General features: G+C 70.6%; 53 protein-coding genes (2 of these 53 running past the window's edge). 28 read left to right on the forward strand and 25 right to left on the reverse strand.

Going from position 1 to position 56,883, the window contains the following annotated elements:
- The 10 genes from H149_RS0104375 to H149_RS0104420 all read left to right on the forward strand — a co-directional run.
- Positions 1-1,099, forward strand: the 3' portion of a protein-coding gene (locus H149_RS0104375) for a dihydroorotase (RefSeq protein WP_020648521.1). Its footprint begins 224 nt before the window's first position; 1,099 of the gene's 1,323 nt are visible here — the last part of the coding sequence; the start codon falls outside the window, past its left edge; it ends in the stop codon at positions 1,097-1,099.
- A 290-nt stretch (positions 1,100-1,389) separates the two neighbouring features.
- Positions 1,390-1,953 carry a DNA-3-methyladenine glycosylase I gene (locus H149_RS0104380; protein WP_020648522.1) on the forward strand — a complete coding sequence of 188 codons (564 nt, stop codon included), beginning with the start codon at positions 1,390-1,392 and terminating at the stop codon, positions 1,951-1,953.
- A 65-nt stretch (positions 1,954-2,018) separates the two neighbouring features.
- On the forward strand, positions 2,019-2,465 hold the full coding sequence (locus tag H149_RS0104385; protein ID WP_020648523.1) for a hypothetical protein: 447 nt from the start codon (positions 2,019-2,021) through the stop codon (positions 2,463-2,465).
- A gap of 158 nt (positions 2,466-2,623) precedes the next feature.
- Positions 2,624-4,318 carry a TolC family protein gene (locus H149_RS0104390; protein WP_020648524.1) on the forward strand — a complete coding sequence of 565 codons (1,695 nt, stop codon included), beginning with the start codon at positions 2,624-2,626 and terminating at the stop codon, positions 4,316-4,318.
- A gap of 7 nt (positions 4,319-4,325) precedes the next feature.
- Positions 4,326-5,702 (forward strand): multicopper oxidase family protein, encoded by a 1,377-nt coding sequence (locus tag H149_RS19670; protein WP_436278840.1) that lies wholly within the window; start codon positions 4,326-4,328, stop codon positions 5,700-5,702.
- A 77-nt stretch (positions 5,703-5,779) separates the two neighbouring features.
- A complete protein-coding gene (locus H149_RS0104400; protein WP_020648526.1) occupies positions 5,780-6,163 on the forward strand; it encodes a hypothetical protein in 384 nt (127 codons plus the stop codon).
- 93 nt (positions 6,164-6,256) lie between these two features.
- A complete protein-coding gene (locus tag H149_RS0104405; RefSeq protein ID WP_020648527.1) occupies positions 6,257-6,691 on the forward strand; it encodes a MerR family transcriptional regulator in 435 nt (144 codons plus the stop codon).
- Positions 6,688-9,408: a heavy metal translocating P-type ATPase gene (locus tag H149_RS0104410; protein WP_020648528.1), complete on the forward strand. Its 2,721-nt coding sequence runs from the start codon at positions 6,688-6,690 to the stop codon at positions 9,406-9,408. The genes H149_RS0104405 and H149_RS0104410 overlap by 4 nt, the downstream gene beginning before the upstream one ends.
- Before the next feature lie 124 nt (positions 9,409-9,532).
- On the forward strand, positions 9,533-10,396 hold the full coding sequence (locus H149_RS0104415) for a metal-dependent hydrolase (protein ID WP_020648529.1): 864 nt from the start codon (positions 9,533-9,535) through the stop codon (positions 10,394-10,396).
- A gap of 69 nt (positions 10,397-10,465) precedes the next feature.
- A complete protein-coding gene (locus H149_RS0104420; RefSeq protein WP_154654628.1) occupies positions 10,466-11,299 on the forward strand; it encodes a MerR family transcriptional regulator in 834 nt (277 codons plus the stop codon).
- Between the two features lie 10 nt (positions 11,300-11,309).
- Here the strand turns inward: H149_RS0104420 and H149_RS21955 are convergent, their stop codons facing one another.
- The 4 genes from H149_RS21955 to H149_RS0104440 form a co-directional block, all read right to left on the reverse strand.
- A complete protein-coding gene (locus H149_RS21955) occupies positions 11,310-11,870 on the reverse strand; it encodes a hypothetical protein (RefSeq protein WP_020648531.1) in 561 nt (186 codons plus the stop codon).
- A gap of 34 nt (positions 11,871-11,904) precedes the next feature.
- Positions 11,905-13,281 (reverse strand): cysteine--tRNA ligase, encoded by a 1,377-nt coding sequence (gene cysS / locus H149_RS0104430; RefSeq protein ID WP_020648532.1) that lies wholly within the window; start codon positions 13,279-13,281, stop codon positions 11,905-11,907.
- 63 nt (positions 13,282-13,344) lie between these two features.
- On the reverse strand, positions 13,345-13,470 hold the full coding sequence (locus H149_RS24175) for a hypothetical protein (RefSeq protein ID WP_020648533.1): 126 nt from the start codon (positions 13,468-13,470) through the stop codon (positions 13,345-13,347).
- Positions 13,471-13,599: 129 nt separating this feature from the next.
- A complete protein-coding gene (locus H149_RS0104440; RefSeq protein WP_020648534.1) occupies positions 13,600-14,697 on the reverse strand; it encodes an aminopeptidase in 1,098 nt (365 codons plus the stop codon).
- Positions 14,698-14,772: 75 nt separating this feature from the next.
- Between H149_RS0104440 and H149_RS0104445 the strand changes: the two genes are divergently transcribed.
- Together H149_RS0104445 and H149_RS0104450 are read left to right on the forward strand one after the other, a co-directional pair.
- On the forward strand, positions 14,773-16,611 hold the full coding sequence (locus H149_RS0104445; protein ID WP_020648535.1) for a CocE/NonD family hydrolase: 1,839 nt from the start codon (positions 14,773-14,775) through the stop codon (positions 16,609-16,611).
- A gap of 79 nt (positions 16,612-16,690) precedes the next feature.
- On the forward strand, positions 16,691-17,710 hold the full coding sequence (locus tag H149_RS0104450; RefSeq protein ID WP_020648536.1) for an AI-2E family transporter: 1,020 nt from the start codon (positions 16,691-16,693) through the stop codon (positions 17,708-17,710).
- A 4-nt stretch (positions 17,711-17,714) separates the two neighbouring features.
- Here H149_RS0104450 and H149_RS0104455 read toward each other — a convergent pair whose 3' ends face one another.
- From H149_RS0104455 to H149_RS0104485, 7 genes are read right to left on the reverse strand one after another with little or no spacing between them, the layout of a single operon-like run.
- Positions 17,715-18,686 carry an MBL fold metallo-hydrolase gene (locus H149_RS0104455; protein ID WP_020648537.1) on the reverse strand — a complete coding sequence of 324 codons (972 nt, stop codon included), beginning with the start codon at positions 18,684-18,686 and terminating at the stop codon, positions 17,715-17,717.
- Positions 18,687-18,718: 32 nt separating this feature from the next.
- Positions 18,719-19,630: a helix-turn-helix transcriptional regulator gene (locus tag H149_RS21960; RefSeq protein ID WP_020648538.1), complete on the reverse strand. Its 912-nt coding sequence runs from the start codon at positions 19,628-19,630 to the stop codon at positions 18,719-18,721.
- Positions 19,631-19,683: 53 nt separating this feature from the next.
- Complete coding sequence (locus H149_RS0104465) at positions 19,684-20,607, reverse strand: cation diffusion facilitator family transporter (protein ID WP_020648539.1); 924 nt, start codon at positions 20,605-20,607, stop codon at positions 19,684-19,686.
- Positions 20,607-21,101: a chemotaxis protein CheW gene (locus tag H149_RS21965; RefSeq protein WP_020648540.1), complete on the reverse strand. Its 495-nt coding sequence runs from the start codon at positions 21,099-21,101 to the stop codon at positions 20,607-20,609. The genes H149_RS0104465 and H149_RS21965 overlap by 1 nt, the downstream gene beginning before the upstream one ends.
- A complete protein-coding gene (locus H149_RS21970) occupies positions 21,098-27,253 on the reverse strand; it encodes a hybrid sensor histidine kinase/response regulator (RefSeq protein WP_020648541.1) in 6,156 nt (2,051 codons plus the stop codon). Before H149_RS21970 ends, H149_RS21965 begins: the two co-directional genes overlap by 4 nt.
- A complete protein-coding gene (locus H149_RS0104480; RefSeq protein ID WP_020648542.1) occupies positions 27,250-27,798 on the reverse strand; it encodes a chemotaxis protein CheW in 549 nt (182 codons plus the stop codon). Before H149_RS0104480 ends, H149_RS21970 begins: the two co-directional genes overlap by 4 nt.
- A 17-nt stretch (positions 27,799-27,815) precedes the next feature.
- Complete coding sequence (locus H149_RS0104485; protein ID WP_020648543.1) at positions 27,816-28,169, reverse strand: response regulator; 354 nt, start codon at positions 28,167-28,169, stop codon at positions 27,816-27,818.
- Between the two features lie 164 nt (positions 28,170-28,333).
- Between H149_RS0104485 and gshA the strand changes: the two genes are divergently transcribed.
- The 10 genes from gshA (at position 28,334) to H149_RS0104535 (ending at position 39,513) form a co-directional block, all read left to right on the forward strand.
- A complete protein-coding gene (gshA, locus tag H149_RS0104490) occupies positions 28,334-29,668 on the forward strand; it encodes a glutamate--cysteine ligase (RefSeq protein WP_020648544.1) in 1,335 nt (444 codons plus the stop codon).
- 79 nt (positions 29,669-29,747) lie between these two features.
- A complete protein-coding gene (locus H149_RS0104495) occupies positions 29,748-30,515 on the forward strand; it encodes a hypothetical protein (RefSeq protein ID WP_026352852.1) in 768 nt (255 codons plus the stop codon).
- Positions 30,516-30,570: 55 nt separating this feature from the next.
- Positions 30,571-31,530 carry a glutathione synthase gene (gene gshB, locus H149_RS0104500; RefSeq protein ID WP_039747892.1) on the forward strand — a complete coding sequence of 320 codons (960 nt, stop codon included), beginning with the start codon at positions 30,571-30,573 and terminating at the stop codon, positions 31,528-31,530.
- Between the two features lie 123 nt (positions 31,531-31,653).
- On the forward strand, positions 31,654-32,214 hold the full coding sequence (locus H149_RS0104505; protein ID WP_020648547.1) for a YqgE/AlgH family protein: 561 nt from the start codon (positions 31,654-31,656) through the stop codon (positions 32,212-32,214).
- Between the two features lie 94 nt (positions 32,215-32,308).
- Positions 32,309-32,722 (forward strand): Holliday junction resolvase RuvX, encoded by a 414-nt coding sequence (gene ruvX, locus H149_RS0104510; RefSeq protein WP_020648548.1) that lies wholly within the window; start codon positions 32,309-32,311, stop codon positions 32,720-32,722.
- 67 nt (positions 32,723-32,789) lie between these two features.
- Positions 32,790-33,821, forward strand: coding sequence for an aspartate carbamoyltransferase catalytic subunit (locus H149_RS0104515; RefSeq protein WP_020648549.1), 1,032 nt, complete (start codon positions 32,790-32,792; stop codon positions 33,819-33,821).
- Complete coding sequence (locus H149_RS0104520; protein ID WP_020648550.1) at positions 33,818-35,155, forward strand: dihydroorotase; 1,338 nt, start codon at positions 33,818-33,820, stop codon at positions 35,153-35,155. Before H149_RS0104515 ends, H149_RS0104520 begins: the two co-directional genes overlap by 4 nt.
- Positions 35,156-35,227: 72 nt before the next feature.
- Positions 35,228-35,593, forward strand: a complete 366-nt coding sequence (locus H149_RS0104525; RefSeq protein WP_026352854.1) for a response regulator — start codon at positions 35,228-35,230, stop codon at positions 35,591-35,593.
- 29 nt (positions 35,594-35,622) lie between these two features.
- The gene (locus H149_RS0104530; RefSeq protein ID WP_026352855.1) at positions 35,623-37,629 is read left to right on the forward strand and encodes a methyl-accepting chemotaxis protein; all 2,007 of its coding nucleotides are present in this window, start codon (positions 35,623-35,625) and stop codon (positions 37,627-37,629) included.
- Positions 37,630-37,860: 231 nt separating this feature from the next.
- Positions 37,861-39,513 (forward strand): phosphoenolpyruvate carboxykinase (ATP), encoded by a 1,653-nt coding sequence (locus tag H149_RS0104535; protein WP_020648553.1) that lies wholly within the window; start codon positions 37,861-37,863, stop codon positions 39,511-39,513.
- Between the two features lie 49 nt (positions 39,514-39,562).
- On the opposite strand, the gene H149_RS0104540 is transcribed toward H149_RS0104535, so the two are convergent.
- Both H149_RS0104540 and H149_RS0104545 read right to left on the reverse strand, forming a co-directional pair.
- Entirely contained in the window at positions 39,563-40,939 is a 1,377-nt protein-coding gene (locus tag H149_RS0104540; protein ID WP_020648554.1) for a sensor histidine kinase, read from the reverse strand.
- A complete protein-coding gene (locus tag H149_RS0104545) occupies positions 40,932-41,594 on the reverse strand; it encodes a response regulator (RefSeq protein WP_026352856.1) in 663 nt (220 codons plus the stop codon). Before H149_RS0104545 ends, H149_RS0104540 begins: the two co-directional genes overlap by 8 nt.
- 86 nt (positions 41,595-41,680) lie before the next feature.
- Between H149_RS0104545 and H149_RS0104550 the strand changes: the two genes are divergently transcribed.
- The 6 genes from H149_RS0104550 to H149_RS0104575 all read left to right on the forward strand — a co-directional run bounded on the left by H149_RS0104550 (position 41,681) and on the right by H149_RS0104575 (position 46,594).
- Complete coding sequence (locus H149_RS0104550; RefSeq protein ID WP_169518307.1) at positions 41,681-42,214, forward strand: cytochrome b; 534 nt, start codon at positions 41,681-41,683, stop codon at positions 42,212-42,214.
- A gap of 22 nt (positions 42,215-42,236) precedes the next feature.
- Complete coding sequence (locus tag H149_RS0104555) at positions 42,237-43,571, forward strand: hypothetical protein (RefSeq protein WP_020648557.1); 1,335 nt, start codon at positions 42,237-42,239, stop codon at positions 43,569-43,571.
- Entirely contained in the window at positions 43,571-43,945 is a 375-nt protein-coding gene (locus H149_RS0104560; protein WP_020648558.1) for a c-type cytochrome, read from the forward strand. The genes H149_RS0104555 and H149_RS0104560 overlap by 1 nt, the downstream gene beginning before the upstream one ends.
- Positions 43,946-44,011: 66 nt before the next feature.
- Entirely contained in the window at positions 44,012-44,641 is a 630-nt protein-coding gene (locus H149_RS0104565; RefSeq protein WP_020648559.1) for a fumarylacetoacetate hydrolase family protein, read from the forward strand.
- Positions 44,641-45,309: a DUF502 domain-containing protein gene (locus H149_RS19700; protein WP_020648560.1), complete on the forward strand. Its 669-nt coding sequence runs from the start codon at positions 44,641-44,643 to the stop codon at positions 45,307-45,309. The genes H149_RS0104565 and H149_RS19700 overlap by 1 nt, the downstream gene beginning before the upstream one ends.
- 22 nt (positions 45,310-45,331) lie before the next feature.
- A complete protein-coding gene (locus tag H149_RS0104575; RefSeq protein ID WP_020648561.1) occupies positions 45,332-46,594 on the forward strand; it encodes an MFS transporter in 1,263 nt (420 codons plus the stop codon).
- A gap of 34 nt (positions 46,595-46,628) precedes the next feature.
- Here H149_RS0104575 and der read toward each other — a convergent pair whose 3' ends face one another.
- The 12 genes from der to H149_RS0104640 form a co-directional block, all read right to left on the reverse strand.
- Positions 46,629-48,029, reverse strand: a complete 1,401-nt coding sequence (gene der, locus H149_RS0104580) for a ribosome biogenesis GTPase Der (protein ID WP_020648562.1) — start codon at positions 48,027-48,029, stop codon at positions 46,629-46,631.
- A gap of 85 nt (positions 48,030-48,114) precedes the next feature.
- Positions 48,115-49,272, reverse strand: coding sequence for an outer membrane protein assembly factor BamB (bamB, locus tag H149_RS0104585; protein ID WP_020648563.1), 1,158 nt, complete (start codon positions 49,270-49,272; stop codon positions 48,115-48,117).
- Positions 49,269-49,907 carry a YfgM family protein gene (locus tag H149_RS0104590; protein ID WP_020648564.1) on the reverse strand — a complete coding sequence of 213 codons (639 nt, stop codon included), beginning with the start codon at positions 49,905-49,907 and terminating at the stop codon, positions 49,269-49,271. Before H149_RS0104590 ends, bamB begins: the two co-directional genes overlap by 4 nt.
- Before the next feature lie 6 nt (positions 49,908-49,913).
- Positions 49,914-51,209 (reverse strand): histidine--tRNA ligase, encoded by a 1,296-nt coding sequence (hisS, locus tag H149_RS0104595; protein ID WP_020648565.1) that lies wholly within the window; start codon positions 51,207-51,209, stop codon positions 49,914-49,916.
- A 4-nt stretch (positions 51,210-51,213) separates the two neighbouring features.
- The gene (ispG, locus tag H149_RS0104600; protein WP_020648566.1) at positions 51,214-52,350 is read right to left on the reverse strand and encodes a flavodoxin-dependent (E)-4-hydroxy-3-methylbut-2-enyl-diphosphate synthase; all 1,137 of its coding nucleotides are present in this window, start codon (positions 52,348-52,350) and stop codon (positions 51,214-51,216) included.
- A gap of 26 nt (positions 52,351-52,376) precedes the next feature.
- Positions 52,377-53,357: a RodZ domain-containing protein gene (locus H149_RS21975; RefSeq protein WP_083930806.1), complete on the reverse strand. Its 981-nt coding sequence runs from the start codon at positions 53,355-53,357 to the stop codon at positions 52,377-52,379.
- Positions 53,354-54,094: a type IV pilus biogenesis/stability protein PilW gene (pilW, locus tag H149_RS0104610; RefSeq protein ID WP_020648568.1), complete on the reverse strand. Its 741-nt coding sequence runs from the start codon at positions 54,092-54,094 to the stop codon at positions 53,354-53,356. Before pilW ends, H149_RS21975 begins: the two co-directional genes overlap by 4 nt.
- A gap of 189 nt (positions 54,095-54,283) precedes the next feature.
- Complete coding sequence (gene rlmN / locus H149_RS0104620; RefSeq protein WP_020648569.1) at positions 54,284-55,405, reverse strand: dual-specificity RNA methyltransferase RlmN; 1,122 nt, start codon at positions 55,403-55,405, stop codon at positions 54,284-54,286.
- A 14-nt stretch (positions 55,406-55,419) separates the two neighbouring features.
- Entirely contained in the window at positions 55,420-55,851 is a 432-nt protein-coding gene (gene ndk, locus H149_RS0104625; protein WP_020648570.1) for a nucleoside-diphosphate kinase, read from the reverse strand.
- 139 nt (positions 55,852-55,990) lie between these two features.
- A complete protein-coding gene (locus tag H149_RS0104630) occupies positions 55,991-56,314 on the reverse strand; it encodes a HesB/IscA family protein (RefSeq protein ID WP_020648571.1) in 324 nt (107 codons plus the stop codon).
- On the reverse strand, positions 56,311-56,703 hold the full coding sequence (locus tag H149_RS0104635) for an iron-sulfur cluster assembly scaffold protein (RefSeq protein ID WP_020648572.1): 393 nt from the start codon (positions 56,701-56,703) through the stop codon (positions 56,311-56,313). Before H149_RS0104635 ends, H149_RS0104630 begins: the two co-directional genes overlap by 4 nt.
- Positions 56,700-56,883, reverse strand: partial view of an aminotransferase class V-fold PLP-dependent enzyme gene (locus H149_RS0104640; RefSeq protein WP_020648573.1) — the 3' portion only. It continues 983 nt past the right edge of the window; only the last 184 of its 1,167 coding nucleotides appear in the window; the start codon falls outside the window, past its right edge — the gene reads right to left on this strand; its stop codon occupies positions 56,700-56,702. Before H149_RS0104640 ends, H149_RS0104635 begins: the two co-directional genes overlap by 4 nt.

Consider the following 56,883-nt stretch of genomic DNA (forward strand, 5'->3'; position numbering starts at 1 on the left):
GCGCGCCGCGGTCGCCGGCGGCACGACCAGCTACTTCGACATGCCGAACAACAAGCCGGCGATCACCACGCGCAAGCTGCTCGCCGAGAAATACGCGATGGCGGCCGGGCGCTCGTTCGCCAACTACGCGTTCTACTTCGGCGGCGCCAACGACAACCTCGACGAAATCGCCGCGCTGAAGAAGAACGAGGCCTGCGCGCTGAAGGTGTTCATGGGCGCCTCGACCGGCAACATGCTGGTCGACGATCCGAAGACGCTCGAAGGCATCTTCCAGCGCTCGCCGCTGATGGTCGTCACCCACTGCGAGGACACGCCGATGATCCTCGCCAACGAAGCCAAGGCGCGCGAGCGCTACGGCGAGGACGTGCCGCCGCGCGAGCACCCGCACATCCGCTCGGCCGAGGCCTGCTACCAGTCGACCGCGCTGGCGACGAGCCTGGCCAAGAAGTACAACGCCGACCTGCACGTGCTGCACCTGACGACGGCGCGCGAGCTGGCCTTCTTCACGCCGGGCCCGCTGGCCGGCAAGAAGATCACCGTCGAAGCCTGCGTCCATCATCTGTACTTCGACGAGCGCGACTACGCGACGCTCGGCAACCTCATCAAGTGCAATCCGGCGATCAAGACCGCCGAGGACCGCAAGGCGCTGCTGCATGCGGTGATGGAAGACCGCATCGACGTGATCGCCACCGATCACGCGCCGCACACCGCCGAGGAAAAGGCGCAGCCCTACTTCAAGGCGCCGTCCGGCCTGCCGCTGGTGCAGCACTCGCTGCTGATGCTGATCGAGCTGGTCAAGCGCGGCGACCTCAACCTGCGCACCGTGGTGCGCAAGACCAGCCACGCCGTCGCCGACCGCTTCGGCATCGTCGACCGCGGCTACGTCCGCGAGGGCTACTGGGCCGATCTCGTGCTCGTCGACCCGCACGGCACCACGACCGTGCGCAAGTCCGACGTGCTCTACAAGTGCGGCTGGTCGCCGGTCGAGGGGCGCAGCTTCCCGGCGAAGATCCGCGCCACCTGGGTCAACGGCGAACTCGCGTACCAGGACGGCGTCGTGCTGCCGCAGACGCGCGGCGCACGCATCGAGTTCCGCTAAGAAAGCTCTGCTAAGGAAGCTCTGAATCAATCCGTCGTCGCGAGGCCGCGCGGCGGCCGCGGCGATCCGGATACGTCGCTTGCGCAGGGCGCTCCCGGATGGCTTCGTCGCCTGCGGCGGCTCGCCATGACGGAACAGGGACGGATTCAGACCTTCCCTGACGGCGGCCGGCGCGCGCGCACCGCACGCCGGTGCCGGTCCGGAATCTGTCAGTAGACCCGGGCGCCGCACTGGCATCGCCGCGCCGCCCGGGCGACGATGGGCGCCCCTTGCCCCGATGCCCTGCTGCCATGCCCGATTCCGGTCGCTGTCCCTGGTCGCTGTCGACGCCCGAATACATCCGTTACCACGACGAGGAATGGGGCCGGCCGCAGCACGACGACCGCGTGCTGTTCGAGTTCCTGATCCTCGAAGGCGCGCAGGCTGGCCTGTCGTGGCGGACGATCCTCGAGAAGCGCGACGGCTACCGCAAGGCTTTCGCCGACTTCGACCCGGTCAAGGTCGCGCGCTTTTCCGACGACAAGCTGGAAAAGCTGATGCAGGAGCCGGGCATCGTCCGCAATCGCCTGAAGATCTGGTCGGCGCGCACCAATGCGCGCGCCTTTCTCGACGTGCAGCGCGAGTTCGGCAGCTTCGACGCCTATCTCTGGGGCTTCGTCGCCGGCGCGCCGCTCGTCAACACCGTGCACCGTCACGGCGACGTGCCGGCCAGGACCGAGCTGTCCGACCGCATCAGCAAGGACCTGCTCAAACGCGGCTTCAAGTTCGTCGGCAGCACGATCGTCTATGCCTACCTGCAGGCGATCGGCGTCGTCAACGACCACCTGCTCGGCTGCCCGCAGCGCGGCGTGTGAGGCGCGGCCAAGCCTGGACCCTGCTCCAGCTTGTCGCGGCCCGTGGCGACGCTGATACTGGGCGCATGCCTGCGCTGCGCCTCGCCCTGTTCGCCCTGCTGTCGCTGCTGCTGACGTTCAGCGGCGTGGCGGGCGCGAGCGCGGCCACCTGCCCGGCGCATCGCGCGACCGCCGCCGCGCCGGCAGCGGCGTCGGCGCATGCCCATCACGACCATGCCCATCACGACATGGCGGCGATGGCGATGCCGGCCTCCGTCGCGGCGCACGCCGGACACGAACACCACGTGGCATCCCGCGCCGACGGCGCGCAAAGCCCGGCCGCACACGCACACGCTTGCGCCAAGACCTGCGTCTGCGCCCAGGCCTGTGCCGGCGGCACCGCCACCGTCGCCTCGGCCGGCTTCGCCGGCAGCCTCCTGCCCGGCCACGCCGAGCGTCCGCGCGCGCATCTCGCGCCGGCGCCGCGCAGCGCGCAGCCGTTCGCCCCGCTGCGTCCCCCACGCGCCGCCTGAGCGGCGCAGCCCCGCCCGCGGCAGGTCGCGGCACGCGACTTTTCGCTGTCCACGGCTGACTCCCGGCCGCCGCCCGCGCGGCGGCGCGGCACGCGCCGCTCCTTATCGTTCGCCCGCACGCGGCTCGTCCGCATCCGCACGTCCTGCCGGAGCTTTTCGTGTTCGCCATCCGTTTCTTCCCGCCGCTGGCGCTGGCCGCCAGCCTGGCGCTCGCCGCCTGCAGCAGCCTGCCGGCCGACCGCGGCCGCGGCGAGGTCGACGCCGCGCTCGCCGCGCGCGGCCTCGCCACACCCGCCGCCGCACCCGAGCCGCTGCAGGCCTGGCTCGCCGAGCCGCTGACACCCGACCGCGCGATCCAGATCGCGCTGCTGCACAACCCCGAGCTGCGCGCCGAAACCGCAAGGCTCGGCCTCGCCGCCGCCGACGTCTACGAAGCCGGCCGGCTCGCCAATCCGGTGCTGTCGGCGACCTGGCTGTCGCCCGGCGACGAGCCGCAGGCGCAGCTCACCCTGGGTCTCGCGCTGAACTTCACCGACCTGCTGCTGATGCGCTCGCGCAGCCGCATCGCCGCGGCGCAGTTCGACAGCGTCAAGCTCGCCGTCGGCAGCGCGACGCTCGATCTGGCGGCGCGCGTCGAAGCGGCGTACCGGCGCGTCGCCGCCGCCGAGCAGCTCGCGCAGCTCAAGGCGACGCTGCAGCACGCCGCGCAAAGCTCGGCCGAGCTGGCGCGCCGCTATCGCGCCGCCGGCAATCTCAGCCTGCGCGATTTGGCGCTGGAGGAAGCGGCGGCGACGCAGGCCGCGCTCGACGCCGACGCCGCCGCGCTCGACCTGACGCTGGCGCGCAGCGAGCTGAACCGCCTGCTCGGCCTGCCGGCCGGTGACGGGCGCTGGACACTCGCCGAAACACTGGCGCTGCCGCCGGCGCAGGAACCGGCACTCGATACGCTGCTGCAGCTGGCGCAGGACTCGCGGCTCGATCTGGCCGCCGCGCGCCGCCATGCCGACGCCGTGGCCGCGCGCTACGGCCTGACGCGGCACGCGCGCGCGCTCGGCGCGATCGAGCTCGGCGCCAAACGCGAGCGCGAGTACGACGGCAGCGTGCACGGCGGCCCGACGCTGTCGCTCGCGCTGCCGCTGTTCGACTGGGGCCGCGGCCGGGTCGCGCGCGGCGAGGCCGAGCTGCAGATCGCCGAAGCCGGGCTCGCCGCCCGCGAACTCGACGCCAGCAACGAGGTGAACGCCGCCTACGCGCGCGTCGCCGGCGCCCGGCAGCGCGCCGAGCGTTACCGCCGCGAGCTGATTCCGGCGCGCGAAGCGGTGGTCGTGCAAATGCAGCGCGAGTTCAACTACATGCTGGTCGGCGTGTTCGAGCTGCTCGCCGCGCGCCAGCAGGGCTACGACGCCTACGCCGGCTATCTCGATGCGCTGCGCGACTACTGGGTCGCACGCGCCGAGCTGGCGCGCGCCGTCGGCCGCCGCCTGCCCGGTGAGGCCGCACCGGCCGCCGCATTGCGGTTCGACGCGCTGCGGCCGCGCCTCGGCGACAGCGCCGACGGTCCCGCCGCACCCGCCGCACCCGCCGCACCCGCCGCACCCGCCGCACCCGCCGCACCCGCCAACGTACCGCGCGCGACGCCGCACGGTGGCGACGCCCATGCCGCGCCGGCGGACGCGACGGCGCACGCCGGCCACGCCGCCGCCGCGGCGGACAGCGCGGCGGATGGCACGCCGGCCGGCGGCTGCGACATGCAAGCCATGCACCCGCCGGCGCCCGGCGCCGCCCCCCACGACACGATGATGGCCGACTGCGCGAAAGCGGCGGCCGACGAACACGGAGCCCACCATGACTGACCACGGCATCAGCCGCCGCCGCCTGCTCGGCGCGCTCGGCGCCGCCGGCCTCGGCGCCGGCTTCACGCGCGGCGCCGCCGCGCAGCACGAAGGCCACGACGCGCACGCGATGCCGCCGGCCGGCGGCACCGTGCCCGGCACCACACCGCCAGCGCCGCCCGCCGCGGACGCGGCGGGCCCCGCGCGATCCGCCGGCGCCTACACGCCGGTGCGCACCCCGAACGGCTGGACGCTGCCGCACCGCGTCCGCGACGGCGCCAAGGAATTCCATCTCGTCGCCGAGGAAGTCGAGCACGAATTTGCGCCGGGCAGCCGCGCCAGGTGCTGGGGCTACAACGGCGGCACGCCGGGCCCGACGATCGAGGCGGTCGAGGGCGACCGCGTGCGCATCTACGTCACCAACCGCCTGCCGGAAGCGACCTCGGTGCACTGGCACGGCATCCTGCTGCCGAGCGGCATGGACGGCGTCAGCGGCCTCAACCAGGCAGCGATCGCCCCGGGCGAGACCTACGTCTACGAGTTCACGCTGCGCCAGCACGGCACGCACCTGTATCACCCGCACGCCGACGAAATGACGCAGATGGCGCTCGGCCTGATGGGCTTCTTCATCATCCATCCGCGCGGCGGCGAACCCGAGCCGATCGATCGCGACTACGCGATCCTGCTGCACAACTGGGCGCTGCACCCCGGCACCTGGCGGCCGGACCCGTCGGTGATGACCGAGTTCGATCTGTGGAGCTTCAACAGCAAGGTGTTTCCGGCGACCGAGCCGCTGGTCGCCGCCAGCGGCGAACGTGTGCGCCTGCGCTTCGGCAACCTGTCGATGTGGAACCACCCGATCCACCTGCACGGCCACCAGTACCTCGTCACCGGTTCCGACGGCGGCCGCTGGCCGCGCGCGCTGTGGCGGCCGGAGGTGACCGAGATCGTCGGCGTCGGCCAGACGCGCGACATCGAGTTCGTCGCCGCGCCCGGCGACTGGGCGCTGCATTGCCACATGTCGCACCACACGATGAACGCGATGGGCCACGGCGTGCCGAACCCGCTCGGCGTCGACCAGCGCGGCGTCGCCGCCGAGGTGCGCAAGCTGCTGCCCGGCTTCATGCCAATGGGCGGCAACGGCATGTCCGAGCACGGCCGCCACGTGGCGATGGGCATGATGCCCGGCCCCGAGAACACGCTGCCGATGATGAGCGGCAGCGGTCCGTACGGTCCGGTCGAGATGGGCGGCATGTTCACGGTGCTGAAAGTCCGCGACGGCCTGGCGCGCGGCGACTTCCGCGACCCCGGCTGGTACGCCGCGCGCCGCGAGCAGACGGCACGGCGCGTGTCGGACGATCCGGATTTCGGCGCGCCGGTGCGGCGCCCGGCCGGCCCGGCTTGATGCGGGTCAAGGCAGCGCTCGCACCGTGGCGCGACGCTGCCCGCTCGATGCGCCGTCCGGCGCAAGGAGGAGATACCATGAATCGCTTACACCCGATCGCCGCGCTGCTCGCCGGCATCAGCCTCGGCGCCGCCGCATCCGTCGCCCAGGCGCAGATGCCCGGCGGCGGAGGCGGCATGATGTCCGGCAACGCGCCGCACATGATGATGCGCAACTGCCGGCAGGACGACGCAGCCTGCCTGGCGCGCATGAAGGCCCACCGCGAACGCATGGAGCAGATGCATGCGATCGTCGGCGAGCTGAAGGCCGCCAAGTCCGACAAGGAACGCGTCAGGCTGCTGCAGAGCTATGTCGAGCTGATGGACGCGCAGATGAGCCAGATGATGGACATGATGGACCAGCGCATGCAGATGATGGAGCAGCGCATGGGCACGCCGCCGGCTCCCGATCCGCGCCCCTGAGCCGGAGACCGGCGGCAGGCGGGCCACCGGACTCTTGACTCTGGACCAGACACTAGGGTTTACGATGGCGGCAGTTCATCAAGGAACACCGCCATGCAGCATCCGCAAACCGCTTCGAGCCCGGCACTGACCATCGGCCGGCTCGCCGAACAGGCCGGCGTCGGCATCGACACGGTCCGCTACTACGAGCGCGCCGGCCTGCTGCCGGTGCCGCCGCGGCGCGCGTCCGGCTATCGCGCCTATCCGGCCGACAGCGTCGCGCGCCTGCGTTTCATCCGTCGCGCCAAGGAGCTCGGCTTCACGCTGACCGAGATCGGCGAGCTGCTGGAATTGAGCGGCCGCGGCGACGTGCCCGAGATCCGCGAGGCGGCTCGGCACAAGCTCGATCTGGTCGAGCACAAGCTCGCCGAGCTGCAACGGGTGCGCGACGGCCTGCAGCAGCTGATCGCCGCCTGCCCCGGCCACGGTCCGGCCGAGCACTGCCCGATCCTGCGCGCGCTGTCCGACGAATCGGAGGCGCGCGCATGAACCACTGCTGCCAGAACACTGCGCCGGCGACCGCGCAGACCACGACCGACCCGGTCTGCGGCATGACGGTCGATCCCGCGCGCACGCCGCATCATCACCAACACGCCGGCCAGACCTACCACTTCTGCAGCGCCGGCTGCCGCGACCGCTTCGCCGCCGATCCGGCGCGCTATCTGCCGGCCGCGCCGGCGGCGGGAAGCTGCTGCGGCGGCGCCGCGACGCCGGACGCGGCGTCCATGGCGCTCGTCGCCGCGCCTGCGCCTGCGCACGGCGGCGACCATGGCGCCGCCGAGGCGCACGAGCACGCGCATGAGCACGGGCATGAGCACGCGCACGGCCACGGGCAGGCGCCGGCCGCGAGCGCCGCCGCGCCGGATGCGGTTCGCGATCCGGTCTGCGGCATGACCGTCGATCCGGCACGCACCGCGCATCGCCACACCCACGACGGCCACGCCTACTTCTTCTGCTCGGCGCGCTGTCGCGAGAAATTCATCGCCGATCCGGCGCGCTATCTGGCGTCCGCCGAAGCGCCCGCCGCCGGCAGCTGCTGCCACGGCCACGCGGCAAAGGCGGCGCCGGCGCCGGCATCGGTCGCAGCGGGCACGATCTGGACCTGCCCGATGCATCCGGAAGTGCGCCAGGATCATCCGGGCTCGTGCCCGAAATGCGGCATGGCGCTGGAACCGGAGACGCCGAGCCTCGAAGCCGAGGACGACAGCGAGCTGCGCGACATGCGCCGGCGCCTCGTCGTCGGCGCCGCACTGAGCGTGCCGCTGCTGTGGCTGACGATGGGCGAACTCTTGCCCGGCGCGCTCGCGCCGCAGCACTGGCTGGCGCCGGCGCCGAGCGGCTGGCTGCAGGCGCTGCTGGCGACGCCGGTCGTGCTGTGGGCGGCGGCGCCGTTCTGGCAGCGCGGCTGGGCCTCGATCGTGCATCGCAGTCTCAACATGTTCACGCTGATCGCGCTCGGCGTCGCCGCCGCGTATGCGTTCAGCCTCGTCTCGCTGCTGTTCCCGCACTGGCTGCCGCCGAGCGCGCAGCAGCACGGCATGCCGCCGCTGTACTTCGAAGCCTCGGCGGTCATCGTCACGCTGGTGCTGGTCGGCCAGGTGCTGGAGCTGCGCGCGCGGTCGGCGACGTCCGGCGCGATTCGCGCGCTGCTGGCGCTGACGCCGCCGACCGCGCACCAGCTCGACGCCGACGGCCACGAGCACGACGTGCCGCTCGAAGCGGTGACGGCCGGCGCGCGCCTGCGCGTGCGGCCCGGCGAGAAGATCCCGGTCGATGCGCAGGTCGTCGAGGGCAGCAGCCATGTCGACGAATCGATGCTGACCGGCGAGCCGTTGCCGGTGCGCAAGCAGGCAGGCGACAGCGTCGCCGGCGGCACGCTCAACGGCGGCGGCAGCCTGCTGCTCGAAGCGCGCCGCGTCGGCCGCGACACCCTGCTCGCGCAGATCGTGCAGCAGGTCGCCCAGGCGCAGCGCTCGCGCGCGCCGGTGCAGCGGCTCGCCGACCGGGTCTCGGCCTGGTTCGTGCCGACGGTGGTCGCCATCGCCGTCGTCGCCGCCGCGTTCTGGCTGCTGTTCGGGCCGCCGCCGGCCCTCGCGCATGCGCTGGTCGCCGCCGTCTCGGTGCTGATCATCGCCTGCCCCTGCGCGCTCGGTCTGGCGACGCCGATGTCGATCATGGTCGGCGTCGGCCGCGGCGCGCAGCAGGGCATCCTGATCCGCGACGCGGCGTCGCTCGAAGCGCTGCAGAAGATCGACACCGTGGTCGTCGACAAGACCGGCACGCTGACCGAAGGCCGGCCGAGCCTGCGCGAGCTGCAGCCGCTCGCCGGCTTCGACAGCGACACGCTTCTGCGGCTCGCCGCCGCCGCCGAGGCGCCGAGCGAGCACCCGCTGGCGCGCGCCGTGGTCGAGGCGGCGAAGGCGCGCGGCATCACGCTGCCCGCCGCGCAGGAATTCGGCTCCGATCCGGGCCTCGGCGTCTGGGCGCAGGTCGACGGCCGCGCGCTGCTGGTCGGCAACGCGGCGCTGCTCGCGGCGCGCGGCGTTGCCGTCGCGGCGCTGCAGGCCGCCGCCGACGCCGTGCGCGAACGCGCGCAGACCGCCGTGCTGATCGCCGTCGACGGCCGGCCGGCCGGCGTGCTGGCGATCGCCGACGCCGTGCGCAAGACCACGCCGGACGCGCTCGCCGCGCTCAAGGCGGCCGGCCTGCGCGTCGTGATGCTGAGCGGCGACAACCGCCGCACCGCCGAACGCGTCGCCGCCGAACTCGGCATCGCCGAGGTGATCGCCGAGGTGCTGCCGGCCGACAAGGCGGCGACGATCGCGCGCCTGCAGCGCGAGGGCCGGCGCGTGGCGATGGTCGGCGACGGCGTCAACGACGCGCCGGCGCTGGCCGCCGCCGATGTCGGCGTGGCGATGGCGACCGGCACCGACATCGCGATGGAGTCGGCCGGCGTGACCCTGCTGCACGGCGATCTGATGGGCCTGGTGCGGGCACTGGCGCTGTCGCGCGCGACGATGCGCAACATCCGCCAGAACCTCGTGTTCGCGTTCGGCTACAACGCGCTCGGCGTGCCGCTCGCCGCCGGCGTGCTGTTCCCGTTCTTCGGCCTGCTGCTGTCGCCGATGATCGCCAGCCTGGCGATGAGCCTGTCCTCGGTCTCGGTGATCGGCAACGCCCTGCGCCTGCGCCGCGTCGGCTTGTAGGTCCCGCGTCGGCGGTCGCGGCGCGGCTGCGGCCGTTCCGACAGCGGGGTGCGGCGCCCGGGCCGCTTGAAGCTTCCATCACCTATAGTTACATTCATCAATGTAACAGTAATGGAGGAATCCCATGCCGAACCCGAGCGACGACATCGCCGTCATGCCGACGCGCCGCGACCTGCACTTCAGGCTGCCGGCCGAACGCATCGGCGACTGGCACAACGAAGGCCCGCACGTCAGCCAGTTCTTCAACGCGCTGTCGCTGTTCTTCCCGGACGGCGAACGCTTCTTCATTCACTCGGTCCGCCACTATCGCGAGCGCATCACCGAGCCGCAGCTGGCACGCGCGGTGACGGCGTTCATCGGCCAGGAGGCGATGCACGGCCGCGAGCACACCGAATGCAACGAGATGCTCGACGGCGCCGGCCTGCCGGGCGCGCCGCTGCAGCGCTTCGTGTTCCAGCTCACCGAGCGCCTCAAGCTGCTGCCGAAGCCGATGCAGCTCGGTATCACCATCGCGCTGGAACACCTGACCGCGATCATGGCCAATGCCCTGCTGCAGGATCGCCGCGTGGTCGGCGACGCCGAGCCGCACTTCGGCCGCCTGTGGCGCTGGCACGCGCTCGAAGAGACCGAGCACAAGGCGGTCGCCTACGACGTCTGGTGCGCGATGATGCCGCGCGGCCCCGGCAGCTACCTGCTGCGCTGCTCGACGCTGCTGCTGGCGAGCGCGATCTTCTGGCCGCTGGTAGCGATCTTCATGTGGCGCCTGACGCGCGCCGACGCCGGGGCCCGCGCCGAGCGCGGCGGCTGGCGCCGCACGTTCCGCTTCCTGTTCCTCGACCCGGGTCCGCTGCGCCGCGCCGCCGGCGAATGGTTCGACTACTTCAAGCCGGGCTTCCATCCGTGGCAGCACGACAACCGCCGCTATCTCGACGGCATCGAGCCGCTGCTGCGCGACCTGGAGTCCGGCTCGCTGCCGCGCGCCGCCTGAATGGCGCGCGCGCCGGCGCGCAGCGGCGGTTTTCCACCATGGCGCGGAGTGTCCTTTATGATCCGCGCCATGGCTATTTCCCCTGAACCGCCGCTCGCCGCGCCGCCGGCCGCCGACGCGCCGGGCGGCGAACCGAATCTCAACGAGTACACGATCGACGAGCTGGCGCGCGCCGGCGGCACCACGGTGCGCAACGTCCGCGCCTACCAGGATCGCGGCCTGCTGAGCCCGCCGGAGCGTCGCGGCCGTGTCGGCATCTACACCGGCGAGCACCTGCGTCGCCTGACGCTGATCCACCAGCTGCTGTCGCGCGGCTACACGCTGGCCAATATCCAGGAACTGTTCGACGGCCTGGAGAAAGGCCAGCACCTGCACGACTTCCTCGGCCTCGAACAGGCGATCGGCAGCCCGTGGTCGACCGAGACGCCGCGTCTGTTCACGATGCCGGAGCTGTTGAAGATGTTCGGCATCAGCGCGTTCGCGCCGGCGACGCTGAGCCGCGTGCTCAAGCTCGGCCTGCTCAAGCCCGAAGGCATCCGCTTCCGCGCGCCGAACCCCAAGATCCTCTACGCCGGCGCCGAGCTGACCAAGGCCGGCATGCCGCTCGACGACATGCTGCTGCTGGTCGAGCACCTGCGCATCAACGTCGAACGCGTCGCCGACGAGATGGTGCAGATGATCGCGCGCCTGCTCGACCGCTACGACGGCCGCCTGCCGCCGGCCGAGGACGTGCCGCGGCTCGCCGACCTGATCTGGCGGCTGCGCCCGCTCGCCAATATGGCGGTCGATTCGGAAGTCTCGCGCGCGCTCGAACGCTCGGCGAACAAGTTTCTCGGCGAGCGCGTCGCGCAAATCCTCGAACACATGCGCCCGCCGGCACTCGAAGGGCCGAAGCCGGGCTGAGCGCCGGCCTTCAGCGCAGCGCGAGCGCGACCACGGCGGCGGCCGAGGCGCCGAGCGCGGCGCCGGCGGCCAGCTCCGCCGGCGTGTGCCGGGCCAGGCGCAGACGCGACCAGGCGATCGCCGTGACCACGAGCAGCAGCAGCGCGAGCGAGAGCGGCTGCGGCCACAGCCAGCCGGCCGCGAGCACGGCGAACGCCACGTGATGCGAGATCGTCAGGCGCTGCGAGAACAGCTGGCAGACCAGCAGCAGCGCCGCGCCGGCGGCGAGTGGCACGACGAATTCGCGCCGCGACAGCCACAGACCGGCGACGACCGCCGCGAGCGCGATCACGATGAAGGCATGGCGGTTCAGCTCGCGGCGCTCGGCCCGCATGCTGGCGTCGATGTGCGTCCAGCGGCCGCTGCGCACGCGCCACGCGGCATGGCCGCCGATCGAGACGATCAGGCATGCGAACAGCGCGATCAGCGCGGCGAACTCGGCGCGCCCGGCGCCGCGCTGCGCGGCGGCCAGCAGCGCCGTCGCCGGCAGCAGCGCGAAGGGATGGGCGCCGATCGAGACGGCGCGCGCCACACGCCGGCCGGGGCCGGGCGCCGCGCGCCCGCGCTCAGGCATAGCGCCAGCGCTGGCCGTCCTTGGAATCCTCGACCAGCACGCCGCGCGCCTTGAGCTCGTCGCGGATGCGATCCGACTCGGCCCACTGCTTGTTCTGGCGCGCCGCGGTGCGCTGCGCTAGCAGCGCCTCGATCTCGTCGGCCGACGGCGCACCGGCCGCGGCCGGTGCCTGCGCGAACCAGGCCGACGGCGCCTGCTGCAGCAGGCCGAGCAGCAGGCCGGCGTCGAGCATCTGCGCCTTGATGCGCGCCTTCTCGGCCGGATCGACCGCCTTGTTCGCGGCGCGCGCCAGCTCGAACAGCTCGGCGAGCGCCATCGGCGTGTTGACGTCGTCCTCGAGCGCGGCGACGAAGGCCTCCGGCGCGGTCACGCCCGGCGCCGCCTCGACGTCCTCCAGCTCGCGCAGCGCGCCGTACAGGCGGTCGAGCTTCTTGCGCGCCTCGGCGACAACCTCGTCGTTCCAGTCGAGCGGCTGACGATAGTGCGCGGTCAGCAGCACGAGGCGGATCACCTCGCCCGGCATCGACTTCAGCAGCTCGTGCACCAGCAGCACGTTGCCGATCGACTTCGACATCTTCTGGCTGTCGATGTTGAGGAAGCCGTTGTGCAGCCAGTAGCGCGCGAAGGTCCTGCCGCCGTGCGCGCAGGTCGACTGCGCGATCTCGTTCTCGTGATGCGGAAAGATCAGGTCGTGACCGCCGCCGTGAATGTCGATGGTCTCGCCGAGCAGCGCCTCGGCCATCGCCGAGCACTCGATGTGCCAGCCGGGCCGGCCGCGGCCCCAGGGCGAATCCCAGCCCGGCTGGTCGGCCGTCGACGGCTTCCACAGCACGAAGTCGCCGGCGTGCTTCTTGTATGGCGCGATCTCGATGCGGGCGCCGGCCATCAGCGACTGCTCGTCGCGCTTCGACAGCGCGCCGTATGCCGGGAAGCTCAGCGTATGGAACAGCACGTGGCCGTCGGCGACGTAGGCGTGGCCGCTGGCGATCAGGCGCGAGATCATGTCGATGATCTGCGGCAGGTGCTCGGTGACGCGCGGCGTGAAGTCCGGCGGCAAGGCGCCGAGCGCGGCCATGTCGTCGTGATAGATCGCCGCGTAGCGGTCGGTGATGACGCGGATGTCGACGCCTTCCTTCTTGGCGGCGGCATTGATCTTGTCGTCGATGTCGGTGATGTTGCGGACGTAGACGACCTTCGCATAGCGGCGGCGCAGTACCCGCGCCAGCACGTCGAAGACCACGACCGGACGCGCGTTGCCGATGTGCGCGTAGCTGTAGACCGTCGGCCCGCAGACGTACATCGTGATCCGCTGCGGATCGAGCGGGACGAATTCTTCCTTGCGGCCGGAAAGCGTGTTGTGGAGCTGCATGGGCACGGGCTGGCGAAAAACCCGCGCAGGATACCCGCAGCGCCGGCGGAAGTCAGGCGCCGGTCAGCGCAGCGCCGACAGCAGCAGCATGCCGCTGAACAGACCGGCCGCGAATCCCCAGAAGCACCAGACGTAGCGCCGCTTGAAACGCTCGCGCCCGAGCTCGGCATCGAAATACTTCAGACCCATCGGCGAAATCCTTTGACCGCCCGCAGAACGCATCATCCTGCAAGAAGCATGCAGTTCGATGACGCGCACGCTTTGCCCGCCGCACCTTAGGCGAGCCACGCCCGGGCCGGTAAGCCCCAGTTCTTGGGATCAGGGCGCGACGCCGGCGGCCTCGTCGCGCGGCGACGGCGTCGCGCGCGCTGCCAGACGCGCCAGTTCAGCGCGGCGTGCACCCTTGTCGAGCCGCGCCAGGCGCTCCGCGGCGACATAGAAGCGCGACCAGTCGCCGCCGCTTTCGGCGAACAGCGCGGCGAACGCCGGCAGGTCGGCGTCGTAGAGGCCGAACGGCAGCAGCCGCGCGTTGTTGAGCGGCGCGGCCGCGAAGAAACCGTCGTAGTCGCCGTGCCCCTGCCAGGCGCCGTCGCGCAGCGCGCGGTACTGCGCGCGCAGCTCGTCGAGCACCGCCTGCTTGCGCACGCGCATCGCCGCTGCATCGAGCGGTTCGCGATACAAGGCCGCGAGCCGCTCGCGCGCCGCCAGCACCAGCGCCGTGAACTGCGCGCGCCGCTGCCGGCGCGCCGCCGGCTCGGCACCGCCGAGCTGCGGGTTCCGCGCCAGATACTCGCGCAGCCCCTGCTCGCCGACGAATTCGGCGAACGACTCGTTGAAGCGGGTGTCGTGCTTGACGTACAGCTTCTGGTGCGCGAGCTCGTGGAACAGCGTCGCGATCAGCGTCGCGTCGTCCCAGCGCAGCATCGAGCTGAGCAGCGGATCGTCGAACCAGCCGAGTGTCGAGTACGCCGGCACGCCGCCGACGTAGACGTCGTCGCCGCGCTCGCGCAGGCGCGCCGCCTCGGCGCGCGCATCGGCTTCGGCGTAGTAGCCGCGGTAGCCGACGCAGCCGGCGACCGGGAAGCAGTGCTCGATCGCATCGACGGAAAACTCGCGCGTCGCGAACACGTTCCAGACCACGTACGGGCGATGCAGCGCGACATAGCTGCGATAGCTGCCGTTGTCCGGCAGGCCGAGCGCGCCGACCGCCCAGCCGCGCGCGTCACGCACCGTCTGCAGGCGCGCCTTGAGGCGCGGCTCGACGGCCGGATCGTCGAGCAGCGCGGCGATCGGCTGGCGGGCGCGCAGCAGCGCGATCTGCCCGGACACCGCCTGCGCGTAGTAGCCGATCGTGCTGCAGGCGCCGAGCCACAGGCTGCCGGACAGGGTCAGGATTACCAGCGGCAGGCGGCGCATCGGTGTTCCGTATTGCGTTATGGTGACAGCACAAGGACATCAGAGGCACACGATAGTGCCATGGGGAGAATCATCATGAAGCGCCATTCGTGCGCGCGAGTCCTGCTCGCGCTCGTCACCGTTCTTGCGCTCGCCGCCTGCGGCAGCAGTTCGTCGAGCGGCAGCGGCGCACCGCGCGTCGCGGTTACCGAAAGCCGCGACGGCACGATCTACCGCCAGGAGATCCCGGTTGCCAAGACCGGCGACACCATCATCGTGCAGGTCTTCGAGCCGACCCATCTGGAGAAGGGCAAGCGCTATCCGCTGGTGCTGCAGGGCCATGGCTACGGCGGCTCGCGCGAGACCGAGGCGCCGGACGGCAGCTTCATCCGGCGCCTGATCGACGCCGGCTATTACGTGATCTCGATCGACCAGCGCGGCTTCGGCCAGTCGACCGGCACGGTGCGCGTGATGTCGCCGGACTACGAGGGCCAGGACCTGATCGCCGTGCTCGACTGGGCCGAGAACCTGCCCGGCCTCGCCCGTCGCGGCAACGGCAAGATGCTGGTCGGCTCGTACGGCGGCTCGTACGGCGGCATGTACCAGCTGCTGCTCTACGCCGCCGATCCCGAACACCGCCTGCGCGTGCTGGCGCCGGACATCACGCCGCACGACCTTACCTACTCGCTCGACCCGAACGACGTCGTCAAGTCCGGCTGGGGTCTGGCGCTGGTCGCCGGCGGCGAAGCCTCGGTGACGCAGATTCTCGATCCGGCCAATCCGCTCGGCACCGTGCAGGCGCTCGTGCAGCAGGTCGCCGAAGGCGGCACGCGCGAGGACACGGCGATCATCGAGATCCTCGCCACCGCCGGCGTCACCAACAATTTCAGCGCGGCCGGCTTCAACTTCATGAAGTACCACAGCCTCGCCTACTTCTGCGAAGGCCAGCCGGCCGGCGCGCAGAACTTCGTTCTGGCGACGCCCGACCCGCTCGAAGTCGCGCCCGAGCGGCTGCCGGCCGCCGACGTGCTGCTCACTCAGGGCTTTCGCGACACCCTGTTCAACTTCAACGACGGCCTGCACAACTACGAATGCCTGAAAGCGCGCGGCGGCGACGTGCGCCTGCTGACGCACCAGACCGGCCACATTCTGCCGGTGTCGCTCGGCACCGCCGGACTCGAGAATCCGCTCGATCCGTTCTACGCGGCGCTGACGCTGCCCGGCTTCCAGGACGCCGGCGGCACGCGCCGCTGCGGCTCGCTGGACCTCGACGACGTGCAGTTCGCCTGGTTCGAGGACAAGCTGCAGCAGCGCGCTTCGGTCGACGCGGTGCTGAGCACCGGCAGGAACGTCTGCCTGAGCCTCGCCGAAGACGATGCGGTCGCAACGCGCGAAGTGCCACGCGGCGGCACGCGCTTCGCGATCGACGCCGGCACGCCGCAGCTCAACAGCCTGCTCGGCGTCGCCGGCTCGCTGCTCGGCAACGGCCTGCGCGACAGCGTGCTGCTCGCCAACCAGACGCTGTACACGGTGCCGGCCGGCGGCGCGGTGCTGGCCGGCGTGCCGCTGCTGCAGCTCGATCTCGAAGGCCTGTCCGGCCTCGAACAGGAGAACTGCGCGACGACGCTGGTGCAGCTCGGCTGCGACCCGATCCTGTTCCTGGCGATCGGCCATCGCCCGCCCGGTCAGGAACGCTGGGACATCGTCGACGACCAGATCACCCCGGTGCGCGGCTTCGGCACACACGAGCTGGAAATGAACGGCGTCGCCGAACGCCTCGGCGAAGGCGACGAGCTGGCGCTGCTGATCTACGCCTTCCACGCGCAGTTCCCGATCACCTGGTCGCGTGACCTGCTGGTGCCGGCGCTCAAACTCAGCGGCAGCGTCGAGCTGCCGCTGCTCGATCCGGCGACGATCGTGCGCGACGGCGTCTGACGGCGCTGACCGGCAGCGCGACGGCATGGAGGCGGCCGTCGCGCCGCCTTATGATGACGGCCCCGTGCCGCCCCCGCCCATGAACGCCCCCACGACCGCCGTCAGCCGCGCCGATCTGGCCGCCTGGATCCTGAGCGCCGTCGCGCTCGGGCTGATCCTCGAACTGCATCTGCTGCCGTCGCTGCTCGCCGGCCTGCTGGTATTCGAACTGGTCGATGTGCTGACGCCGCGCCTGGCGCTGCGCGCGCTCGGCCGCGACGGCCCGCGGCTGCTGGCGGTGACGCTGATCGCGACGATCGTCATCGCCGTGCTCGCCTCGGCCGGGGTCGGCATCGTCGCCTTCCTGCGCAACAGCGACGAGAGCCTGCCGCTGTTGATGCGCAAGATGGCGCAGATCATCGACGACGCCCGCACGCGCCTGCCGGCGGACCTGCTCGCCTACGTGCCGCCGGACGCCGAGACGCTGCGCCAGAAGCTCGTCGAATGGCTGCGTTCGCACGCCGGCTCGCTGCAGCTCGCCGGCCGCGACCTCGGCCGCTCGCTGGTGCACATCCTGATGGGCATGATCGTCGGCGCGCTGCTGTCGCTGCAGAAGGCCGCGCAGCACGGCGAACGCCGGCCGCTGAGCGAGCGCATCGCCGAGCACGCCGAGCGCCTCGCCGCGGTGTTCCGCCGCGTGGTCTTCGCGCAGTTCTGGATCTCGGCGATCAACACCTTTTTCACCTGGCTCTACCTCGGCGTCGCGCTGCCGGCCTTCGGCGTCGACCTGCCGCTGACCAAGACGCTGCTGGCGATCACCTTCATCGCCGGCCTGCTGCCGATCCTCGGCAATCTGATTTCCAACACGGTGATCATCGTCGTCAGCCTCGCCCAGGGCCTGCCGGTCGCGGCCGCTTCGCTGGCCTACCTGGTCGTCATCCACAAGCTCGAATACTTCCTCAACGCGCGCATCATCGGCTCCAACATCAAGGCGCGCGCCTGGGAGCTGCTGGTGGCGATGCTGGTGATGGAAGCGGCGTTCGGCATCCCCGGCCTGATCGCCGCGCCGATCTTCTACGCGTACTTCAAGGAAGAGCTGCGCAGCCGGCAGCTGGTCTGAGCGCTCAGGCGCGCGGCTTCGCCTGCTGGTCGAGCCAGACGCCGAGGCCCTGCGCGTTGAGTTCGAGGTCGCCGTCGAGAATCGCGCCGATCGCCTCGTCGGCGAGCGTGCAGCCGTGCGCGCGCAGCGCGGCGAGCGCATCGGCGCTCAGCGCGCGCCGCAGCTGCGCATGGCGGTCCTGCACACCGGCCAGTTCGGTCGCGATCCGCTCGTAGCGGGCGATGCCGTCGCCGAGCTCGCGTGCCAGCCGCGGCACCTCGCCGACGCGGCCGTAGTGCGTCAGGTACATCCACTGCGGCGCGTACGCCAGCAGGCGCGCGAGCGTCTGCCGCCAGGCTTCGGGTTCGAACTGCACCGGCGTCGTCGTCGGCATCACGAACGGCCCGGCCGCGGTGTCGAACTCGCGGTACGACAAGCCGAAGCTGTCGCCGGTGAAGAAGCCGCGGCTGGCGGCGTCCCAGACGCAGAAGTGATGGCGGGCGTGGCCCGGCGAGTCGATGAATTCCAGCGCGCCGTCGCCGAGCGGCAGGCGCAGGCCGTCGTCGGCGACGATCACGCGCGCTTCCGGCACCGGCGCGATCTCGCCGTACATGCGCTGCACGGCGTCCGCGCCGTAGACCGCCGAGGCGCCGGCGATCAGCTTGCCCGGATCGATCAGATGCCGCGCGCCGCGCGGATGCACAACCAGCTTCGCGTTCGGCAGTGCCCGCATCAGCAGCCCGGCGCCGCCGGCGTGGTCGAGGTGCACGTGGGTCGGAATCACGTAGCGCACGCGCTCGCGGGCCAGCCCGCGCGCCTCGAGCAGCGCCAGCAGTGCCGGCACGCCGGGTGAAGTCCCCGCCTCGACGAAGGCGAGATCGTCGCCGCGTTCGATCAGGTAGCAGCAGGCCATCTGCGGGCGGACCTGCTGGGTGTCGATGCAAAGAATGCCGGCGTCGAGCGCGACGCACGGTGCGGGGGAGATCAGGCTGTCCATGCCGGCAAGCCTAGCAGACGGCACGGCGCCGCTCAGGCGGCCTTGCTGTCGGCGGCGCGACGCAGCAGCTCGACCAGTTCCTCGCGGCGGTAGATGCCGAGCTTGCGATAGATGCGCGAGGCGTGGTTGGCAACCGTGCTGATCGCGATCTCGTATTCGCGCGCGACGCTCTTGAAGGTCTTGCCGAGCGCCAGCGCGCGGGCGATCTCCTGCTCGCGCGGCGACAGCACGTCGAGCGGATGCGGCCGGCGCGCGTTGAGCAGGTACAGCCTGCCCTCCGGCTTGACGCGGAAATGCAGGCTGCCGATCTGGAACGGGCCCGGCTCGTCGAGCCGTTCCGGCGGCAGCGCGAACGGCAGCGCCGTGAAATGCACGTCGCCGAACTCGAGCGCGACCAGTTCGCGGAAACGGTCGCTGATCGCGTAGATCGCGCCGCCGGCGTCGACCAGCGCCGCCGAGCCGCGCGAGCTGCGCCCCATCGCCATCAGCCACTCGTCGCGGCGCACGAACTGCTGCAGGCCGAGCGACGCGGCCTGCACCAGGTGGCCGGCGGCGCGGCGCAGCCATTCGTGCGGCGGCGTCTGCGGCCCCGGCAGCAGCACCAGCACGCTGTGCAGCGACGAGCCGCGATGGCCGATCTTCAGCGCCAGGGCCTGCCGCGGCCGGCCGCCGGCATCGACGCCGATCTGCAGTTCGCGCTGGCCCTGCGGAAAGCGCAATCCGGCCAGCGTCGCGGCGTCCAGCGCCAGCCGTTCCGGCCAGCGCGCGAACTCGCCGTCGGCGCCGTCGCGCGCACGGATCGTCCAGGCTCCGCCGTCGGCGCCGGCCCATTCGCAGAAGCGCTGCAGGGCCTCGGCCTGGAAGTGCTGCCAGTCCCGTTCGAAGGCCGCGCTGTAGACGGCTTCGATCAGGCGGTCGAGATCGCGGTGGGCGGGACCATCCATGGGTCGCGGTTCTGCTCGCTGGCTGTTCCGGTCCGATTCTAGACCGCCCGCCCTCATCCGCGCCGCTCCGCGCTCCGTTCGAGCAGCTCGCCGTCGTGCGCGGCCGGATCCTCGATCGGTTCCAGATGGGTCAGCACCGACAGCGGCCCGAGCCGCTCGGCGATCTCGTGTTCGATCGCCTCGGCCAGGTCGTGGCCGCGCTGCACGCTCCAGGCGCCGGGCACCAGCACATGCAGCGTCAGGAAGCGGCGGCTGCCGGCGGTGCGCGTGCGGATCGCGTGGAAATCGATGCCCTGCTGGCGGTACCCGTCGAGCACGGCGTCGAGCGCGGCGCGCTCGTCAGCCGGCCAGGCGTGATCCATCAGGCCGCGGCCGGCGACGCCGAGCAGGTGATACCCGGTCCACAGCAGATAGCCGGCCACCGCGATCGCCACCAGCGCGTCGAGCACCAGCCAGCCGGTCAGCGCGACCAGGGCCACGGCGACGACGATGCCGGCCGTGGTCCAGACGTCGCTCATCAGGTGGCGGCCGTCGGCGATCAGCGCCGGCGAGCGGTGCCGGCGGCCGACCTGCAGCAGCAGGCGCGCGACGACCAGATTGACGAGCGAGGCCAGCACGCTGATCGCCAAGCCGATGCCCGGCTGCTGCAGCGGCTGCGGATGCAGCAGGCGTGGCAGCGCCGCGTAGCAGATGCCGAGCGCGGCGATGAAGATCAGCGCGCCCTCGAAGCCGCTCGAGAAGTACTCGGCCTTGCCGTGGCCGTAGGCGTGCTCGTCGTCCGGCGGCATCGCCGCCCAGCGCAGCGACGCGAACGCGGCGAGTCCGGCGCCGAGGTTGACCAGCGATTCGAGCGCATCGGACAGCAGGCCGACCGAACCGCTGTAGTGCCAGGCGACGAACTTGAGCAGCATCGTCAGCCCCGCCGCGGCGACCGACAGCAGCGCGTAGCGGGCCGGCGCGCCGAGTCCGCCGAGCATCAGACTCCCGCCGTGGTCAGCGCCCGCGCGATCTCCGCTTCGAGCATGTCGAGATCGGGAATCAGCGCTTCCTGATTGGCGACGCGGGCGCGCGCCAGCAGCAGTTCGGGGCGGTCGCGCTCGCGCAGCGGCAGCGGCTGCAGCGCCGCGCGGTTCAGCGTGACCAGATGCGGATAGGCCTGGGTGACGAGCGCAAACTGACCGGACGGCAGGTGGCGGCCGTTGGAGTTCAGGACGACGAGGCGCTCGCGGCGCGGATCGGACGCCGCTTCGCCGCGGTTGAGCGGTTCGAAGCGCAGCACCGGCAGACGCCGGCCGTTCCATTCGAGCAGGCCCGGCAGCCACGGCGGCAGCCGCGGATTCGGCTGCACGGCATCGCGGGCGACGACTTCGGCGACCGCGAGATTCGGCAGCAGCAGCGTGTCGCCGGCCAGCGCGATCAGCACCGCATAGAGCTGCTGGCGGGTCGCCGGCGTAGGGGTATCGACCGTCATGCCTGGCTCAGGACCCCGCGCAGTTCGTGCATGAGCTGATCTTCCTGGTAGGGCTTGATCAGGTAGCGGTTGACGCCGAGCGCGCGGGCGCGCTCGCGGTGTTTCTCGCCGGAACGCGAGGTGATCATGATGATCGGCGTCGCCGCGATGCGCGGCGTGTTGCGCACGTAGGCGGCGACTTCGAAGCCGTCGGCGCGCGGCATCTCGATGTCGAGCAGGATCGCCGCCGGCGTCTCGCTCTGCAGCTGCGCCATCGCGTCGAGGCCGTCCTTGGCGGTGACCACCGCGTAGCCCTGACGCGTCAGCAGGCGCTCGGTGACGCGGCGGATCGTCAGCGAGTCGTCGACGACCATCACCAGACCGCGCGTCGCCGCCGCCTCGGCGCTCGGCGCCGGACCGGCGGCGGCCATGCGCAGCGCCCGGCGCGCGGCATGCTGCGCGAGTTCGGCGACGTCGAGGATCAGCACCGCGCGGCCGTCGGCGAGGATCGTCGCGCCGCTGACGCCGGGCACGCTGCTGATCTGCGCGCCCACCGCCTTGGACACGATCTCGCGGTTGCCGAGCAGGGCGTCGACGACCACCGCGTAGCGGCGATCGCCGGCACCGATGCCTTCCGGCAGGCGCACGAGGATCGCGTGCGCGGTCTTGCCGTCGGCGCCCGCCGCTTCGCGCGGGCTGCCGAGGAAACCGCCGAGATGACGCACGCGGTAGTCGGCACCACCGTACGCGAACAGCGGACCGTTGTCGGCGTAGTACGCCGGCAATTCGTCGCGGGCGATGCGCACGATGCCCTCGATGCTCGACAGCGGGATCGCATAGGCTTCGCCGCCGACCTCGACCAGCAACGCCTGCGACAGCGCCAGATTCAGCGGCAGACGCACCAGGAAGCGCGCACCGCGGCCGATCTCGGACGACAGCTCCAGCGTGCCGCCGAGCTGCTTGACCTCGGCCGCGACCACGTCCATGCCGACGCCGCGGCCGGCGTCCTGGGTCAAGGAACGCGCCGTCGAGAAGCCGGGCATGAAGATGAACTGCGCCGCCTGTTCGTCGGAAACCTGCGCGTCGGCCGGCATCAGGCCGCGCTTGATCGCGATGGCGCGGATCGCGTCGTAGTCGAGTCCGGCACCGTCGTCGCGCACTTCGACGTAGAGCTGCGTGCCTTCGCGCCAGAGGTTGATCTGGATCTGTCCGGCCGGCGCCTTGCCGCGCGCGGCGCGCACGTCCGGCGCCTCGACGCCGTGCACGACGGCGTTGCGCAGCAGGTGCTCGAGCGGCGCCGTCATGCGCTCCAGCACATTGCGGTCGAGCTCGGCATCGGCGCCGGAGAAGACGATGTCGGCGCGCTTGCCGTTCTCCAGCGCGGTCTGCTGGACGACGCGCTGCAGACGCGCGGCCTGGCGCGAGAACGGCACCATCAGCGTGCGCATCAGGCCCTGCTGGACCTCGGTGTTGACGCGGCCCTGCTGCTGCAGCAGCGTCACCGCGCCGGTCGCGTAGGTGTCCATCGAGCCGTGCACGGCGGCGAGGTCGCCGACCGATTCGGCCAGCGCGCGCGACAGCTCCTGCATGCGCGTGTAGCGGTCCATTTCGAGCGGATCGAATTCGCCGGCGTAGCGGTCCGGGTGCTCGGACTGGGTCAGGCCGCGCGCGGTGATCTGCGCGTCGGTCTCGGCATCGAGCTGGCGCAGCTGCTCGCGGACACGCGCGATGGTCTGCGCCATTTCCGCGAGCTGCGCCTGGATGCCGCTGTTGTGTTCCTCGAGGCGCGAGCGGTAGATCGAGATTTCGCCGGCGTCGTTGAGCATGCGGTCGAGCGCATCGACCGGTACGCGCGCGGTCTCGCGCTTGAGCGCAATCTCGCGCTCACTGCCCTCGTCCGGGCGCCAGAACAGCTCCGGATCCCAGAGGCCGCTCGGCGTGGCGGCGGACACCGGCGCCGGCACCGCTGCCTTGTCGGCATGCAGCAGGCCGTGGAAGTCGCGGCGCTCCAGCTGATCGCTCATCCGGCGCAGCGCGGCGACCGCCTCGCCGACCGGTGCCAGCGCCTCGGCCTGCACCGCGCCCGAGGCTTCGAGCGCGACCAGACGCGTCTCCAGTTCGTGCGCGGCGTCGCCCATCGCGAACAGGCCGGCCATGCGCGCGCCGCCCTTGAGCGTATGCAGCGCGCGCTGCATGTCCTGCGCCGGCCCGCTCTGCGCCGGCGCGACGCGCCAGCGCGCGTAGGCGCGCTCGAGCTGTTCGAGCAGCTCGACGGCCTCGCCGCCGAAGATCTCGACCAGATCGGCGTCGACCGCCGGCGCCGTTTCGTCGTAGCGCGGCGCTTCTTCGGCGGCCGGCGCGAACGCACCGGCCGGCGTCGCCGCGAGCGGCTCCGGCAGCGGCTCCGGCAGCGACGCTGCCAGCATCTCGGCCGCCGGCGCCTCGCCGGCCGCCACCGTTGCTGACGGAACCTCGGCGTCCGCGATCTCGGCCGGCGGCACTGCGTCCGCGGCCGCGGCGGCAGGCGCCGGCGCCGTGGCAGTGGTGACGTCCTCGAGCTCGACGAGCAGCGGCTGCAGATCCGGCAGGCGACCGCGCTTGAGATCGTCGACCGCGTAGCGCAAGCCATCACCGGCCAGCTGCAGGCGCGCGGTGACGCCGCCGAGATCGGCGCCGGCGCGATCGACCAGCGTTTCCAGCCGATGCGCGACTTCGCCGACCGCACCGACGCCGGCGACGCGCGCGCTGCCCTTGAGCGTATGCAGCAGGCGGCGCAGCTCGTCGAGCGCATCGGGATCGCGCGGATTGCGTTCCAGCGCCGCGCCGGCGGCGTCGTAGCCTTCGAGCAGCTCCTCGGCCTCGGCGATGAAGATGTGCAGCAGTTCGGGATCGAGGCCGAGATCGGCGACCGCGTACAGCGCCGGCGGCACCGGCGCCGGCGCCGGCAGCAGCGCGGCGGGCTCGGGCTCGTCTTCGGCGACCGGCGGGATCTCGATCGGTTCCGCGTCGTCGGCGGCCGCGGCCGTGCCGGCGTCGCTCGGCGCGGCTTCGGCCGCGGCGGGCGCTTCCGGCACGGCGGCGTAGCGCAGCGACTCGACCACCTCGGGCACCAGCGACGCGGCCGGCGCCTCGGTCGCAATCGCCGCCGGCGCCGGCTCGGCGGCCGGCACCGCGGCGGGTGCCGCCGTGTCCCAGGCCAGCGCCTCGATACGGGCGACGAATTCGGCGCCGTCGCCATGCAGGCGGCCGTCGCGATAGGCATCGAGCTGCTGGTAGATGCCCTCGCAGAAATCGCGCAGTGCGGCGAACGCACCGGCCGACGGCAGCAGATCGGCAGTCAGCGCCTCGTCGATGCGCTTCTGCAGCGCGCGCGCGACGTTGCCGACCGCCGGGCACTGCGCCATCAGCGCGGCGCCGGTCAGCGTGTGGAAGACAACTTTCAGTTCCTGGCGCGCGGCGCGGTCGTCCGGCGCCTGCGCCCAGGCATTGATGAGGCCTTCGGCCTTCTGCACGAGATCGAAAGCCTCGCCGGAGAAGATCTCGGCGAGCTGGCGCGCCTCGTCATCCTCGTGCAGGCGATCGACGCTGCCCTGCAGCGACTCGATCTGCTCGATCCACAGGCGGGCGTCCTGCTGCTGCACGGCCTTGCTGCCGACCTGTTCGCTCCACTTGAGCAGGGTGTCGGTCGCCGCTTCGAGCAGGCTGAGGCCGGCGTCGTCGAGCGCCTGCGCGTCGCCCACCGCGCGTTCGAGCCAGTGCTCGAGCGCGCCGGCCAGCTCGCTGATCGCCGGCGCGTCGATCACCCGCGCGGCACCGCGCAGCGTATGGAACGCGCGCACCACGAGTTCGTCGACCGGATAGCGGCTGCGCGTGTGATCGTCGAACTGCGCGAGCCAGGCGCGCACCTCGCCGAGCTTGTCGAGCGCGTCCTCGCGGAAGATCGCCGCCATGTCCGGTTCGCCGGCGGCGTCCGGATCGCGGCCCTCGGCGTACTCGCGGGCCCGCGCCGCGAGCGCTTCGGCGGCGCCGTCCGGATCGCGGCCGGCGCGGAAGTCCTCGATCAGGGCCGGCAGCAGCGCAACCGCGTCGCCGACCAGCTTGACCGCGCCGGTCGAGGTCGGCACCGAGCCGTCGAGGCAGCGGTTCAGCAGGCTTTCGATCGCCCACGCGAACTCGCCGAGCGCGCTCGCGCCGACCGTCCGGCCGCTGCCCTTCAGCGTGTGGAAGCAGCGGCGGATCGTGGTCAGGCGCTCGCGGTCGCGCGGGTCGCGCATCCACAGCGGCAGATTGTCGCGCAGCGCGGCGAGCACCTCGCCGGCCTCCTCGAGGAACACCTCGCGGATCTCGTCGTCGAAGCTGTCCGGCTCCGGCGTCGGCGCCGCGGCTGGCGGCGGCGCCGCGGCGAGCGCTTCCGGCGCCGCCGCTTCGGGTTCGACCGGCACCGCGTCGGGCGCCGGCGGCTCGTCGGCCGGCGCGAGCGTCGGCCGCGCGACCGCCGCCTCGATCGCGGCGACGAAGGATTCGATCTGCGCCGGCAGCACCTCGGTGAGCGGCGAGTCATCGCGCTCCGCCTCGATGTAGTACTCGAGCGCGGCGATCGTGTCGGCGAAGCGCTCGGGCAGGCCCTGGCCGTCGCGCAGGCGCACGAACTCGGGGCTGGCGACGAAGCGGCGCAGGCGGCGCACCGCCTCGGCGACGCGCGTGCGGCGCAGGATCTCGAGTCCGGCGCCGACCTCGTCGATCAGCAGCACGGCGTCGGGCAGCTCGTTGGTCGCGCCGGACTTCAGAAAGCCGTCGACCGCCTGCTTGACGCGCGCGAGGTTGACCAGCGACTCGCGGTACAGCGCCTGCATGCCTTCGGCGTAGTCGCGCGGCGTCGGCGTGTCGAGGGTCAGCTCGTCGCGGCCCTCGACCGGGCGCAGCTGGCGGAACAGCGCGTCTTCGAGCGAGTTCTCGACGCGCAGGATCGATTCGGCGAGCGTCAGCCACTGCGCGAGGCCAGCCTCGGCGCCGAGCGCCTCGAGCGATTGCGCCTGATTGACGACCGTCTGCTGCAGCACGCGCAGGCCCAGCGCGCCGAGCACGTCGGCGATGCGGCGCAGGCTCTGCCGGGTCTCGGCGAAGCCGTCGGCGCTGCCGCCGCCGGCACGCACGACGAGGTCGATGTGATCCTTGACGCGCGCGAAGTCGGCGCGGATCTCGTCCGAGACCTTGGCCAGCAGCGACGTGCTCGGGCCGTGGATGCGGCGGCGGCGCGCGTCGAGCTCGGCCGGATCCGGCAGATAGGCGTCGAGCTGGAAATGCTGGCGCAGTGCCTGCACGCGCGCGCCGCGGCCGCGCGAGCGGCCGACGAAGAACAGCAGCTGCAGCGACAGCTCGTAGGCGCCGGCCGCGGCGGCCTCTTCGCCGGCCTCGGCGATCAGCTTCATCTGCTGGCCGACGCGGCCGAACAGGCGCTTGAGATCCAGCGAGTTGTCGAGGCTGCGGCCGAGCAGCGCCTCGATCGCCGCCGCCGCGCTGCGCCACAGCTGATGGGTCTCGCTGCGCGCGGCGTGCTGGGCGAGCTGCTCGGCGATCTTGCCGATGCGCGCGCCGGCGGTCTGCGCGTCCGGGGCATTGCGGATCCAGGCCAGCAGCGACGCCTGGAAGGCCGCGAGATAGCGCTGCGCCTGCTGCTGCAGTGCGCCGGGCGCGCGCTCGCCTTCCGGCAGCGGCAGCTTCAGATCGAGCGCCTGCAGCTGGCCGGTGAAGACTTCGACCTCGGTCAGCACCGGCTGGCCGCGCGCCAGGCGCAGCTCGTTGATCGCCGGCTGCAGCACCAGCGCGCAGTCGGCCATGTCCTCGGACAGCGCCTGCAGGTAGTCGGCGAGCTGCACGGTGCCGCCGAGCAGCGCGCTGTAGAGCACTTCGGGGTCGCGCACGCCGCCACGCAGCAGATCGTGCAGGCCCGCGGTCATTTCGCCGGCGAGCTGCGCGGCGCCGATGCAGCGGATCATCGCCGCCGTGCCGCGCACCTGGTGCAGCTCGACGTAGGCCTGCTGCAGCGGCAGCGGATCGGCCGGATTCTCGACGTGCTGCTCGATCAGCGAGCGCGCACGCGCCACGCTCTGGTCGAGCTCGCCGCGCACCCAGTGCAGGCCGCTGAACGCCGCGGGCTTGAGGCGGGCGTTCATGCGGCGGCCGCCCGGAAGCTTTCGCTCTGCGCGAGGCGGTGCAGGCTCATCGCATACCACGGATGGCCTTCGCGGACGAACGCGCCGAGCAGGTACGGCGTGAACGGCGCGGCGTCGGCTTTCATTTCGTTGCGCTGTTCGGCGGCGGTGAACTGCCGGTAACCGGCGATCTCGTCGACCAGCAGCCCGGCCGGCAGACGCTTGGAGTTGAGCACCAGCACGCGCTGGCCGCGCTGCGCCTCGCCGGCCGGCAGGCCGAAGAAGCGCGGCAGATCGACGATCGCCAGCAGTTCGCCGCGCACGTTGGCGAGGCCGGACAGCCACGGCCGCGCGTTCGGCACGCGCGTCACGCGCGGCGGCGCGATCACTTCGCGCACGTCCTCGCGCGGCGCCACGAACCAGCGCGAGGCGATGCGAAAGCCGAGACCGGTCCAGCTCTGCGCCTGGCCGCCGCCGGCGTCGAGGCGTGCCGCCTGCAGCCGTTCCTCGAGCTGCTCGAGGATCGCGAACGGGTCATCACGCAAGGCCCGCAGGTCGGTGCTCATGGCCAAGGCCGGGTCCGTCAGCGGCGCACATGGGCGCGCACCGCGCCCAGCAGTTCGTCGCGCGTGAACGGCTTGGTCAGGTACTCGTCGGAGCCGACGATGCGGCCGCGGGCGCGGTCGAAGAGGCCGTCCTTGGAGCTGAGCATGATGACCGGCGTGCTGCTGAACTGCGGATTGTTCTTGATCAGCGCGCAGGCCTGGTAGCCGTCGAGGCGCGGCATCATGATGTCGATGAAGATGATGTCCGGCTGGTGGTCGGCGATCTTCGACAATGCTTCGAACCCGTCCTGCGCCGTCACCACCTGGTAGCCCTCGCGCGCGAGCAGGGTCTCGGCCGTGCGGCGGATGGTCTGACTGTCGTCGATGACCATGACCCGGGCCGTGGCATTTGCCTCTGTGGACACTCCCTTCCCCCTCAAGCGCTTGCGCTGCGATGTTGCGGCGGTTTTTAGCACAGTCGCTGCGCAGCTGCCTATCGGCCCCGGCGAGCGTCGGATCCGGGCCGCCGAACGCGCATGCGTTACTATCCGTTCCCATGAATACCGACCCGAATCCGCAACCGGTGCCGCGCCTGCTGACGGCGCAGACCGGGCCGCTGCTCAAGCTCGAATCGACCTTGCTGGCGCGCGCCGCCGACATCGAAGCCTGGTTCCGCCAGCAATGGCAGAAGACCCCGCCGCCGTTCTACAGCTCGGTCGACCTGCGCAACGCCGGCTTCAAGCTGGCGCCGGTCGACACCAACCTGTTCCCCGGCGGTTTCAACAACCTGAACCCGGCGTTCGAGACGCTGTGCGTGCAGGCTCTGCAGGCGGCGATGCAGCGCGTCTGCCCGAACGCCTCCGGCGTGCTGCTGGTGCCCGAGAACCACACGCGCAACAAGTTCTATCTGGAGAACGTCGCGACCCTGTACGGCCTGATCAAGAAGGCCGGCTTCCACGTGCGCATTGGCTCGCTGCTGCCGGAGCTGCGCGAGCCGCTGGAGCTGACGCTGGAGATCTCCGGCCGCAAGCTGCTGCTCGAGCCGCTGCAGCGCACGGACGACCGCGTCCACGTCGGCGACTTCTATCCGTGCACGGTCCTGCTCAACAACGATCTGTCGGCCGGCGTGCCGGAGATCCTGCAGGGCATCGACCAGGACGTGGTGCCGCCGCCGGACCTCGGCTGGCATCTGCGCCAGAAGTCGAACCACTTCGGCTTCTACCGCGAAGTCGCCCGCGAGTTCGCGGCCGTTGCCGACATCGATCCGTGGTTCGTCGATCCGCTGTTCCGCAACTGCGGGCAGATCAACTTCATGAGGCAGGAAGGCATCGACTGCCTGGAAGCGAACGTCGGCCTGCTGCTCGAGGACATTCGCGCCAAGTACGCCGAATACGGCATCCGCGACGAGCCCTTCGTCATCGTCAAATCCGACGCCGGCACCTACGGCATGGGCGTGATGACCGCCAAGAGCGTCGAGGACGTGCGCAACATGAACCGCAAGGCGCGCACCCACATGGCCAGCGCCAAGGAAGGCCGCGAGGTCACCGGCGCGATCATCCAGGAAGGCGTCTACACCTTCGAGAAGATGGGCGCCGACGAGGCGACCGCCGAGCCGGTCGTCTACATGATCGACCGCTTCGTGGTCGGCGGCTTCTACCGCCTGAACTCGCAGCGCGGCAACCAGGAAAACCTCAACGCGCCGGGCATGCGCTTCGAACCGCTCGCCTTCGACGAGCCCTGCTGCGCGCCGGACCACAGCTGCGGTCCGGACGAGCGGCCGAACCGCTTCTACGCCTACGGCGTCGTCGCCCGCCTCGCGGCGCTGGCGGCGGCGCGCGAGATCGCCGCGGTCAGCGCGATCCGCGCCGAGAGCAGCGCCGCGCTGGCCTGAAACGCCGGGTGCCGGGGCCGCGCCGGCGGCCTTGGCACCCGATTTGCTGGCTGATCGGGGCCCAGGAAAGGAGTCCTCGATGAAGCCAGGGATCATGGCCGTGGTCGCGTGTGCCGGCGCGACCTTCACCGCATCCGCCGTCGCCGCCGATTGCCGGCTCGCCGACACGGTGCCGCTGCGCATGTACGTCACCAAGCCCGACGATCTGTTCCTGCCGCTGGCGGAACCGCTCGCCGTGCCGAGCTACCGCCTCGGCGAGGCGCTGACCGTCAAGGCCGGCGACATCGTGCTGAGCCGCAAGGTGGCGATGGTCGGCAAGCTCGCGCGTTTCGACGCCGACGTCGCCTACCGTTCGCGCATGCCGTTCTCGACCGACTACACGCTTAAGGGCGGCGTCGACTACCCGCTGCTGGCGATCAGCACGACGACGCGGCTGCACGCGATCGCGCTCAAGGTCTCGAACGGCAACGACGACTACGTGTTCGTCGACGGCAACGGCGCGCTCTGCGAGAAGCCGATGGTCTACGAGCACTGGCACGAATACCTGACGTACCGCGCCGGCCGCTATACCGCCGCGCCGGAGCTCGCCGCGCACCAGCTCAGCACCGAGCCCGCTGCGGTCGAGGCCGGCGCCGACGGCGACACGATCCTCGTCGACCACATCGACGCGGCGGCCGTGGACTTCAGCCTGCGCCGCACCGTCCACGGCAAGATGGGCGAGGCACAGAAGTTCTCGTTCGACATCCACAGCAAGGAAGTCGCGCTCGGCGGCTATACGCTGCGCCTCGACGCGGCGACGCCGGACAGCCTGACGCTCGCGGTGGTCGGCGAACCGGCGCTGCCGTAGCGCGCCCGCGGCGGCGCCCTACCCGGGCGCCGCCGATGCCGCTACGCTGCGCGGCATGAAAAGCTCCGCACCGAAAACGCTCGGGGTCGTCATGGACCCGATCGCGTCGATCAAGCCGTACAAGGACACCACGCTGGCGCTGATGCTGGCGGCGCAGAAGCGCGGCTGGACGCTGCGCTATCTGGAAATGAACGACCTCTGGCTGCGCGACGGGCACGCCTGGGGTCACGCCCGTCCGCTGACCGTGTTCGACGACAAGAAGCACTGGTTCGAACTCGGCGAGGCGGACACCGTCGCGCTCGGCGATCTCGACGCGATCCTGATGCGCAAGGATCCGCCGTTCGATCTCGAATACATCACCGCAACGTACATCCTCGAACGCGCCGAGGCCGCCGGCGCGCTGGTCGTCAACCGCCCGGCGAGCCTGCGCGACTGCAACGAGAAGATGTTCACCGCCTGGTTCCCGGAGCTGACGCCGCCGACGCTGTTCTCGCGCAGCGAGGCGACGCTGCGCGCGTTCCACGCCGAGCATCGCGACGTCATCTACAAGCCGGTCGACGGCATGGGCGGCATGGGCATCTTTCACGTCGACCCGTCCGGCCGCAATCTCGGCGCCGTGATCGAGGAGCTGACGCGCCACGGCACGCGCACCATCGTCGCGCAGAAGTACCTGCCGGCGATCAAGGACGGCGACAAGCGCGTGCTGGTCGTCGACGGCGAGCCGGTGCCGTACTGCCTGGCGCGCGTGCCGCAGGCCGGCGAGACGCGCGGCAATCTCGCCGCCGGCGGGCGCGGCGAACCGCGGCCGCTGACCGCCCGCGACCGCCAGATCGCCGAGACGGTCGGCCCCGAACTCAAGCGCCGCGGCCTGCTGTTCGTCGGTCTCGACGTGATCGGCGAGCACCTCACCGAGATCAACGTCACCAGCCCGACCTGCGCGCGTGAAATCGACGCCGCCTACGGTACCGACATCGGCGGCCTGCTGATCGACGCCATCGAACGGCGCCTCGCCTAGCCCCACGTGCAGGCGCGCACGGCGGAGCGCCGCGTCGCGACCGTTCGGCGGCCCGGCGCTTGCCGGCGCACGGGCCGGTCCGGATACTGGACCGCGCCCCATCCAGACGGTTTTGCGGATGCCATGAACGACGAAGACTTCCTGAAGCATCAGTTCCTGGTCGCGATGCCCAGCCTCGAGGACGAGAACTTCGTGCAAACCGTGTCGCTGCTCTGCGAGCACAACGACAGCGGCGCGATCGGCCTCGTCATCAACCGCCCGACCGACCTCAAGCTCGGCGACATGATGGAGCAGATGGGCCTGGAGCACGGCGCGCTCGGCGACGAGGCGATCGTCTTCTGGGGCGGCCCGGTGCAGCCCGAACGCGGCTTCGTCGTGCACCGCCAGCCGGGCGGCTGGGAGTCCAGCCTCGAAGTCGGACAGGACCTTTACATCACCACCTCGCGCGACATCCTGCGCGCGATCGGCCAGGGCGAAGGCCCGCGCGATTACCTCGTCGTGCTCGGCTACGCCGGCTGGGGCGCCGGCCAGCTCGAAAGCGAGATCCTGCACAACTCCTGGCTCAACACGCCGATCGACGAGCAGATCCTGTTCCGCACGCCGGCGCGCGATCGCTGGCAGGCCGCGACCCGCCTGCTCGGCGTCGACGTCACCCAGCTCGCCGGCAACGCCGGCCACGCCTGAGGATCGAACGCCGCCGCGCCCGGCCGGCGCCGGGGCGCTGCAACAGTGCCCGGCGTTTGCTACGGTGCCGGCCCATTCCCGGCTTCGCCACCCCATGCCCACCTATCTCGGCTTCGACCACGGCGAGAAACGCGTCGGCGTCGCCCTCGGCGACGACCTGACCGGCAGCGCGCGGCCGCTGCCGGCGCTCGCCGACGGCGACTGGGCCGGCATCGAGCGCCTGATCCGCGAATGGCGCCCGGCGGCGCTGATCGTCGGCCTGCCGCTGAACGAGGACGGCGCCGAGCAGCGCGCCACGGCCGCGGCACGCCGCTTCGCCGCGCAGCTCGCGCAGCGCTACGGCCTGCCGGTGCACCCGGTCGACGAGCGCTACTCCTCGCGCGCCGCCGACGACGCGCTGCGCGAGGCGCGCGCCAGCGGCCGCATGGTGCGGCGCGTGCGCAAGGGCGACCGCGACGCCCAGGCGGCGCGCGTGATCCTCGAGCAGTGGCTCGCCGAACACGCATAGAGGCCCGCCTGCGGGAAGTCCCGCGCTTTCAAAGCACGCGCGCGCTGGGCGACAATAGCCGCCCAGAATGAAGACCACCGAACCGAATCACGGCCTCCAGCTCGACGCGCGCGGGCGACTGCGCCATCTGCTGACGCTCGATGGCCTGCCGCGCGAGCTGCTGATCGACATCCTCGACGAGGCCGAGGCGCACGACAAAGTGCTGCGCGGCCAGGACAAGAAGCAGGGCACGCTGTCCGGACGCACCATCGTCAACCTGTTCTTCGAACCGAGCACGCGCACGCGCACGACCTTCGAGCTTGCCGCCAAACGCCTGTCGGCCGACGTGCTGAACCTGCAGGTCTCGGCCTCGTCGACGTCGAAGGGCGAAACCCTGTTCGACACGCTCAAGACGCTGGAAGCGATGCAGGCCGACATGTTCGTGGTCCGCCACGAAGCCTCCGGCGCCGCGCATTTCTTCGCCGAGCATGCCGCGCCCGGCGTGGCGATCCTCAACGCCGGCGACGGCCGCCACGCGCACCCGACGCAGGGTCTGCTCGACCTGTTCACGATCCGCCGCTACAAGGGCGGCGGCGTCGGCGGACCGTCCAACGACTGCTTCAAGAAGCTGACGGTGGCGATCGTCGGCGACGTCCTGCACTCGCGCGTCGCGCGCTCCGACATCCACGGCCTGCGCATCCTCGGCACCAAGGAAATCCGCGTGGTCGCGCCGCCGACGCTGGTGCCGGCCGACATCGAGGCGATGGGCGTCAAGGTCTTTCACGAGCTCGAAAGCGGCCTCGACGGCGCCGACGTCGTGATCCTGCTGCGCCTGCAGAAGGAACGCATGATGGGCGCCTTCCTGCCGTCGCTGGCCGAATTCCATCGCGACTTCGGCCTGACCCGCGCGCGCCTCGCCAAACTCAAACCCGAGGCCATCGTCATGCATCCGGGTCCGATCAACCGCGGCGTCGAGATCGAGGGCGACGTCGCCTACGGTCCGCGTTCGCTGATCCTCCACCAGGTCAGCCACGGCATCGCCGTGCGCATGGCGGTGATGTCGATGATCCTCGGCGCACCGGCCGCAGCCGAAGCGCGTTCGCCACGGAGCCGCCGATGAAACCGCAGTCTCCGGACTGGTCGCCGGCCCGCGCCGTGAAGCCGGACAGCCCGACGCCGCGCTCGCTGCTGATCCGCGGCGCGCGCGTGCTCGATCCCGGCAGCGGTTTCGACGGCATCGGCCACGTCGGCATCCGCGACGGCGTGATCGTCGCCTGCGAACCGTCGCTGCCGAACGAGGCCTACGACGAGACCGTCGACGCCGACGGCCTGTGGCTGATGCCGGGTGTGGTCGATCTCTGCGCGCGTTTCCGCGAGCCGGGGCAGACACACAAGGCCAGCTTCGCCAGCGAAGTGCCGGCCGCGCAGGCCAGCGGCATCACCACCGTGCTGCTGCCGCCGGACTGCCAGCCGGTGATCGACTCGCCGGCGATGCTGCTGCGCGTACAGCGCATCGCCGCGCAGGCCGGCGGGCTCGATGTGCGCGTGCTCGGCGCGCTGACCAAGGGCCTCGGCGGCGAGGCGTTGGCCGAACTCTCGTCGCTGAAGAACGCCGGCGCCAGCGGCGCCAGTCAGGCGCTGCAGCCGATCCGCGATTCGCTGGTCGCGCGCCGCGCCCTGGAATACGCGCACGGCCTCGGCATCACCGTGCACGTGTTCGCGCAGAACGCCGCGCTCGCCGCCGGCGGCTGCGCGCACGAGGGCGCGATCGCCACCCGCCTCGGCCTGCCGCCGATTCCGGCCGCCGCCGAGGTATCCGGCATCCGTTTCTGGATCACGCTGGTCGAGGACACCGGCGCGCGCGTGCACTTCTGCCGTTTGTCGACCGCGCGCGGCGCCGAGCTGGTGGCGCTCGCGCAGCAGCGCGGCCTGCCGGTCAGCGCCGACGTCGCCGCGCACCAGCTGTTCCTGACCGACGCCGACATCGACGGCTTCAACGCGCTGTGCCATGTGCAGCCGCCGCTGCGCGGCGCGGCCGACCGCGACGCGCTGCGCGAGGCAGTCGCCAGCGGCGTGATCGGCGCGATCTGCTCCGACCACCAGCCGCACGAAGCCGACGCCAAGATCAATCCGTTCCCGCTGACCGAGCCCGGCATCTCGGCGCTCGAAACGCTGCTGCCGCTGACGCTGGCGCTGGTGCACGAAGGCCGGCTGTCGCCGCTGGCGATGGCCGAGTGCCTGAGCCTCGGGCCGGCGCGCATCGCCGGTCTCGATGCCGGCCGCCTCGATGCCGGCCAGCCGGCCGACCTCGTGCTGATCGATCCGGACGCCGAGTGGACGCTGCACACCGAGCGCCTGCTCAGCGCCGGGCGCAACACGCCGTTCGACGGACGCGCCCTGCGTGGACGGGTCGTTCGTACCGTTTATCGGGGTCAGACGGTATTCGCGGGATAGCGGCATTCCGCGACGGCGCGGCGCGCGGTATATAGTGAAGATCGACGCCCGCGGGGGGCGCAGGGAGAACATATGGCTCGTGTCATGATCGTGGACGATTCACCCACGGACGTGCAGAACCTCAAGAGCATCTTGCTGAAGGCCGGGCACCAGGTCATCGAAGCGACCTCGGGGCAGGACGCGCTGGAGCGCGTCAAGAGCGAGAAGCCTGACGTCGTCATCATGGACGTCGTCATGCCGGGCGTGAACGGCTTTCAGGCGACGCGCACGCTGTCGAAGGATCCGGGCACTGCGCACATCCCGGTCATCGTCGTCAGCAGCAAGAACCAGGAAACCGACCGCGTCTGGGCCCTGCGCCAGGGCGCACGCGAGTATCTGGTCAAGCCGGTCAAGGAAAGCGACCTGCTCGCCAAGATCAAAACCGTCCTCGGCGCCTGACGCGCCGGGTACCCTAGCTGGGAGGACTCATGGCGGAATCATCCGCATCGCGGCCTGCGCTCGGCAATCGCCGTGAAACGGTGCTGTTCGCCAGCGCCGTCGTACTGATCACGGTCGCCCTGAGCGCCTTCTTCCTGTCGCAGCGCACCAAGGATCGCGAACAGACCTGGGTCGAGCTGGCGCACTCGCTGTCGACCAACATCGGCGACATCGGCAAGGTCGGCGAGGAAACCGCCAGCGGCGGCCGTCCCGACTTCCTGCTGCTGGCGGCGCACGTCGAGGACATCGACGCCACCGTGCAGTCGCTGAGCACCGGCAACGACGACGCCGGCATCGCGCCGGCGCCCGGCGCGGTCGCCGGCGAGCTGGCGGGGACGACCAACGCCTGGAAGGCGATGAAGCAGTCGACGCAGACGATCCTGCAAGCCGAGGCGCCGTACAAGAAGACGGCGACGGCGGCGGCGACGATCGTCGAAGCGATCCACCCGAGCGATCCGAACGCCAAGGGTCTCTCCGAACTCTACGAGCAGGCCGTGCAGCGCCTCGCGCGCGGCAATCCGGACGCGCTCGCCCGCGCCGCGCAGCAGGTCGTGCGCCTGGAGCGCATCGCCACCACCGCGCGCCGCGTGCTCGACCGCGGCCGCGACGCGCAGGCCAGTGCCGATGCACTCGGCGCCGAACTGGCGGCTTTCAATGCCGACAACGAGGTGCTGATCGCCGACGGCAGCGCCGGCTTCGCCGCGCGCACCGCGCAGGATCAGCTCGGCAAGCTGCGCCAGGCCGCGGCAGCGATCGCCGAATCGGCGCCGGCCATCGCGCAGATGCAGGCCGCCGCCGCCGAGCTCAAGGCCAAGGCCGCCAACGTCATCTCGACGGCCTCCGAACTCGAGCAGCGCCTGATCGATACGCGCACCCGCCAGGTGGTGCTGCCGGTCGTCGTCTATGTCTCGGGCGCGCTGGCGATCCTGGCGCTGATCGCCTTCGGCGTGCTCAACGTGCTGAACACGCGCAACCGCCTGCAGCGCGCCGAGGAGCGCGACGGCAAGCAGCAGCAGGCGATCCTGTCACTGCTCGACGAAATCACCAACCTGGCCGACGGCGACCTGACGGTCGACGTCACCGTCACCGAGGACTTCACCGGCGCGATCGCCGACTCGATCAACTACACCGTCCAGAACATGCGCAACCTGGTCGGCACGATCACCTCGGCGTCAGAGAACGTCGCCACCGCCGCCACCGGCACGCAGGAGACGGCGCTGAAGATGAGCGAGGCCTCCGAGCGGCAGGCGCGCGAGATCACCGCCGTGACCAACACCATCGCCGCGACCTCGCAGTCGCTGCAGCAGGTGGCGGGCCAGGCCGAGAAACTCGCCCAGCAGGCGCAGCAGTCGGTGCAGATCGCCCACGACGGTGCCGGCACCGTCAATCGCACGATCCTCGGCATGAGCGCGCTGCGCGAGCAGATCCAGGACACTTCCAAGCGCATCAAGCGCCTCGGCGAGTCCTCGCAGGAAATCGGCAACATCATCGAATTCATCAACGACATCGCCGAGCAGACCAACACCCTCGCCCTCAATGCCTCGATCCAGGCGGCGATGGCCGGCGAGGCGGGCCGCGGCTTCGCGGTGGTCGCCGACGAAGTCCAGAAGCTCGCCGAACGCGCCGCCAGCGCCACGCGCCAGATCGAAACCCTGGTCAAGACCATTCAGGCCGATACCCAGGAAGCGATCACCTCGATGGAGCGCTCGACGCAGAACGTGGTCGGCGGCGCCAAGAGCGCCGAAGAAGCCGGCCAGGCCCTGACCAAGGTCGAAAGCTCCTCGCAGGATCTGGCCAAGCTGATCACCGAGATCGCCAATGCGGCGCGCGGCCAGTCGGCATCGGCGACGCGCATCGCCGGCACCATGCAGGTGATCCGCGACATCGCCGTGCAGACGTCCGGCTCCGCCAGCCAGACCGCGCGCGCGGTCGGCGAGCTGACCGACATGTCGGAAAAGCTGCGCGAATCGGTCGCCGGCTTCAAGCTGCCCGAGTAGGGGCACGTTTAACAGCAGCATGCACACTCGAACCCGGCCGCCGCGCCGGGTTTTTTTGTTCTGCCGGCCACTGTGCGAGCGCCATCTTTTTGCTACAACGCACCGCCATGGATACGCGGTTGCGTCGGTATGGGGCGTCCCCCTACCATTTGCCGCCTTTGCCGCGCCGCCAGCGACGCGCCGGATACCGTGCCGGTATCTTTAAGATTTCCCGTCATCTGAGGATTTTGCATGAGCTTTCAGGCCGATCTCGAAAAACTTCTCGGGCTCAAGGACGTCACGTACAAGTACGAATTGTCGAAAGCCGAGCTTTTCCACGAGGCGATCGCCAACGACCGCGGCCGCGTCCGCCGCGATGGCCCGAGCGACGAGCGGAAGGCCTACCCGACCGTGCTGGGCGTCAACGGTCCGCTGGTCTACTACACCGATCCGGACTGCACGGGCCGCCGCACCAAGGACACCTACGCGGTGCAGTGGCCGGAAGTCGAAGGCGAGATCTGGTTCAAGGCCGACCTCAATCCCTACGATCCCCAGAAGTACGAGGGCCTGCTGCAGCGCGTCGTCGCGCATGTGAACGCGAAGAAGTCGACGCTGTACGTCAAGGACGTGTTCATGGGTTCCGACCCGGACTTCGCCGTGCCGTACCGCTTCGTCGGCGAGTACGCGACGCACGCCATGTTCGCGCACAACATGTTCCCGAAGAACCTCAAGGGCGTGAAGGACGTCGACGCGCGCCGCTGGACGATGCTCAACGTGCCGAGCTTCGTCTGCGAGCCGGAACGTGACGGCTGCCGCGCCGAAGCGGCGGTGGTCATCGACACCCGCAACCGCATCTGCCTCGTCGCCGGCCGCGCCGACTACTGCGGCGTCGTCAAGAAGACCATCTTCACCGTCGGCAACTACCTGCTGCCGAAGCAGGGTCGCCTGTCGATGCACTGCTCGGCCAACGTCGGCGCCAAGGGCGACGCCGCGATCCTGTTCGGCCTTTCCGGCACCGGCAAGACCACGCTGTCGGCCGACGCCTCGCGCCGCCTGATCGGCGACGACGAGACGATCTGGTCGGACAACGGCCTGTGCAATCTCGAGGACGGCTGCTACGCCAAGCTGATCAACCTCGACAAGGACGCCGAGCCGGTCATCGCCCAGGCGCTGTCGAAGCCGGGCACGATCATCGAGAACGTGCCGCCGCTGCCGGGCAAGCGCATGGAAGAGTGCCATCCGGACGTGCTCGACCTGTTCGACGATTCGATCGCCGAGAACACCCGCTTCTCGTACCCGCTCGAAGCGAACCCGAACGTCATGCCGAACGGCCAGGGTCCGCATCCGCAGACCATCGTGCTGCTGACCGCCGACGCCTTCGGCGTGCTGCCGCCGATCTCGATCCTCGACGCGAAGGACGTCATGTACCACTTCGTGTCGGGCTTCACCGCACGCGTCGCCGGCACCGAAGTCGGCATCAGCGAGCCAACGCCGACCTTCTCGGCCTGCTTCGGCGGCCCGTTCATGGCACAGAAGCCGAACGTCTACGCCAAGCTGCTCGCCGACAAGATGGAACATCACAAGGCGCGCTGCATCCTGCTCAACACCGGCTGGAGCGGCGGCTCGTATGGCGTCGGCAAGCGCATGTCGCTGAAGATCACGCGGGCGCTGCTCAACGCCGCGCTCAACGGCGAGCTCGACAACGTCGAGACCGAGGAGCAGCCGATCCTCAAGCTGAAGATGCCGAAGTCCTGCCCGGGCGTCGACAGTGCGATCCTGAACCCGCGCAACACCTGGGCCGACAAGGACGCCTACGACGCGACGGCGATCAAGCTGCGCGACATGTTCCGCGACAACTTCAAGAAGAAGGGCTTCGCCGCGTTCGGCATCGAAGAACGCATCTAGTCAGCACGCAGCAACCCGGGGCGGCGGCCGGCAACGGCCGCCGCCCTTTTCATGGCGGCTCGTCCGCCGCCGCCGGCCGCACGGCCGGCAGCAGGCGCGCCGGCAGCACCACGACCAGCGTCGCGCCGCCCGCCTCGGAATCGCCGACCACGGCGCTGCCGCCGAGCCGTTCGGCGACACGGCGCACGATGTACAGTCCGAGCCCGGTGCCCGGCTCGGTCTCGCCGAGCCGCACGAAGCGCTCGAAGACGCGCACGCGCTGCGCCTCCGGAATGCCGCAGCCGTCGTCGGCGACCAGCAGCTGCAGGAAGCCGTCGCGCTCGCGCGCCTCGATCTTCACGCGCGTCGCCCCGCGCGCATGGCGGATCACGTTCTCGAGCAGGTTGCGCAGGATCAGATGCACCGCCTCCGGAAAGCGGGCGACGGCATCGGGCGCAACCTCGCAGGCGATCTCGATCGGCCGCGCCTCGATCTGCGGCGCCAGATCGCGCAGCACCAGCTCGACGACCGCCGACAGCGGCAGCGGCGCGCTCGGCGGCAGCGCCGCCGGCCAGGCCGAGAGGCGCGCGATCATCAGCAGCTCCTCGACCAGGCGCGCACAGGCGGCGCTGGCCGAGACGATGCGCTGCAGCACCAGCGCCACCTCGGCGCGGGTCTCGCGGCGCAGCAGCGCCTGGGCGTCGACGCGAATCGCCGACAGCGGCGTGCGCAGCTCGTGCGCGGCGCTGTCGTTGAAGCGGCGCTCGTCGTCGAGCGCGGTCGCCAGACGCTGCAGCAGCACGTTGAAGGCGCCGGCCAGCGGCCGTACTTCCTCGGGCAGGCGCTCCGGCGCCAGCGGATCGAAATCGTCGGGATCGCGCCGGGCGATGCGGTCGGCCTCGCCGGCGACCTCGCGCATCGCGCGGCCGACGACCAGACTGATCCCGGCCGCCAGCAGCGGAAACACCACGGCCGCCGGCAGCAGCAGCCACAACGCCAGCGTGCGCGCGCCCTGCTGATGGTTCCAGGCCGGCGCCGCGACCAGCACGCGGCTGCCGTCGGCATCGGCGGCCGATGCGTAGACGCGCAGCACGCGGTGGCCGTCGAAGCGGTTGCTGTAGCCCTGGCGCAAGGCCGCCAGCGGTTCCGGCGCCAGTCCGGCCGAACGCGCCAGCAGGCGGCCGTCCGCCGTCCAGATCTGGAACATCAGTTCCTCCGGACGCTCGGGCAGGCGCAGCGGCCCGCTGCCGCGGCGCTCGTCGATCAGCGCCGCGCACAGCGCCAGATCCTCGTCGAGATCGGCACGGCCGGCATGGATGACGACACCGAGGCCGAGCGCGGTGAACAGCGCCCAGAGCACGGCGAGGACGATCAGGATGTCGCGCCGCAGACGGCGGCGGATCGACAGCGGAGTCCGCCGGGATGCGGTCGTCAGCGCCTCAGGCATCGGCGTCGATCGTGTAGCCGAGGCCGCGCACCGTGCGCACCAGACTGCTGCCGAGGCGGCGGCGCAGGTGATGGACGTGAACTTCGACGGCGTTGCTCTCGACCTCCTCGCCGGCCGGATACAGCGCATCCTCGAGCTGGCGCCGCGTCAGCACGCGGCCGCGGCAGCGGATCAGCTCGACCAGCAGCGTGTAGGCGCGCGGCGGCAGCTCGACCGAGGCATCGCCGCGCCACACGCGGCGCGCGACCGGATCGATGCGCAAATCGCCGTGGCGCAGCTCGGCACCGCCGCGCTCGCAACTGCGCCGCGCGGCGGCGCGCATGCGCGCCAGCAGCTCGTCGAGGTCGAAGGGCTTGACCAGATAGTCGTCGGCGCCGCGGTCGAGGCCGAGCACGCGGTCGCGCACCGTATCGCGCGCGGTGATGACGACGATGCCGGTCAGCGGATCGCGCTCGCGCAGGCGCGGAATCAGGTCCAGGCCCTCGCCGTCCGGCAGCTGGCGGTCGACCAGGACGATGCCGTACTGCGTGGTGTCGGCCGCGAGCCGGGCGGCGGCCAGCCCGCGATGCCAGTCGACGACGTAGCCCTCCTGACGGAGAGCGGCGAGCAGCGACGAGCCCAGCAGCGGATCGTCTTCGACGAGCAGAACACGCATGCCGGGCATTATGGCGCGGGCGGACTTAAGCAGTTCTTAAGATCACCGCCCTAGCGTTGCCGCGACCCTCCCGCATGAGCGCTCGCGTGCCGTCCCGACATCCTCGTCCGCTGATCTGGTTCCACTGGCTGACCCTGCTGCTGGTGCTCACTGCCGTGCTCGTCGCCCTGAGCCGCGAGTGGATCGACAGCCGCGAGCTGCGCGCCCTGCTGCTCGACGCGCACCGGCAGATCGGCCTCGTGGTGTTCGGGCTGACACTGGTGCGGCTGCTCTGGCGCGGTCGCGGCGAACACGCCTTCGCGGCTGATGCCGACGGCGCCCACCGCTGGCTGGTGCGCGGCTCGCACGCCTCGTTCTACCTGTTGCTCGCCGTGCTGCCGGTGCTCGGCCTGCTCGCCTCGCAGGCGCGCGGACAGGCCGTGCACCTGCTCGGCCTGCCGCTGCCGACGCTGCTGGCGCGCAACCGCGATCTCGCCGAGCAGATCACCGAAATCCACGAATGGAGCGCCTGGAGCCTGCTGGCGCTCGCCGCCGGCCACGCTGCCGCCGCGCTCTGGCACCACTACATCCGCGGCGACGACACCCTGCGTCGCATGTTGCCCTCGCCGCGAATCCGCTGAACGACACCACAGGAGAGTCCGCATGTCGCTGTCCGCTGTTCGCGCTTCCACGCTGCTCCGGGGGCTGCTCGCAGGCCTCGGTCTGCTGCTCGCAGGCCAGGCCCAGGCCCTGCCCGCTTACGCCCGCCAGACCGGCCAGGACTGCGGCGCCTGCCACGTCGGCGCCTTCGGTCCGCAGCTGACGCCGTACGGCCAGCGCTTCAAGCTGGGCGGCTACAGCGACGGCGATACCCGCAGCCTGCCGCTGTCGGCGATGTTCGTCGGCACCTTCACGCACACCCAGCAGAACCTCGACGAAGCGCCGGCCCGGCATTACGACACCAACGACAACTTCGCCGCGCAGGAAGCCTCGGTGTTCCTCGCCGGCCGCCTCGCCGATCACCTCGGCAGCTTCACTCAGGTGACGTACTCGGGCATCGACCGCAAGTGGGCCTGGGATAACCTCGACATCCGCTACGCGCGCGACCTCACCGCCTACGGCAAGGACCTGACCGTCGGCGTGTCGCTGAACAACAACCCGGGCATCACCGATCCCTGGAACACGCTGCCGGCCTGGGGCTTCCCGTACGTCGGCTCCGATCTCGCACCGGAAGCGCCGGCCGCGCCGCTGCTCGCCGGCGGCCTCGAAACGCAGGTGCTCGGCCTCAACGCCTACGCCCTGCTCGACCAGCGCTGGTACGCCGAACTCGGCGCCTACCGCTCGCCCGGCCACTCGCTGCTCGACAGCCTCGGCGTGCCCAAGGACGATCTGGCGCGCACCGCCGGCCTGACGCCATACCTGCGCCTGGCCTATACGCGCGACCTGCATCGCCAGAACTACTCGGTCGGCCTGGTCGGCATGAGTTCCGACATCTCGCAGCCCGGCAGCTCGGCGCACGACCGCTACGACGACATCGGCATCGACGGCTCGTACCAGTTCCTTGGCACGCGCCGCGACATCTTCACCCTCAACGGCCTTGCCGTGCGCGAGAAGCAGACGCTGTCGGCCAGCCTCGACACCGGCGACGCCGGCAAGAAGAGCCAGAACCTGACGAGCTACAGCCTCAACGCCTCGTACTACCGCGACCAGACCTACGGCGCCACGCTCGGCTACTTCGCCACCGACGGCAGCCGCGACACGACGCTGTACGGCGACAGCGTCGCCGGCCGTCCGAACACGCGCGGCGAGATCCTGCAGCTCGACTACACGCCGCTCGGCAAGGAAAACTCGTGGCTGGCGCCGAACCTCAACCTGCGTCTCGGCCTGCAGTACACGCTGTACAACCGCTATGACGGCAAGAGCAGCAATTACGACGGTGCCGGCCGCAGCGCGTCCGACAACAACACGCTGCTGGCCTTCCTGTGGATGAGCTTCTGATGCGTACCACCGGTTTCATGATTGCGGCGCTCCTGCTCGCCGCGGCGGGCAGCGGCCCGGCCCGCGCCGACGTCAATCGCGGCGCCGATCTCTATGACGAGAACTGCGCCGAGTGCCACAGCCTCGCCAAGCCGCTGAAGAACAAAAAGGGCCCAGGCCTGGTCGGCGTCGTCGGCCGCAACGCGGCCAGCGTGCCGGACTTCAATTATTCGGACGCGTTGCGCGCATCGAAGCTGGTCTGGACCCCGGACCAGCTCGACGCCTACCTGCGCGCGCCGAAGATGCTGGTGCCCGGCGGCAAGATGAAGTTCGACGGCATGGACAAGGCCGACGAGCGCCGCGACCTGATCGAGTTCCTCGGCACCCAGCGCTAAAAAAAGCCGCATCGTCCCCGCCCGCGAGCGCACGGGCGGGGACGCTTGCGGTATCGTTGCCGGGCCATGAATCCCGTCAATCGCATCTTCTGCATCGGCAAGAACTACGCCGATCACGTCACCGAACTCGCCCATCTCGGCTACGCGCCGGACGGCGAGTGCGTGATCTTCATGAAGCCGGTTTCGGCACTGGTCGAGGAAGGCACGCCGATCGCCTTGCCGAAGGGTCGCGGCGCGATTCACCACGAGGCCGAACTGGTCGTGCAGCTGACCGGCGGCGGCCGCGACATTCCGCTCGCCGAGGCGCTCGACTGCGTCGCCGGCATCACGCTCGGCCTGGACCTGACGCTGCGCGACCTGCAGACCGAGCTGAAGAACAAGGGCAAGCCCTGGGAGCTGGCCAAGGCCTTCGACGGCTCGGCGCCGCTCGGCGACGTGCAGCCGTACCTGAACCAGGATCTGCAGAAGCTCGAATTCACCTGCCACGTCAACGGCAAGCTGCGCCAGCACGGCAGGACCGCGGACATGCTCTACCCGGTCGCGCAGCAGATTCACATCCTCTCGCAGACCTGGGCGCTCGAACCCGGCGACCTGATCTACACCGGCACGCCCAAGGGCGTCGGGCCGCTCGAAGCCGGCGACGAGATCGTGCTCGAGAGCCGCGGCATCGGCCGCTTCGCCTGGAGATGCGTCTGATGGATCCGTCGCCGCTGATCTCCGGCGCGGCCCGCATGACCGCGCGCAAGGCCGTCTCGATCTTCCTGACAGGCCTGTTCGCGATCCTGCCGATCCTGGTCACGATCAGCCTCGTGATGTGGCTGATCGGCGCCGCCGAATCGGTGTTCGGCGGCGTGCTCAGCGTGCTGCTGCCGGGCGGCCTGTACCAGCGCGGCATGGGCCTGGTGATCGCCATCGGCCTGATCTTTTTCGTCGGCCTGGCGATGCAGGGCATCGTCTCCAAGCAGGTGCTGGTCTGGGTCGACCAGCAGCTGAACCGCATCCCGCTGATCAAGACCATCTACGGCGCGGTGCGCGATCTCACCGATCTGGTTTCGAACAAGGGCGGCCAGAAGCTCGGCAAGGTCGTCATGCTGCAGTGGCCGGGCCAGCCGATCCGCCTGGTCGGTTTCGTCACGCTCGAAGATCTGAGCCGCTTCGAGATCGCCGCCGAAGAGGATTGCGTGGCGGTCTACATGCCGATGAGCTACCAGATCGGCGGCTACACCGTGTTCGTGCCGCGCAAGTACCTCACGCCGCTCGACATGAGCCTCGAGGACGCGATGCGCTTCGTCATCACCGCCGGCGTCTCGCGCTCCGACAACGGCCTGCGCGGCGCGCCGATGCCGAACACGCCGCCGCTCTGAACCGGCTGCCGCCCCGCGCCGCATGAGCCGCGCCTACACGCTGGGCCTGCTCGCGGCGCTGTATGTCGCGCAGGGCCTGCCCTACGGTTTCTTCACGCAGGCACTGCCGGTGCTGATGCGCGAGATGGGCTACTCGCTGGTCCGCATCGGCGCGACCAGCCTGCTGTTCCTGCCGTGGGCGCTGAAGTTTCTGTGGGCGCCGTACGTCGATCACTACGGCACGCGCCGGCAGTGGCTGCTGCCGCTGCAGCTCGCCGCCGCCGCCGGCGCTGCGCTGCTCGCCGCGCTGGAGATCTCGACCTCGCTGCGCTGGGTGTTCGCCGCGCTGGCGCTCTTCAACCTGATCGCGGCGACCCAGGACATCGCCACCGACGGCCTCGCCGTCAACCTGCTCGGGCCGCGCGAGCGCGGTCTCGGCAACGGCATCCAGGTCGGCGGCTACCGCCTCGGCATGATCGTCGGCGGCGGTCTGCTGCTGTGGATCTACGCCGTCGCCGGCTGGCGGCCGATGTTCGTGGCGATGGCGGCGCTGCTGCTGCTGACCGTGTTGCCGGTGCTGCGCCTGCGCGAGCCGCGCCGCGCCGCGGTCGCGCCGGCGCCGCGGGCAGTGGCGCTGGCCGGCGGCTGGTGGTCGCGCCTGCGCCGCCCCGGCGTGCTGCCGTTCCTGGCGCTGATCTCGTTCTACAAGTTCGGCGACTCGATGGGCGCCGCGCTGGTCGGCCCGTTCATGAAGGACAGCGGCTTCGGCCTGGCGCAGATCGCGCTGATCAAGGGCACGCTGGCCTCGGTCAGCGCCCTGTCCGGCGCCGCGCTCGGCGGCTGGCTGGCGTTCCGCTGGGGCCGCCGGCGCGCGCTGCTGATCGGTGGCCTGGCGCAGACCTTGAGCCTGGCGATGTACGCGCTCGCGGCGCTGGCCGCCGGCGGCTCCGGCTTCGGTTACGCGCTGACCGTCGCCGCCTGCATCGCCGAACATGTGCTCGGCGGCATCGCCACCGTCGCCCTGTTCACGCTGATGATGGACGCCGCCGAACCCGAGCACGCCGGTACCGACTACAGCCTGCTCGCCTGCACCGTGGCCATCGCGCAGGGCCTCGCGTCGATGGGGGCCGGCGTCGTCGCCGAAGTCGGCGGCTATCCGCTGATGTTCGGGGCCAGCGTCGCGCTGTCCGCCGCCGGCTGCATCGCGCTGGTCCGCGCGCTCGATCGCGGCGCCGGCCCGGCACGGCTGGCCGACGTCTGGCGATCATCGCCGGCCGGACCGGCGCCCGAACGTCTCGCCACCTGAGAGGAGCCGGCCCGCGTGACCGTTTCGGCGGCGGCTATTTCTTCTTGACCCGCGCCATCAGCCGGCGCTTCTTCTTGATCTGCCGGCCGGTGAGCTGGTTCTTCTTGTCCTTGAACGGATTGTCGCCGGTCTTGAAGCTGAGCAGCAGCGGCACACCCTTGAGCTTCAGGGCCTCGCGGAAGCGGTTGGCGAGATAGCGCTTGTAGCTCTCCGGCAGCTTCTCGGTCTGGTTGCCGTGAATGACGATCTTCGGCGGATTGCGGCCGCCCTGATGCGCGTAGCGCAGCTTGATGCGGCGCCCGAGTACGGCCGGCGGCTGATGCGCCTCGACCGCGGCTTCGAGCACGCGATTGAGTTCCGGCGTCGAGAACTCGCGCGTGGTCGCCTCGTAGGCGGCCTGCACGTCCTCCATCAGCTCGCCGAGGCCCGAGCCGTGCCGGGCGGCGATGAAATGCACCGGCGCGTAGTCGAGGAACGGCAGCTTCAGCGAGACCTGGTAGCGCACCTGCTCGCGCTCGCCGGGCGCCAGGCCGTCCCACTTGTTGACGGCCAGCACCATCGCCCGGCCGCGCTGTGCGATCAGACCCATCAGCTTGGCGTCCTGCTCGCCGATGTCGTTCTGGGCGTCGACCACGGCGATGACCACGTGCGCGCGCTCGATCGCGTCGAGCGTCTTGACGATCGAGAACTTCTCGACCGCCTCCCAGACGCGCGCCTTGCGGCGGATGCCGGCGGTGTCGATCAGCGTGTACGGATGGCCGTCGTATTCGAACGGCACGGCGATGGCGTCGCGCGTCGTGCCGGGAAAGTCGGCGGCGAGCACGCGCTCCTCGCCGAGCAGGCGGTTGACCAGCGTCGACTTGCCGACGTTCGGCCGGCCGACGATCGCCACGCGCACGGTGCCGTCGTCGCGCGGCGGCTCCGGCGCAATCGCCGGCAGTTTTTCCAGCACGTGCCGCAGCAGCACGTTGACGCCCTGGCCGTGCTCGGCCGAGATCGTCATCGGCTCGCCGAAGCCGAGCGCATAGAAATCGCCCGCCGACTGCGCGTGCGGCCGCCCTTCGCTCTTGTTGACGACCAGCGTCAGCGGCTTGCCGAGCTTGCGCAGGTGGCGCGCGATCGACTCGTCGGCGCCGGTGCGACCCTGCTGCACGTCGACCAGGAACAGCACGTGATCGGCCTCTTCGAGCGCCAGGCGCGCCTGGTCCTCGGCGAGCGCGGCGAGCGGATCGGCCGACTCCGGCATCAGGCCGCCGGTGTCGACGACGACGAAGGCGCGGTTCTCGAATTCGCCGGTACCGTACTGGCGATCGCGCGTCAGGCCCGGCAGGTCGGCGACCAGCGCGTCGCGCGTGCCGGTCAGACGGTTGAACAGCGTGGACTTGCCGACGTTGGGTCGGCCGACCAGCACCAGCGTGGGCAGTTTGTCGTTCATGGCGTGGGTCGATTGTCGGTGAAGCGCTGCGAACAAGAAAGGCGGGCAGCGCCGGATGGCACTGCCCGCCTTGCGTCGCGGCGCGTCAGCGGATGCGGACGGCGGTGATGTCGCCCTCGGCGTTGAGCACGTACAGCAGGTCCTCGCCGGCCACCGGCGCGACGCGGATCGGGTCGCTGCCGGCGCGGATGCGCGCGACGAGGTGGCCGTCCTTGGGATCGAACCAGTGCAGGTAGCCCTTGTAGTCGCCGGCGACGACCCAGCCCTTGAACACGGCCGGCGCCGACAGCTGGCGGTACTTGAGGTCTTCGTTCTTCCACAGCGCCGCGCCGGTCGCAGGATCGAGGCCCCAGACGGTGCCGGCCTCGTCGGTGACGACCACTGCCGACTCGGTGCGCGCCATGCCGCTGTAGCTCTTCACCGAACGCCGCCACAGGATCTGGCCGGTGTCGTCGTCGAGGCAGGCGACTTCGCCGCCGAAGCTCGCCGCGTACAGCTCGCCGCCGTCGGACAGCAGCGGCGCGTCGATATCGGTGATGCGTTCGAGCTCGTTGCGGCCGGTCGGCGCGGCGACGACCTGCTCCCACAGCACCTGGCCGTCGGACGTGCGCAGCGCCAGCACGCGCCCGTTGTCGAGGCCGACATAGACGCGGCCGCCGAGCACCGCCGGCGGCGACAGGCCGCGCAGCGTCAGGTTCGGCACCGTGCGGTCAGCACTCCACAGCTCGGCACCGGACTGCGCGTCGAGGCCGTAGATCTTGCCGTCGCCGGTGCGCATGAAGACGCGGCTGCCATCGCTGGCCGGCGGCGACAGCGCCTCGCTCGACAGGCGGGTCGACCACAGCGCCGCGCCGTCGGCGCGCTTCACGGCGACGATCTCGCCGTCCATGGTGCCGGCCAGCACGGCTTCGCCGTTGACGGTCGGGCCGGAGATCACGCGCTTCTTCGTGGGCGCGCGCCAGATGCGGTGGCCGGTCTTCGGATCGAAAGCGTAGATGCGGCCCTTGACGTCGGCGGCGAACAGCGCGTCCGGCTCCAGCGCCAGCGTCAGCTCGCTGTAGAACTTGCCACCGCCGTTGCCGGCGGACGCGGTCCAGGCCTTGCCGAGCTGGACCTCCGGCTTGTCGATGTCCTGGAGCTCGGCCGGCTTGCGGACGTTCTTGCCCGAACAGGCCGCGACCGCGAGGGTCGCACCGATCAGCAGCGCAACGGCGAGCGGACGGCGCCGCAGGGCCGCCGTCACGACTGCACCGTGTCGGCGAGATCGTCGAGCTTGCGCTGCAGCAACTGCCGGCTCGGCTGATCTTCCGGCGTCGCCGCGTAGGCCTTCTCGTAGGCGCTGCGCGCCGCGCCACGATCGCCCTGCGCGAGCTTGATGTCGCCGCGCAGTTCGTCGAACAGCGGCGCGAACGCGCCGGTTTCGCCATCGAGCGTCTTCAGCGCGTCGTCGAGCTTGCCCTGCTGCCACTGCACGCGCGCGGCGCGCAGCTGCGCGACCTGGCGCAGGCCCTCGTCCTTGGCATGCTCGCGCACCCACTGCAGACGCGCGGTCGCATCGTCGAGCGCTTCGGTCTTGACCGCCTCGGCCGCCATGCGCAGCTGCGCGCCGGCCGCATAGGGGGTGCCGGCGTAGTCGGCGATGAGCTTGTCGGCGAGCGCCTTGGCGGCGTCGGACTTGCCGTCGCTCAGCGCCTGCTTGAGATCCTCGTACATCTGCGAGGCATCGGCGGCGCGCTGCTGCTGGTGGTTCTGCCAGCCTTCCCAGCCGAAGATCGCGCCCAGGCCGATCACCAGGCCGGCGGCGAGCGCCTTCCAGTTCTCCTTCCACCAGGTCTTGAGCTGTTCGGCTTGCGCTTCGTCGTCGTAATGCGTCGCCACGGATGGTTATCTCGGTTCAGATTGCTTCAGAAGACCGGCGAGACGGCTCGCCAGTTCCGGCCATGCCACAAATTCTGGCGCCGCGGGGGCGTCGCCGGCGCGCAAGGATTTTACTTGAACGGTCTGCGCCTCGACCTCGGACTCGCCGAGGATCAGCGCCAGCGCCGCCCCGCTGCGGTCGGCGCGCTTGAGCTGCGCGGCCAGCTTGCCACCGCCGGCATGCAGCACCAGACGCAGCCCCGGCAGCGCATCGCGCAACTGCTCGGCGAGGCGCCGCGCCGCGCGCTGCGCCGCTTCACCGAGCCAGCAGAAGTAGACGTGCGCATCGCCGCTCGCGGTCGGCACGCCGAGCGCCTTCTGCAGCAGCAGCAGCCGCTCGACGCCGCAGGCCCAGCCGACCGCCGGCGTCGGCGTGCCGCCGAGCTGCTCGACGAGACCGTCGTAGCGGCCGCCGGCGAGCACCGTGCCCTGTGCGCCGAGCTGGGTCGTGGTCCATTCGAACACGGTGCTCGTGTAGTAGTCGAGGCCGCGCACGAGGCGGCTGTTGACCGTGCAGGCGATGCCGAGGTCGGCCAGTCCCTGCTGCACCGCGTCGAAATGCGCGCGCGCCGCATCGTCGAAGCAATCGACGATCGCCGGTGCGCCGCGCAGGATCTCCTGGGTCTGCGGCGATTTCGAATCGAGCACGCGCAGCGGGTTGCTGTGCAGGCGGCGCTGCGAATCCGCATCGAGCCCGTCCTCGTGCCGCTGCAGGAACTCGATCAGCGCGGCGCGGTAGCGGGCGCGGACCTCGGCGCTGCCGAGCGAGTTCAGCTCCAGCGTCAGGCCGCTCAGGCCGAGTTCGCGCAGCAGGCGCGCCGACACCGCGATCGCCTCGAGATCGGCGTCGGCCGTGGCGATGCCGTAGCACTCCAGGCCGAGCTGATGGAACTGCCGGTAGCGTCCGGCCTGCGGGCGCTCGTGGCGGAACATCGGCCCGGCATACCAGAGACGCTGCTGCTGGTTGTGCAGCAGGCCGTGCTCGAGGCCGGCGCGCACGCAGGAGGCGGTGCCCTCGGGGCGCAGCGTCAGGCTGTCGCCTTCGCGGTCCTCGAAGGTGAACATCTCCTTCTCGACGATATCGGTGACTTCGCCGATCGAGCGCTTGAACAGGCCGGTGTGCTCGAGCAGCGGCAGGCGGATCTCGCCATAGCCGTAGCTCGCGAACACCTCGGCGGCGACGCGCTGCAGTTGCTGCCAGGCCGCGGCATCCGCGGGCAAAACGTCGTTGAATCCGCGAACGGACTGGAAAAGATTGGCCATGTGCTTAGGGTTGCGCCGTCTCGGCGCCGGATTCTGCGCGGGCGGCGGCGGCCTTCTCGGCCTGGCGCGCGGCGATCTTCTCGCGTACGAGCTTTTCGAGCACGTCGACCAGCTCGGCGTTGTGCGCCTTGTGCTGGATCTTGCCGTCGACGTAGATGGAATTCGGGTAGCCGCCGGCGACGCCGATCGCCGCCTCGCGCGCCTCGCCGGGGCCGTTGACGACGCAGCCGATCACCGCGACGTCGAGCGGTTCGTCGATCTCGTCGAAACGCGCTTCGAGTTCCTGCACGGCCTTGATGACGTCGAAGTTCTGCCGCGAGCAGGACGGGCACGCCACCAGATTGATGCCCCTGGAACGAAGATGCAGCGACTTCAGGATGTCCCAGCCGACCTTGACCTCTTCGACCGGATCGGCGGCGAGCGAGACGCGAATGGTGTCGCCGATGCCGTCGGCGAGCAGCATGCCGAGGCCGATCGCGCTCTTCACCGCGCCGGCGCGCTGGCCGCCCGCCTCGGTGATGCCAAGGTGCAGCGGCTGATCGATCAGCGTCGCCAGCTTGCGGTAGGCGAACACGGTCAGGAAGATTTCGCTGGCCTTCAGCGAGACCTTGAAGTCCTCGAAGTTGTGGCGCTTGAGAATCTCGATGTGGCGCAGCGCGCTTTCCACCAGCGCGTCGGCGTTCGGCTCGCCGTACTTTTCCTGCAACTCGGCTTCGAGCGAACCGGCGTTGACGCCGATGCGGATCGGGATGCCGTGGTGCTTGGCGCAGGCGACGACTTCCGACACTTTCCTGTCGTTGCCGATGTTGCCCGGATTGATGCGCAGGCAGTCGGCGCCGGCCTCGGCCGCGGCGATGCCGCACTTGTAGTTGAAGTGGATGTCGGCGACCAGCGGCACGTAGCCGACTTCCTTCTTGATCTTGGCGAAGGCCTCGGCGGCGGCCAGCGTCGGCACCGAGACGCGCACGATGTCGGCGCCGGCCTTCACCGCCGCGCGAATCTGCGCGACGGTCGCGGCGACGTCCTCGGTGTCGGTGTTGGTCATGGTCTGCACCGACACCGGCGCGCCGCCGCCGACCGCGACGCGGCCGACGCGGATCTGCCGCGATACGCGGCGCGTGATCTGGTGGTGGCTCGTCATTGCCATCGGCGGCTACCTCGAACGATTCAGGGCGACGGCGGCGGCAGCGTGACGCGCGCCGTCGCGTTGTCGCGGGTGTACGGCTTGAGGTCGACCGGCTTGCCGAGGTATTCGACGCTGACCACCGGCGCGGCGCCGATGAACAGCTCGAACGGCGGCTTGCCGCTCAGCTGGTGGCGTTCGCCGGCCGCGACCAGTCCGTTGAGCAGCGAGCGGCCATCGGCATCGCTGACGCGGATCCACGACTGGCCGCTGAAGCTCAGCCGCAGCGGCGCGGCGGTCGCCGCCGTGGCGACCGTCGGATTGGCGGCGGCCGGCGCCGGAGTGGCCGGCACGGCACCAGCGCCTGCGGCAGGCGCAGTGGCCTCCGGTGCCGGTGCAGCGGGTTCGACCGCCGGCGCCGGCGGCGCGACGATATCGCCGGCCGGTGCCGACGCGCCCTCGCCCGCCGGGCCGGACACCACCGGCTCCGTCACCGACGCTGCCGGAACCGTCACCGAAACGCCCGCCGGCGCGCTCTCGGACGAGTTCTGCATCTGGAAGACCGTCGGCACCGCTGTGGTCGCGCCGCGTACCCACCACAGGAATGCGCAGACCACGATCGCGACGATCACCGCCAGCGTGCCCATCGCCACCGGCAGCCGGCTGCTCGAACCCAGCTCGGTGCCGGAAGCCAGGCGCAGCTTGGCCGGCGGCTGCGGCGCCTTTTGCGTCACGCGCGCCGCGTAGGCGTCGATCAGCTTCTGCTCGTTGAGGTTCAGCACCTTCGCGCACTTGCGGTAGTAGCCGCGCACGTAGACCGGCTCGAGCAACGCGCCAAAATCGTCACGCTCCAGCGCCTCGACCGTCGCGCGCGCCAGCTTGGTGTGCGCGGCGAGATCGTCGACCGACAGGCGCCCCGCCTGACGCGCCTCGCGGATCATCGTGCCGGGGCTCTGGCCGAGGCTGGCCGGTGCAGGTTCGGGGGCGGCTGCGGCGGAAGTGTGTTCGGTCGTTTCTGTATTCATGGCTGCCAATCGGCGAACGTGGCGGCTTCTTTGGATTCGGGGAATTCCTGGACGATGCGGCGCGCGTAATCGCGCGCAGCGTCGCGATCGCCCAGCGCCATCTCGGTGCGCGCGGCGATGCTGAGCAGTTCGGGCGTGGCGCGCGACTTGAGGTCGTAGCGCTGCAGGAAGGCGCGCGTGCGCAGGAAATCCTGGCGCGCGAAGCTGAGGATCGCCATCTGCGCCAGCGCGTCGCGATCGTCCGGCTTCAGACGCAGGGCCTCGCGGAAGTCGCGCTCGGCCTGCTCGGGGTCGGTCTTCTTGATGCAGATGCCGGCATTGGTCCAGGCCTGCTCGGGCGCCGCGAAGCGCGGATCCTTGGCGACGTCCATGAAGTAGCGACGCGCCTCGTCGGGCTTGCCGCGCTCGCAGAGGAAGACCCCGAAATTGTTCTTCACCGTCGGGTCGCTGCCGTCGAGCGCCAGCGCCTTGCGGAACTCGCGCTCGGCGGCCTCGCGATCACCGCGGGTCTGGTAGATCACCGCGAGCGCCGAATGCGCCGGCGCATACTCGCTGTCCTGATCGGCGGCCTTGAGCAGCTTCTCGAGCGCCAGATCGTACTGGCCCTGGCGCGCGTAATTGACGCCGAGCTGGGTGTTGAGCTGCGCCGCGCCCCGCCGCTCCGCGCGCTCGGCCGGCGTCGCGCAAGCGGCGACCAGCAACAAGCCCGACAGCGCGAGCGCCAGCCGCTTCTTCATCGCGACGCGCCCCGTGCGCACAAGGCATCCGTCACGTCGCTCATAGCACCGTCACCGGAAGGCCGCGCAGACGGCACTTCTGTTTCGGCTGAGCCTGACCGACCCGCTGCCCGCAGGAAGACGCGAGCGCCCGAGCAGGGGCCCCGCGCAGCGGGGATGCGACCAGCGAGCGGCTTGGCGGCCTGCGGCTCATTGCACCGTCACCGGAATGCCGCGCAGGCGGTTCTTCTGCTTCGACTGCACCTTGCCGACCAGCTGTCCGCAGGCCGCGTCGATGTCGTCGCCGCGCGTCTTGCGCGTCGTCGCAAAGACTTTGCGATCGCGCAGGATCTTGGCGAACGCGGCGATCGCTTCCGGCTTGCTGCGCCGGTACGGCGCGCCCGGAAACGGGTTGAACGGAATCAGGTTGACCTTCGCCGACAGGCCGCCGAGCAGCTTGGCAAGCTCGCGCGCATGCTCCGGCTTGTCGTTGATGCCGTCGAGCATCACGTACTCGTAGACGATGTGCGTCTTGCGGTCCTTGCCGGCCGTGTAGCGGCGGCAGGCAGCGAGCAGTTCGGCGATCGGGTACTTGCGGTTGATCGGCACCAGCTCGTTGCGCAGCGCATCGTTCGGTGCGTGCAGCGAGACGGCCAGCGCGGTATCGACATCCTCGCGCAAGCGGTCCATGAACGGCACCAGCCCCGAGGTCGACACCGTGACGCGGCGCTTCGACAGGCCGAAGCCGAAATCGTCGAGCAGGATGCGGATCGCCGCCAGCACCGCGCCGTAATTGGCAAGCGGTTCGCCCATGCCCATGAAGACGATGTTCGAGATCACGCGCTCGTTCTGGAAATCGCCGCCGAGCGTACGGGCAGCGAACCAGACCTGGGCGATGATTTCCGCCGTCGTCATGTTGCGGTTGAGGCCCTGCTGCGCGGTCGAGCAGAACGAACAGTCCATCGCGCATCCGACCTGCGAGGAGATGCAGAGCGTGGCCCGGTTCTCCTCGGGGATGTAGACGGTCTCGATGGCGTTGCCGCCGTCGAGACGCAGCACCCACTTGCGGGTACCGTCCGCCGACACCTGCTCGGTGACGAGCTCCGGCGTGCGGATCACGAAGTGCTGCGCGAGCTTGACGCGCAGCTCCTTCGAGATGTTGCTCATCTCATCGAACGAATCCTTACCGCGCCGATAGATCCACTGCATGATCTGGTCGGCGCGGTACGGCTTCTCGCCCATCTCCGCGAAGCGCGCGCGCAGCTGCTCCCGATCCAGCCCGAACAGATTGATCGGGGCGGCGGTCGCGAGGCTGGCGGCGCTGGCGGACATCGGCGGATGCGCCCTTAGCGGGTGCGCGGGCAGATCTCGGTGGCCCGGAAGAAGTAGGCGATCTCGTTCTGCGCGTTCTCGAGGCTGTCCGAGCCGTGGCAGGCGTTCTCGTCGATCGAATCGGCGAAATCGGCGCGAATCGTGCCGGGAGCGGCCTTCTTCGGGTCGGTGGCGCCCATGATGTCGCGGTGCTTGGCCACCGCGTCCTCGCCCTCGAGCACCGACACCACGACCGGGCCACTGATCATGAACTTGACCAGATCACCGAAGAACGGGCGCGCCTTGTGCACGGCGTAGAAGCCTTCGGCCTCGGCCTGCGTCAGGTGCACCATGCGCGTGGCGACGATCTTCAGGCCGGCGTTCTCGAAGCGCTCGAAGATCTTGCCGATCACGTTCTTGGACACGGCATCCGGCTTGAGGATCGAGAGGGTACGTTCAACCGACACGGTGAAACTCCTTGAAAACTGAAGGGGAAATAGCGAAAGGGCCGCGAATGGCCCAGTACGTTTACTGAGAAATCAAGGAATTATAGCCGCCGCTGCTGCGGCGCGGCAATGAATCCTGCGGCGTGCGCCGCGCTGGCCCTCAGACGGCGAAGCTCTCGCCGCAGCCGCACTGTGCCTTGACGTTGGGATTGAGGAACTTGAACGACTCGTTCAGGCCCTGCTTCTGGAAATCCAGCGTCATGCCCTCGAGCATCGGCAGGTGATCGGGCTTGACGACCAGCTTCGCGCCGTGCTGCTCGAAGACCAGATCGTCGGCGCCGATGGCGTCAGCGTAATCCATCGTGTACGCATAGCCGGAACAGCCGGACTTGCGCACGCCGACGCGCAGGCCGAGCCCGCCGCCGCGCTTGTCGATCTGCTGCTGGATGCGCCGGGCGGCGCTTTCGGTCAACTGGATGTTCATGCCTGCTTGCTCATCTGCTGCTGCAGGGCGCGGAGGACGTCCTCGCCCATGAGGGCACAATGGGCCTTGTCCTCAGGGATTTCAAGGGCGTCGCGGATCGCGCCGGCGTCGATCGCCGCCAGTCGCGTCAGCGGCTGCCCTTCCAGCTGTTCGGCGAGCCACTCGCCGACCGCGATCGCGGTCGGACAGCCGTAGGCCTGGAAACGCACCCGCGCCACCGTCGTTCCGTCCAGTCCGAGCTGCAGGCGCAGAACCGAATGCGCCGCCGGACTGCCGGCCTGCGCCTCGAGCAGGCGTCCGCCGTCCGGCAACCGGCCGCCGTGCCGCGGCGCGCGAAAGCGCGCCCAGATCGGTTCACGATAGGCGTAGACATTCTCTTGCGGATTCATGCTTCTCTCCAGAGCGGGGACAGCTCGCGCAGGAAGCGCACCGCTTCGATGATCTGCGCGGCCGCCCGGTCGATCTGCGCTTCAGTGCTGTAGCGGCCGAGCGACAGGCGCAGCGAGGAACCGGCGAGCTCGTCGTCACGGCCCAGCGCGCGCAGCACGTACGAAGGCTCGCGCGTCGCC

The sequence above is a fragment of the Solimonas variicoloris DSM 15731 genome (assembly GCF_000382285.1).
In the GTDB taxonomy this organism is placed as follows: Bacteria; Pseudomonadota; Gammaproteobacteria; order Nevskiales; family Nevskiaceae; genus Solimonas; species Solimonas variicoloris.

Bases quoted from the DNA above. Each gene is read 5' to 3' on its own strand.
- H149_RS0104530 (WP_026352855.1), top strand. From the start codon at position 35,623: ATGGCGGAATCATCCGCATCGCGGCCTGCGCTCGGCAATCGCCGTGAA.
- H149_RS0104495 (WP_026352852.1), top strand. From the start codon at position 29,748: ATGAAGCCAGGGATCATGGCCGTGGTCGCGTGTGCCGGCGCGACCTTC.
- H149_RS0104440 (WP_020648534.1), bottom strand. From the start codon at position 14,697: ATGCGCCGCCTGCCGCTGGTAATCCTGACCCTGTCCGGCAGCCTGTGG.
- H149_RS0104545 (WP_026352856.1), bottom strand. From the start codon at position 41,594: ATGCGTGTTCTGCTCGTCGAAGACGATCCGCTGCTGGGCTCGTCGCTG.
- ruvX (WP_020648548.1), top strand. From the start codon at position 32,309: ATGCCCACCTATCTCGGCTTCGACCACGGCGAGAAACGCGTCGGCGTC.
- ispG (WP_020648566.1), bottom strand. From the start codon at position 52,350: ATGACGAGCCACCACCAGATCACGCGCCGCGTATCGCGGCAGATCCGC.
- H149_RS0104415 (WP_020648529.1), top strand. From the start codon at position 9,533: ATGCCGAACCCGAGCGACGACATCGCCGTCATGCCGACGCGCCGCGAC.
- H149_RS0104535 (WP_020648553.1), top strand. From the start codon at position 37,861: ATGAGCTTTCAGGCCGATCTCGAAAAACTTCTCGGGCTCAAGGACGTC.
- H149_RS0104450 (WP_020648536.1), top strand. From the start codon at position 16,691: ATGAACGCCCCCACGACCGCCGTCAGCCGCGCCGATCTGGCCGCCTGG.
- H149_RS0104565 (WP_020648559.1), top strand. From the start codon at position 44,012: ATGAATCCCGTCAATCGCATCTTCTGCATCGGCAAGAACTACGCCGAT.
- H149_RS0104455 (WP_020648537.1), bottom strand. From the start codon at position 18,686: ATGGACAGCCTGATCTCCCCCGCACCGTGCGTCGCGCTCGACGCCGGC.
- H149_RS19700 (WP_020648560.1), top strand. From the start codon at position 44,641: ATGGATCCGTCGCCGCTGATCTCCGGCGCGGCCCGCATGACCGCGCGC.
- cysS (WP_020648532.1), bottom strand. From the start codon at position 13,281: ATGCAGCTCCACAACACGCTTTCCGGCCGCAAGGAAGAATTCGTCCCG.
- H149_RS0104405 (WP_020648527.1), top strand. From the start codon at position 6,257: ATGCAGCATCCGCAAACCGCTTCGAGCCCGGCACTGACCATCGGCCGG.
- H149_RS0104465 (WP_020648539.1), bottom strand. From the start codon at position 20,607: ATGCTCGGCGGACTCGGCGCGCCGGCCCGCTACGCGCTGCTGTCGGTC.
- H149_RS0104485 (WP_020648543.1), bottom strand. From the start codon at position 28,169: ATGGTCATCGACGACAGTCAGACCATCCGCCGCACGGCCGAGACCCTG.
- H149_RS0104520 (WP_020648550.1), top strand. From the start codon at position 33,818: ATGAAACCGCAGTCTCCGGACTGGTCGCCGGCCCGCGCCGTGAAGCCG.
- H149_RS0104400 (WP_020648526.1), top strand. From the start codon at position 5,780: ATGAATCGCTTACACCCGATCGCCGCGCTGCTCGCCGGCATCAGCCTC.
- H149_RS0104385 (WP_020648523.1), top strand. From the start codon at position 2,019: ATGCCTGCGCTGCGCCTCGCCCTGTTCGCCCTGCTGTCGCTGCTGCTG.
- H149_RS21965 (WP_020648540.1), bottom strand. From the start codon at position 21,101: ATGACGGTCGATACCCCTACGCCGGCGACCCGCCAGCAGCTCTATGCG.
- H149_RS0104515 (WP_020648549.1), top strand. From the start codon at position 32,790: ATGAAGACCACCGAACCGAATCACGGCCTCCAGCTCGACGCGCGCGGG.
- H149_RS0104445 (WP_020648535.1), top strand. From the start codon at position 14,773: ATGAAGCGCCATTCGTGCGCGCGAGTCCTGCTCGCGCTCGTCACCGTT.
- gshA (WP_020648544.1), top strand. From the start codon at position 28,334: ATGAATACCGACCCGAATCCGCAACCGGTGCCGCGCCTGCTGACGGCG.
- rlmN (WP_020648569.1), bottom strand. From the start codon at position 55,405: ATGTCCGCCAGCGCCGCCAGCCTCGCGACCGCCGCCCCGATCAATCTG.
- der (WP_020648562.1), bottom strand. From the start codon at position 48,029: ATGAACGACAAACTGCCCACGCTGGTGCTGGTCGGCCGACCCAACGTC.
- H149_RS0104380 (WP_020648522.1), top strand. From the start codon at position 1,390: ATGCCCGATTCCGGTCGCTGTCCCTGGTCGCTGTCGACGCCCGAATAC.
- H149_RS21970 (WP_020648541.1), bottom strand. From the start codon at position 27,253: ATGAACGCCCGCCTCAAGCCCGCGGCGTTCAGCGGCCTGCACTGGGTG.
- H149_RS21960 (WP_020648538.1), bottom strand. From the start codon at position 19,630: ATGGATGGTCCCGCCCACCGCGATCTCGACCGCCTGATCGAAGCCGTC.
- gshB (WP_039747892.1), top strand. From the start codon at position 30,571: ATGAAAAGCTCCGCACCGAAAACGCTCGGGGTCGTCATGGACCCGATC.
- H149_RS24175 (WP_020648533.1), bottom strand. From the start codon at position 13,470: ATGGGTCTGAAGTATTTCGATGCCGAGCTCGGGCGCGAGCGTTTCAAG.
- pilW (WP_020648568.1), bottom strand. From the start codon at position 54,094: ATGAAGAAGCGGCTGGCGCTCGCGCTGTCGGGCTTGTTGCTGGTCGCC.
- H149_RS0104480 (WP_020648542.1), bottom strand. From the start codon at position 27,798: ATGAGCACCGACCTGCGGGCCTTGCGTGATGACCCGTTCGCGATCCTC.
- H149_RS0104505 (WP_020648547.1), top strand. From the start codon at position 31,654: ATGAACGACGAAGACTTCCTGAAGCATCAGTTCCTGGTCGCGATGCCC.
- H149_RS0104575 (WP_020648561.1), top strand. From the start codon at position 45,332: ATGAGCCGCGCCTACACGCTGGGCCTGCTCGCGGCGCTGTATGTCGCG.
- H149_RS0104635 (WP_020648572.1), bottom strand. From the start codon at position 56,703: ATGAATCCGCAAGAGAATGTCTACGCCTATCGTGAACCGATCTGGGCG.
- H149_RS0104540 (WP_020648554.1), bottom strand. From the start codon at position 40,939: ATGCCTGAGGCGCTGACGACCGCATCCCGGCGGACTCCGCTGTCGATC.
- hisS (WP_020648565.1), bottom strand. From the start codon at position 51,209: ATGGCCAATCTTTTCCAGTCCGTTCGCGGATTCAACGACGTTTTGCCC.
- H149_RS0104525 (WP_026352854.1), top strand. From the start codon at position 35,228: ATGGCTCGTGTCATGATCGTGGACGATTCACCCACGGACGTGCAGAAC.
- H149_RS0104410 (WP_020648528.1), top strand. From the start codon at position 6,688: ATGAACCACTGCTGCCAGAACACTGCGCCGGCGACCGCGCAGACCACG.
- H149_RS0104630 (WP_020648571.1), bottom strand. From the start codon at position 56,314: ATGAACATCCAGTTGACCGAAAGCGCCGCCCGGCGCATCCAGCAGCAG.
- H149_RS0104555 (WP_020648557.1), top strand. From the start codon at position 42,237: ATGTCGCTGTCCGCTGTTCGCGCTTCCACGCTGCTCCGGGGGCTGCTC.
- H149_RS0104420 (WP_154654628.1), top strand. From the start codon at position 10,466: ATGGCTATTTCCCCTGAACCGCCGCTCGCCGCGCCGCCGGCCGCCGAC.
- H149_RS0104560 (WP_020648558.1), top strand. From the start codon at position 43,571: ATGCGTACCACCGGTTTCATGATTGCGGCGCTCCTGCTCGCCGCGGCG.
- H149_RS21975 (WP_083930806.1), bottom strand. From the start codon at position 53,357: ATGAATACAGAAACGACCGAACACACTTCCGCCGCAGCCGCCCCCGAA.